This is a genomic window from Shewanella sp. SM23 (assembly GCF_025654295.1).
Classification (GTDB): Bacteria; Pseudomonadota; Gammaproteobacteria; order Enterobacterales; family Shewanellaceae; genus Shewanella; species Shewanella oncorhynchi.
The window spans coordinates 57,672-115,342 of sequence record NZ_JAKKRM010000007.1 but is presented as its reverse complement, the minus strand read 5'-3'; the positions used below and the strand labels follow the sequence as shown (position 1 = coordinate 115,342).

General features: G+C 46.2%; 45 protein-coding genes, 2 pseudogenes and 1 CRISPR repeat array (2 of these 48 cut by a window edge). Of the genes and pseudogenes, 15 read left to right on the top strand and 32 right to left on the bottom strand.

All coding sequences use genetic code 11. The features are described 5' to 3' along the window. The 19 genes from L5L98_RS11020 to gmk all read right to left on the bottom strand — a co-directional run. A protein-coding gene (locus L5L98_RS11020) for a glycosyltransferase family 2 protein (RefSeq protein ID WP_263140741.1) crosses the window boundary here: on the bottom strand, positions 1-1,435 show its 5' portion. Its footprint begins 452 nt before the window's first position; 1,435 of the gene's 1,887 nt are visible here — the first part of the coding sequence; the start codon lies at positions 1,433-1,435; its stop codon lies off the left edge, out of view. Further along, entirely contained in the window at positions 1,429-1,815 is a 387-nt protein-coding gene (locus L5L98_RS11015) for a thioester dehydrase (RefSeq protein WP_173242763.1), read from the bottom strand. Before L5L98_RS11015 ends, L5L98_RS11020 begins: the two co-directional genes overlap by 7 nt. Next, a complete protein-coding gene (locus L5L98_RS11010; protein ID WP_263140738.1) occupies positions 1,808-3,172 on the bottom strand; it encodes an AMP-binding protein in 1,365 nt (454 codons plus the stop codon). Before L5L98_RS11010 ends, L5L98_RS11015 begins: the two co-directional genes overlap by 8 nt. Further along, positions 3,169-3,717 carry a hypothetical protein gene (locus L5L98_RS11005; protein WP_263140735.1) on the bottom strand — a complete coding sequence of 183 codons (549 nt, stop codon included), beginning with the start codon at positions 3,715-3,717 and terminating at the stop codon, positions 3,169-3,171. Before L5L98_RS11005 ends, L5L98_RS11010 begins: the two co-directional genes overlap by 4 nt. Then, positions 3,717-3,965: an acyl carrier protein gene (locus L5L98_RS11000; RefSeq protein WP_011787696.1), complete on the bottom strand. Its 249-nt coding sequence runs from the start codon at positions 3,963-3,965 to the stop codon at positions 3,717-3,719. The genes L5L98_RS11005 and L5L98_RS11000 overlap by 1 nt, the downstream gene beginning before the upstream one ends. Before the next feature lie 9 nt (positions 3,966-3,974). Further along, the gene (locus L5L98_RS10995) at positions 3,975-4,229 is read right to left on the bottom strand and encodes a phosphopantetheine-binding protein (RefSeq protein WP_113941114.1); all 255 of its coding nucleotides are present in this window, start codon (positions 4,227-4,229) and stop codon (positions 3,975-3,977) included. Continuing rightward, positions 4,213-5,088: a lysophospholipid acyltransferase family protein gene (locus L5L98_RS10990; protein ID WP_173242769.1), complete on the bottom strand. Its 876-nt coding sequence runs from the start codon at positions 5,086-5,088 to the stop codon at positions 4,213-4,215. The genes L5L98_RS10995 and L5L98_RS10990 overlap by 17 nt, the downstream gene beginning before the upstream one ends. Then, on the bottom strand, positions 5,081-5,818 hold the full coding sequence (locus L5L98_RS10985) for a beta-ketoacyl synthase chain length factor (protein WP_113941113.1): 738 nt from the start codon (positions 5,816-5,818) through the stop codon (positions 5,081-5,083). Before L5L98_RS10985 ends, L5L98_RS10990 begins: the two co-directional genes overlap by 8 nt. Positions 5,819-6,166: 348 nt before the next feature. Further along, positions 6,167-7,063, bottom strand: coding sequence for a DUF3014 domain-containing protein (locus L5L98_RS10980; RefSeq protein ID WP_263140730.1), 897 nt, complete (start codon positions 7,061-7,063; stop codon positions 6,167-6,169). Positions 7,064-7,265: 202 nt separating this feature from the next. Next, positions 7,266-9,341, bottom strand: coding sequence for an ATP-dependent DNA helicase RecG (recG, locus tag L5L98_RS10975; RefSeq protein ID WP_263140728.1), 2,076 nt, complete (start codon positions 9,339-9,341; stop codon positions 7,266-7,268). A 191-nt stretch (positions 9,342-9,532) separates the two neighbouring features. Beyond that, on the bottom strand, positions 9,533-10,129 hold the full coding sequence (locus tag L5L98_RS10970) for a DNA-binding response regulator (protein ID WP_113941110.1): 597 nt from the start codon (positions 10,127-10,129) through the stop codon (positions 9,533-9,535). Then, complete coding sequence (locus L5L98_RS10965) at positions 10,129-11,208, bottom strand: sensor histidine kinase (RefSeq protein ID WP_263140726.1); 1,080 nt, start codon at positions 11,206-11,208, stop codon at positions 10,129-10,131. The genes L5L98_RS10970 and L5L98_RS10965 overlap by 1 nt, the downstream gene beginning before the upstream one ends. 118 nt (positions 11,209-11,326) lie before the next feature. After that, entirely contained in the window at positions 11,327-12,031 is a 705-nt protein-coding gene (locus L5L98_RS10960) for a tetratricopeptide repeat protein (protein WP_263140725.1), read from the bottom strand. A 248-nt stretch (positions 12,032-12,279) separates the two neighbouring features. Then, on the bottom strand, positions 12,280-13,224 hold the full coding sequence (locus tag L5L98_RS10955; RefSeq protein WP_105251158.1) for a calcium/sodium antiporter: 945 nt from the start codon (positions 13,222-13,224) through the stop codon (positions 12,280-12,282). Between the two features lie 181 nt (positions 13,225-13,405). Continuing rightward, positions 13,406-15,070 (bottom strand): AMP-binding protein, encoded by a 1,665-nt coding sequence (locus L5L98_RS10950; protein ID WP_212600293.1) that lies wholly within the window; start codon positions 15,068-15,070, stop codon positions 13,406-13,408. A 228-nt stretch (positions 15,071-15,298) separates the two neighbouring features. Further along, positions 15,299-15,682 carry a RidA family protein gene (locus L5L98_RS10945; protein WP_006079838.1) on the bottom strand — a complete coding sequence of 128 codons (384 nt, stop codon included), beginning with the start codon at positions 15,680-15,682 and terminating at the stop codon, positions 15,299-15,301. A gap of 25 nt (positions 15,683-15,707) precedes the next feature. After that, positions 15,708-17,813, bottom strand: coding sequence for a bifunctional GTP diphosphokinase/guanosine-3',5'-bis pyrophosphate 3'-pyrophosphohydrolase (spoT, locus tag L5L98_RS10940; protein WP_219234694.1), 2,106 nt, complete (start codon positions 17,811-17,813; stop codon positions 15,708-15,710). Positions 17,814-17,855: 42 nt separating this feature from the next. After that, positions 17,856-18,134: a DNA-directed RNA polymerase subunit omega gene (gene rpoZ / locus L5L98_RS10935; protein ID WP_007651394.1), complete on the bottom strand. Its 279-nt coding sequence runs from the start codon at positions 18,132-18,134 to the stop codon at positions 17,856-17,858. A 58-nt stretch (positions 18,135-18,192) separates the two neighbouring features. Then, positions 18,193-18,816: a guanylate kinase gene (gmk, locus tag L5L98_RS10930; protein ID WP_105251162.1), complete on the bottom strand. Its 624-nt coding sequence runs from the start codon at positions 18,814-18,816 to the stop codon at positions 18,193-18,195. A 252-nt stretch (positions 18,817-19,068) separates the two neighbouring features. Here gmk and L5L98_RS10925 point away from each other — a divergent pair, with 252 nt between their 5' ends. From L5L98_RS10925 to L5L98_RS10915, 3 genes are all read left to right on the top strand, one after another. Beyond that, positions 19,069-20,781: a hypothetical protein gene (locus L5L98_RS10925; RefSeq protein WP_263140712.1), complete on the top strand. Its 1,713-nt coding sequence runs from the start codon at positions 19,069-19,071 to the stop codon at positions 20,779-20,781. A gap of 166 nt (positions 20,782-20,947) precedes the next feature. Continuing rightward, the gene (locus tag L5L98_RS10920) at positions 20,948-21,820 is read left to right on the top strand and encodes an NDP-sugar synthase (RefSeq protein WP_263140709.1); all 873 of its coding nucleotides are present in this window, start codon (positions 20,948-20,950) and stop codon (positions 21,818-21,820) included. After that, complete coding sequence (locus tag L5L98_RS10915) at positions 21,813-22,877, top strand: phosphotransferase enzyme family protein (RefSeq protein WP_263140707.1); 1,065 nt, start codon at positions 21,813-21,815, stop codon at positions 22,875-22,877. The genes L5L98_RS10920 and L5L98_RS10915 overlap by 8 nt, the downstream gene beginning before the upstream one ends. A 48-nt stretch (positions 22,878-22,925) precedes the next feature. Here the strand turns inward: L5L98_RS10915 and L5L98_RS10910 are convergent, their stop codons facing one another. After that, positions 22,926-23,759 carry a sulfotransferase gene (locus tag L5L98_RS10910; RefSeq protein WP_263140704.1) on the bottom strand — a complete coding sequence of 278 codons (834 nt, stop codon included), beginning with the start codon at positions 23,757-23,759 and terminating at the stop codon, positions 22,926-22,928. A 371-nt stretch (positions 23,760-24,130) separates the two neighbouring features. Here L5L98_RS10910 and L5L98_RS10905 point away from each other — a divergent pair. Next, positions 24,131-24,319: pseudogene (locus L5L98_RS10905) on the top strand (DUF4172 domain-containing protein); the annotation flags it as partial. A 224-nt stretch (positions 24,320-24,543) separates the two neighbouring features. Beyond that, a complete protein-coding gene (locus L5L98_RS10900) occupies positions 24,544-27,711 on the top strand; it encodes a DUF3427 domain-containing protein (RefSeq protein ID WP_263140702.1) in 3,168 nt (1,055 codons plus the stop codon). A gap of 3 nt (positions 27,712-27,714) precedes the next feature. Here L5L98_RS10900 and L5L98_RS10895 read toward each other — a convergent pair. The 5 genes and pseudogenes from L5L98_RS10895 to L5L98_RS10875 all read right to left on the bottom strand — a co-directional run. Further along, a pseudogene (locus L5L98_RS10895) lies at positions 27,715-27,957 on the bottom strand (LysR substrate-binding domain-containing protein); the annotation flags it as partial. 14 nt (positions 27,958-27,971) lie between these two features. Next, positions 27,972-28,835 (bottom strand): HipA domain-containing protein, encoded by an 864-nt coding sequence (locus tag L5L98_RS10890; protein WP_263140700.1) that lies wholly within the window; start codon positions 28,833-28,835, stop codon positions 27,972-27,974. A gap of 41 nt (positions 28,836-28,876) precedes the next feature. After that, complete coding sequence (locus L5L98_RS10885; RefSeq protein ID WP_263140699.1) at positions 28,877-29,254, bottom strand: HipA N-terminal domain-containing protein; 378 nt, start codon at positions 29,252-29,254, stop codon at positions 28,877-28,879. After that, on the bottom strand, positions 29,254-29,520 hold the full coding sequence (locus L5L98_RS10880; RefSeq protein WP_168826547.1) for a helix-turn-helix domain-containing protein: 267 nt from the start codon (positions 29,518-29,520) through the stop codon (positions 29,254-29,256). The genes L5L98_RS10885 and L5L98_RS10880 overlap by 1 nt, the downstream gene beginning before the upstream one ends. 299 nt (positions 29,521-29,819) lie before the next feature. After that, positions 29,820-30,728 carry a LysR family transcriptional regulator gene (locus L5L98_RS10875; RefSeq protein WP_263140698.1) on the bottom strand — a complete coding sequence of 303 codons (909 nt, stop codon included), beginning with the start codon at positions 30,726-30,728 and terminating at the stop codon, positions 29,820-29,822. Positions 30,729-31,023: 295 nt separating this feature from the next. Between L5L98_RS10875 and yjjG the strand changes: the two genes are divergently transcribed. Continuing rightward, entirely contained in the window at positions 31,024-31,704 is a 681-nt protein-coding gene (yjjG, locus tag L5L98_RS10870; protein WP_263140696.1) for a pyrimidine 5'-nucleotidase, read from the top strand. Between the two features lie 296 nt (positions 31,705-32,000). On the opposite strand, the gene L5L98_RS10865 is transcribed toward yjjG, so the two are convergent. Further along, positions 32,001-32,834, bottom strand: coding sequence for a hypothetical protein (locus L5L98_RS10865; RefSeq protein ID WP_263140694.1), 834 nt, complete (start codon positions 32,832-32,834; stop codon positions 32,001-32,003). 200 nt (positions 32,835-33,034) lie between these two features. Here L5L98_RS10865 and L5L98_RS10860 point away from each other — a divergent pair, with 200 nt between their 5' ends. Beyond that, on the top strand, positions 33,035-34,348 hold the full coding sequence (locus L5L98_RS10860; RefSeq protein ID WP_263140691.1) for a helix-turn-helix domain-containing protein: 1,314 nt from the start codon (positions 33,035-33,037) through the stop codon (positions 34,346-34,348). Positions 34,349-34,655: 307 nt separating this feature from the next. Next, positions 34,656-35,324, top strand: coding sequence for an inovirus Gp2 family protein (locus L5L98_RS10855; protein WP_263140689.1), 669 nt, complete (start codon positions 34,656-34,658; stop codon positions 35,322-35,324). A 146-nt stretch (positions 35,325-35,470) separates the two neighbouring features. Here the strand turns inward: L5L98_RS10855 and L5L98_RS10850 are convergent, their stop codons facing one another. The 6 genes from L5L98_RS10850 to radC form a co-directional block, all read right to left on the bottom strand. After that, positions 35,471-36,193: a lecithin retinol acyltransferase family protein gene (locus L5L98_RS10850; RefSeq protein WP_263140687.1), complete on the bottom strand. Its 723-nt coding sequence runs from the start codon at positions 36,191-36,193 to the stop codon at positions 35,471-35,473. Between the two features lie 144 nt (positions 36,194-36,337). Next, positions 36,338-36,898 (bottom strand): tyrosine-type recombinase/integrase, encoded by a 561-nt coding sequence (locus tag L5L98_RS10845; RefSeq protein ID WP_220732458.1) that lies wholly within the window; start codon positions 36,896-36,898, stop codon positions 36,338-36,340. 122 nt (positions 36,899-37,020) lie between these two features. Next, entirely contained in the window at positions 37,021-37,434 is a 414-nt protein-coding gene (locus L5L98_RS10840) for a DUF2787 domain-containing protein (RefSeq protein WP_263140684.1), read from the bottom strand. A 145-nt stretch (positions 37,435-37,579) separates the two neighbouring features. Beyond that, positions 37,580-37,960: a type IV toxin-antitoxin system YeeU family antitoxin gene (locus tag L5L98_RS10835; RefSeq protein ID WP_263140682.1), complete on the bottom strand. Its 381-nt coding sequence runs from the start codon at positions 37,958-37,960 to the stop codon at positions 37,580-37,582. Between the two features lie 137 nt (positions 37,961-38,097). Beyond that, a complete protein-coding gene (locus tag L5L98_RS10830) occupies positions 38,098-38,460 on the bottom strand; it encodes a hypothetical protein (RefSeq protein ID WP_263140679.1) in 363 nt (120 codons plus the stop codon). A 43-nt stretch (positions 38,461-38,503) separates the two neighbouring features. Further along, positions 38,504-38,995, bottom strand: a complete 492-nt coding sequence (gene radC / locus L5L98_RS10825) for a RadC family protein (RefSeq protein ID WP_206766017.1) — start codon at positions 38,993-38,995, stop codon at positions 38,504-38,506. A 133-nt stretch (positions 38,996-39,128) separates the two neighbouring features. Between radC and L5L98_RS10820 the strand changes: the two genes are divergently transcribed. The 7 genes from L5L98_RS10820 (at position 39,129) to cas6f (ending at position 48,752) form a co-directional block, all read left to right on the top strand. Next, positions 39,129-39,326: a helix-turn-helix transcriptional regulator gene (locus L5L98_RS10820; RefSeq protein WP_037459496.1), complete on the top strand. Its 198-nt coding sequence runs from the start codon at positions 39,129-39,131 to the stop codon at positions 39,324-39,326. An 841-nt stretch (positions 39,327-40,167) separates the two neighbouring features. Next, positions 40,168-41,217 (top strand): type I-F CRISPR-associated endonuclease Cas1f, encoded by a 1,050-nt coding sequence (gene cas1f, locus L5L98_RS10815; protein ID WP_263140672.1) that lies wholly within the window; start codon positions 40,168-40,170, stop codon positions 41,215-41,217. Then, positions 41,214-44,588, top strand: a complete 3,375-nt coding sequence (gene cas3f / locus L5L98_RS10810) for a type I-F CRISPR-associated helicase Cas3f (RefSeq protein WP_263140670.1) — start codon at positions 41,214-41,216, stop codon at positions 44,586-44,588. Before cas1f ends, cas3f begins: the two co-directional genes overlap by 4 nt. After that, positions 44,588-46,138, top strand: coding sequence for a type I-F CRISPR-associated protein Csy1 (locus tag L5L98_RS10805; protein WP_263140667.1), 1,551 nt, complete (start codon positions 44,588-44,590; stop codon positions 46,136-46,138). Before cas3f ends, L5L98_RS10805 begins: the two co-directional genes overlap by 1 nt. After that, complete coding sequence (gene csy2 / locus L5L98_RS10800) at positions 46,135-47,049, top strand: type I-F CRISPR-associated protein Csy2 (RefSeq protein ID WP_263140666.1); 915 nt, start codon at positions 46,135-46,137, stop codon at positions 47,047-47,049. The genes L5L98_RS10805 and csy2 overlap by 4 nt, the downstream gene beginning before the upstream one ends. A gap of 11 nt (positions 47,050-47,060) precedes the next feature. Continuing rightward, entirely contained in the window at positions 47,061-48,104 is a 1,044-nt protein-coding gene (gene csy3 / locus L5L98_RS10795; protein WP_198572562.1) for a type I-F CRISPR-associated protein Csy3, read from the top strand. Between the two features lie 9 nt (positions 48,105-48,113). Further along, positions 48,114-48,752: a type I-F CRISPR-associated endoribonuclease Cas6/Csy4 gene (cas6f, locus tag L5L98_RS10790; protein WP_263140663.1), complete on the top strand. Its 639-nt coding sequence runs from the start codon at positions 48,114-48,116 to the stop codon at positions 48,750-48,752. Between the two features lie 155 nt (positions 48,753-48,907). Next, positions 48,908-57,671: a CRISPR direct-repeat array (repeat unit 28 nt; unit sequence GTTCACTGCCGTACAGGCAGCTTAGAAA) (it continues 1,766 nt past the right edge of the window).

Here is a 57,671-nt window from a genome sequence, read left to right as displayed (position 1 = left end):
CGTCTTCTATTTTTTGCTGCAACAGCATAGACGTCGCGGGGTTAAGCTCGGTCACTTGAATAAGATTAAGCGTGCTATCTGGATTTAACTGTTTGAGTACCTTATTGAAATTTTCCGCATGGCTCGTTAACACCATGACATTCACTTTGACTTTGCGCTGGTGGATGGAAATGGCGCGGCAGAGTTCTAAATTGCCAAGGTGCGACACCAATAACACGGCGCCTTTGCCGCTTTCGAGCTGGTCGGCCAGCACTTGGCGATCGGGGAAATCCACTTGGCTCAATTGGATGCGATCGCACCAGGCATCGATTCTATCGAGTGCGGCATTTCCAAAGGCTAAAAAGTGATTCAGGCTATCGCGCCAGCCTACAGGCTGATTCAGCTTAGGATGTTGCGGCTCAAGCGTTTGCACGCGGCGCAGGAAATCTAACGAGGCTTCGCGGGTGACTTTGCCCGTGAGAAAGAAATAGCAAATCACAGGATACATGATGGCGCGGCACAACCAATGGCCGCCAATACGATAGCTCTCGGCTAACAGTTTGATGCCCCAGTAACTGCCGCGCTCCTTCATGCCCGACCAATGGGTGGCTGAAGTTGATGATGTTGCTGATGTTGCTGAAGTCAATGATGTTGCTGACGAGCAATGGGAGTTTTGCGCGGCTTGTCGCTGTGATTTACGCTGCAATAGCCAAGGCAGGCGTTTGAGCATGCCGAAAAACAACTTGGTATGCAGTTTAGTGATGCGCACATTGTCGGCCACACCTTGAAAGTGACTAACACCACCTTCGGGATAAATCACCTTAGTCGGCTGGAATAAAATTTCCACCCCTTGCCAGTAGAGTTTGACGAGGATTTCGATATCAAAATCCATTCGTTCCGTTAATGCTTGCTGGCACAGTAATCGCTCGGTGGCGGCGAGGGGATAAACGCGAAAGCCACACATAGAATCTTTAATATCAAAGCTTAATGTTTCGACCCACACCCAAAAATGGGTGATATAACGGCCATAGAGCCTGCCCTTAGGCACGGATTCATCGTACTCGGGTTTGCCTGAAATCAGTGCATCGGGTTTAGCCTGCGCCCTTGCTACCATAGCTGGAATATCGGCTAGATTGTGTTGACCATCGGCATCGACCTGCAGTGCATGACTAAAGCCATCGCGGTAGGCTCGGCGTAGGCCCGTCATCACAGCAGCGCCTTTACCACGGTTGTAAGGATGCAGCAGCAAAGTCACCCAAGGATAGGTTTGGGCTAAGGATTGCAGTAGATAACGGGTTTCGTCATTGCTGCCATCATCAATCAAATAACAGGGCAGATTAAATTGGGCGAGTTCGGCCAAGGTCTGGGCAATTGCGGCACTGTGATTGTAATTGGGGATCACTAAGGCGAGCTTGATGGGCGCCGACTCAACTAAGTCGCTGGGAGGTGTTAGCACTGGCTCGCCCCATCGCTGCTGTTAACTGGCGAGATATCGAAGGCGATACGACCTGACGCGTAGCGGTTTTCACCATCGCTATAGGCGAAGGTAAGTTTTCCCTTAGCCGCATTGTTGCTAATGCTTAGGGTGACTTCTTGCCCCGGCAGTATGAGTTGCTGAAACTTAAGCACTTCTAAGTTGGCTACGGCTTCGCAATAGCCGAAATATTGGCAGCCTAAACGCACCGCCCAATCTAATTGCGTCACGCCTGGCAGTACGGCTTGCTCGGGAAAATGTCCCTTAAAAGATTCAAGGTCAGCCGCCACTAACAGACGTAATTCAATATTATCCATGCCGATATTGGAATGCAGGATCGGCGGTAAACTCGATTTAATCATGATCAAATAACTCGACTAACTGGGCAGTGACACGCTTACCCTGAGTGTTCAGCGGCAAAATATCGGGATAACGCCAGCGGCGTGGCAGCGTGACTCGCTCAAATTGCGTCAGTAAATGTGCTTTTAACGCATTGTTGATACTGAGTTTTCCCTGCTCTTGATGCACACTGCGGCCAAGTGCGGAGAGGGTCACTACCGCGCCCAGTTGGGATTTAAACTGCGGCAATACGACAAGTGCCGCTTGCTCAACATAGGCGTGACTGCAGAGCAGCGTTTCCATTTGTGCCAGTGATAGACGTTTTTCCTCTATCTTAACAATGCGATCGAGTCGGCCCTTGAGTCTAAACTGGCCATTTTCGGTTGGTTCGATTTTATCTTCGCAGCGCAGCCATTCATCGTCGGCCAAATAGGGTGATTTAAGTAGCAAGGCTCCATCGCTAGGATCTTGATCTATCGATATTCTGTCAAACACTTGCCAAGGTTCATCGGCCTCATGCTGACGGCGATAGGCGATGCCGCCCGTTTCTGTGCTACCAAAAATTTCGATGGGCAGATGGCCATAGCATTGGCTGATCCCCTGAGCCGCCGCAAAACTTAAGGGCCCGCCAGAGCTAAACACTAAGCTAGGTGATCGCAGCTGCCGCTCGTGCTCTAAGGCCTTAGGTAAACGCGATAACTGGGCAGGGCTACTGATCAAACACAGGTTTGGCAGTAAGGCAGTGTAATAGCTTAAGGTTTCTGGGTATTCAATCTGCTCACTTAAAAACGGCCGACTGGCGGCGAGTGGCCACAAAATCTTGAATAACAGGCCATAGATATGCTGGTGGGAAACCGTTGAAACCACACTGCAATGGGGTAAATGTTCGGCAAAGGTATGTTCGAGCACTGAGACTTCAACGTCTAATTGCTGAAGTGTTTTACGGATCGCCTTAGGTTCGCCACTGCTGCCGGAGGTAAATAGCACAAGTTCACCGATAGCCTCGCTCGCCGGCCAAGGCTTGCTAGGCAGGCTCAGCTCTTTTCTCAGTAGAATAAAGGCCTGACTTTCACACAATGGCTTGTCCGACAATATGCCTTCAAACTGGTGGGTTAACTCGCTCAGCGTGCCCGTTTGGGTGTTGGCTGGTAAGATAATTTCCTTGCCTGCTAACAGCGCCGCACATAAACCGACAGCAAACAGATCGCTGGTATCACTCGCGAGCAGCCATTTTTTCTCTGGCGCGGCCAGCAGTTGCTCATAAAAATACGCCACCTGATTGGTAAATAATGCACCTGTGACTATGTCGTGGTGATTAAAGCTGATCAGTTGTTGGGCAAAGGGCCCTTGGGTTAACCAGTTTTTGAGTAGCTGTGTCATGTTTTCTTCAACCAAAAGCTGCGATATAACCATTCCCCACCGAGGAGCAGTCCCATGAGTACGTATGCAATCAAACCGTTATACAAGGTCCAGGTTGCTAAGCTAGTAAAGCCAGCGGTGTAAGCCGCCATAGTGCCATTGAAGATAAATAAGCCGCACCAAAGTAGCGTGACTTTTTTAAGATACCCAGTGGCTTCATCCGGTAAATCGGGTTCTTTCAAACGGGCTAAACGTTCGATCATGCTAGGGCCAGTGTGCAGTGAATAACTGAACAGCGCCAGCATAGTGAGATTTATCACTACTGGGTAATACAGCAGCCAATCACTGCGCTTGGCAAGATAACTGCCTGCCGTGAGCACAATCCCCACCAATAGTGGTAAAACTAATGTCTTAACCCTTTGCTTTTGTAGCATTAGCCGCATTATCAGCAATAAACACAGCACGAGCGCTATGGTGCCAGCAGGCAAGTAACTGAGCCCTAAATACACGGCAACGGGGTAGGCCAGCAAAGTTAGGGCGGTTAAGACCTGTAGCAAGGCTCGCATTAGGTTTTAACTAAACCTTCGATAGCATTAATCACATCGTTGATTGTGCGAACTGATTTAAATTCATCGGGTTGGATCTTTTTACCTGTCAGTTGCTGCAGTTTTATCACTAAGTCGACTGCATCAATACTGTCGAGATCGAGCTCTTCATACAGGTTGGCCTCAGGCGTAATCGCCTCGGCATCAATTTCGAATTCGTCCACTAAAATAGTGGTCAGCATAGCGAGGATTTGTTCACGATTTTGCATATTCCTCTCCTATGGACGCTGTGATTCGATAAAGCGAGCTAAGCTGGCAACACTGTGGAAATGGGCCTTAGTGGCATCCGAATTGGCTTCGATTTTGACATCAAATTTTTTCTTGATGGCTAAGCCGAGCTCGAGGGCGTCGATAGAATCTAAGCCTAAACCTTCGCCAAATAGCGGTGCATCGGTTTGGATATCATCAATGCTGACGTCTTCTAGATCGAGACAGTCGATGATTAACTGCTTTATTTCATTGTTTAAGTTCATAATTATTTTCGAGTTGTTGTTTATAGTAATGTTCAAGATCCCGCGTCAGCTGCCGGGCCATTTTTGCATGCTCACCTAAAGCCGCTTGGTACTTCTGGTAAGAAACGATTGTGCCGATTTCAACGGCCATTCCCATGGTTTGCCTTGGGATTTCATACCAAGGTTGCTCCTTTGTCAAACCACGCACATTGGTACGTAGCACCACAGGTAAAATATCCGCTTCGGCCCTTAAGGCTATATTGGCAGCGCCGCGGGCAAAGTGGTTAATGGTCGCACCGACCACCGTACGCGTGCCCTCGGGGAAGATAATTAAATTGGTGCCTCTTGCGAGCACTTCGCGGCAATCCTCTAGCATGAGTTCGGCGCCGCGATTGGGAATATAACCCGCGCAGGACACCACACCACGCAAAAATGGATTACGCCACAAAGCTTGTTTGACTATGCAGCCCGCATTGGGCATGAGACTTATCAATACCACCACATCGACTAAACTGGGGTGGTTGGCAATGACGATAACGCCTCTGGCATCATGTAATTTTTGGGCATCGTGGCTGCTGACCTTAATCACACCTGCCCAAGTGAGCATGGCGACAAAGCCTTTGAACATTAAATGCACGGCCTTTTGTACCCGAATAATCCGCGCCTCTGGTGTGCCTGGCCAAAAACGCAGTAGTGGCAGAATGGTCAAGGAGCTTAATAAGCCGCCTAAGCCAAAGGCGATATAACAACTTACACCGCCTAGCCAACGTGGCACATAATTCAGCCCTTCGCGGCGAGTTTCCGGCAAGGTATAAGCGGCATTGAGCATTGAATCTTCATGGCCCTTAGCGGCGTCATGGCTGTGGGCTGCATCAAACATGCTCAAGTCTCCAATGCCATTGGGATAAGCAGCCTGAAATATTTTGCGCCGTTGCTAGGGCGTGGATAAATGCACCATAGGTCAGCGGATTTAAAGCTGTTGCCTTAGAAATGCGGCTCACCGTGAGCTTGGCCGAAGCGGGTGTATCGAAGGGCGCGAGTTGTAGGCCTAGGGCCAAAGGTAATTCAAATTCTTGGGTAAACTCATCGTACACAGGAGGCACTGGATCATCACCGAACACCAATAACAATGGTTCTGGCGATTGATGTAATTGGGCGAAGGCTTCGACCATAGCTTGGGACAGGGTTTCTGTGCCCGCCGCAACTGAGGTTGAAGGCGCGGTATTGGCCGCCACTATGCCAAAAATGCCGCTGGCGGTGTTGTGCACTGACTGACTAAAACCTAAGGGCGATAAGGGCTGTTTGGCGATAATGTCTTCGAGTAGGCCAATGGTGCGCTGCAACTCTCCATGGCGCGAGGCAAAAATAGAGCGACAATTTGCAGGCATTTCGCACTGAAAACTCACCTCTAACATCATCTTAGTCAAGCGACTAAAACGGCGGCGCTGCATGGCGGGAATTTGTTTGAGTGCGGGAGCGGTGGTATCCGACTGTGGTGGCGTATCGAGATTGAGCTCAGCCGAACTCTCGCACCAAGTTTGCCAACTTTGATGGTGCTGATATTGGGGGGCCCAAGCGCCCCAAGAGAGAATGCTGAATGTTAGTTGCACTACTTTGCCTCGACACTAAATTTAAGCTGTCTTAGTTATCCCTAACTAAGTTAGAACATTAATGGATTGCCATACCATTGCCATACCATAGTGAGGAGTATACGCGTTAGAAGAATGACGCTCGAAATGCCCTCTACAGCGTGGTCATTCTACACTATGCCCCTTCTTTTTATGAAGCCATTTGCATTGTGCGGGTTAACGGAATGGGATCAAGTGCTGTGATTTACAGCACTTATTCGACATTGAGTAACAAATATCGCAGTGGCTATCTGATTGTGCAGACGCTTTAACTTACAGGTTAAAATGAAAAAAGGCGCACTGAGCGCCTTTTGGCATGAGCTTGATAACCTATTGCGACAATTGATTCTCGATTTTACGCAGCGCTACTTTCAACTTGCGAGTATTTTCTGGACCCATACGGATCAACAGTTTTTGTGCACTGGGTAGTGCCTCTAAGTTAGGGTCAACGAATTGATAGTTAACGCTAATTGAATTCAGCTCAATCGGATCTTCAATAATAGGTGCTGCGAGTAACATTTTAATCGCTTGCAGCATTCTGTCGTTAAATTTGGCGTTGCTGTAGCCGAGTTCGGTAAAGGCTTCCTCTAGGAGCGGCGTCAGTTGCTTGTAAGTTGTGATTAAGCTCTGTTCGTCCATTTTGGCAATCGAGTCAACATAGGCATCGTATCTGTGGAAACCCTCAGGATTTAAATACACTTTGTTGGTGATTTCTGAGACTGAGAACAGCTTCTCTGGTCCTTTAAGTGGGCTAACTTTACGGGTTAATTCACCCTGAGCTAGGTTATCCACGAATACCACAAATTGGCGGACGAGATCTTGCTGCACTAACGAAGAACTCAGCACATTGTTATTGATCATGGCGAGGGCTTTTTGTTGCACAAATGCATCACTTTCTGCCAGCACAGGCACAGGTTCTACGACAACTTCAGGCTCTGTCACTGCAGTGGTTTCAGTGCTATTGGTGTTCGTTTCTGTAACGGCAGGCGTCGTCTCAGTGGTTTCAGGCTCTGGCGCACTTTCGAGCGTCATAGGTTCAGATGGCGGTGTTTCAGGCAATACAATAGGGGCGTTAGGGATGAGTTTAGGTGAGTCAGAATCACCGCTGTAGTAATAATATCCTCCGGCAGAAAGTAGCACGACGAGCACTATCGCAAAAAGCGCAAAGCGATTGCTGCTAGAAGAAGTCTCTTGAGGTGTTATTCTATCATCTTGATTAACTTGCATTTTACATCCTTCGCTTGAGTGTCAAGGTAACTTGGTGAATACATGCAGCTAACATTAAAGTGCAAGAGCGGGCTATTTGAAGGCCGCAGGTTCATTTTGCAAGTTTCCATGCGCTTGTCTATAGCGCTTAGCTGAACATAAACAATTTATTTCGAGTAAAGGCAGATGTTACGCCTCGTCCTTTACCCTTTATATTTACGGCTTAAGCCTGCACATAGTGCTGCCTGTGCCCGAGCCAACGTAAAATAATTGCATCGACTTTTTCGGGAGCTTGCGCCATTACATGGCTCGCTAATTTCTGAATGTGTGGGATCAAAGCTTGATCGCGCACCAGATCGGCAATTTTGAGCTCAGCCAGTCCCGTTTGCTTAGTGCCAAGCACTTCACCCGGGCCACGAATTTCTAAATCTTTCTGCGCTATGATGAAACCATCATTGCTTTGTCTGAGTACACTCAGTCTTTGGGTGGCGGTATGGCTCAACGGCGCCTTGTAGAGTAACACACAATGGCTTGCGATGGCGCCTCGGCCGACTCGTCCGCGCAGTTGATGTAGTTGTGCTAGACCTAAACGTTCAGGGTTTTCAATGATCATCAGGCTGGCATTAGGCACGTCGACGCCCACTTCAATCACGGTTGTCGCTACCAGTAGATGAATAATGCCAGCCTTAAAGTCAGCCATGATTTGCTGTTTCTCGGCGCTCTTCAATCTGCCATGCACTAGGCCAATATTGAGCTCGGGCAGGGCGAGGCGCAGTTCTTCGGCTGTGTCTTCGGCGGCTTGGCATTCGAGCACTTCGGATTCTTCAATCAGAGTACACACCCAATAGGCCTGACGTTTATCTGTGATGACGGCGTTACGCACCCGTTCAAGCACTTCGTTACGGCGTAAATCAGCAATCGCCACAGTGGTCACTGGAGTTCGCCCCGGCGGCAGTTCATCGATAATGGACGTGTCGAGATCTGCATAGGCCGTCATCGCCAGCGTGCGGGGAATAGGTGTGGCTGTCATGATCAATTGATGCGGGTGGAAACCTTGGTTCACGCCCTTTTCCCGCAGGCCTAAGCGTTGGTGTACGCCGAATCTGTGTTGCTCATCGATAATAATTAACGCGAGTTTGCTAAAGACTACATGCTGCTGGAAGATGGCATGGGTCCCAATTACCATCTGGGCTGCGCCAGATTCAATATCCGCAAGGGATTGGGTTCTGGCCTTGCCTTTGAGTTTACCCGCTAGCCAACCGACTTTAAGCCCGAGTGGCTCAAACCAAGCGGCAAAGTTAGTTGCATGTTGCTCGGCCAATAACTCGGTCGGTGCCATCATGGCAACTTGATACCCGTTTTCAATCGCTTGTAATGCCGCCATCGCCGCGACTAAGGTTTTGCCCGAGCCAACATCCCCTTGCACTAAGCGCATCATAGGGTGCGGTTTTTCTAAATCTTTGCCTATATCAGCCACGACTCTTTGCTGGGCGCCAGTTGGCTTAAAGGGCAAAGCCGCGAGGAAGGGATTGAGCAACTGCCCCGTGGCCTGCATGGTGACAGCGGCATCTAAATTACTGCGCTGCCTTAGGCGTAACATGCTGAGATTGTGGGCGAGTAATTCTTCCTGCACGAGTCGTTGCTGGGCTGGGTGTTGGCCTAACTCTAAATCGAACTGAGAGATCCCCGCAGGAGGGCGATGTAGCGTCTGCAGCGCTTGTTTAAGGCTGATGTTGTTAGGTTGCAATTGCGGTGGCAGCAGCTCAGTTAAGCCACCCTCTTCCAGCAATACCAAGGCTTGCTCGGTCAGCTTTAGCCAACTCGCCTGTTTTAAGCCCTCAGTCGTGGGATAAATCGGCGTTAGGGTATCACTCAGATGAACATCTTCACCGGGATACACCACTTTATATTCTGGATGCACTATCTCAGCTTGATGACTACCACGGCGCACTTCACCATAGGCGCGGATCATCAAACCATTTTGCATGGCATTACGCTGAGCAACGGAAAAGTTAAAGAAGCGCAGGCTTAAGCTGCCCGTATCGTCGCGCACATTGCAGACCAGCATGCGCTTGCGGCCTTGGATGATTTGTGTCGATTGGATTTCAGCTTCTATAGTGCCATAACCGCCTAGGCTGAGGGCGGCAATGGGATAGATTTGGGTTCTATCTTCGTAGCGCAGGGGTAAGTGAAACAGCAGATCTTGTACTGTTGTGATGCCGAGCTTTGCGAGTTTCTCCGCGACCTTTTTGGCGACGCCTTTGAGGTCGGTGATCGGAACAAGATCCAATTGCTGCAAGTCGTTAGCACTCAATCACTGTGAATTTATACATATATTAACAGAGAATAAGCGTAAGGCAATCTCAAGGGGAATTAGGGTGTTATCAAATTTTGTTTGGAAGCATAGCTAATATCTTTCTGCGACCTTAAGGCCGCAAAATTGTTGATAAGAGATCGTTAGGCTGAAAGCGTGGTTAACTGTGAGTGTTATTACAACCAGCCTTTTTGTTTGGCGATGCGCGCTGCATCGATTCGATTGCTGGCATTGAGTTTGGCTATGGCTTCAGAGAGGTAGTTGCGAACAGTCCCTTCAGCGATAAAAAGAGTTTCGGCGATGTCGGAGGTGGATTTGCCTTCGCTAGCGAGGCGAAGAGCGCGGCGTTCTTTGTCGTTGAGTGGGTCGACATCGCCAATCGCCATCATGGCAAGTTCAGGATCGATCACTCGTTTTCCCGCCATCACTTGTTGAATCGCGTTGACTAAGGTTTCTGAGGGTGCATCTTTAAGCAGAAAGCCGCCCACACCCGCTTCGATGGCACGTTTAATATAGCCCGCACGGCCGAAGGTGGTAATGACCACTATCTTGGTTTGGCTATGTTGCTCCTTTAACCATGTAGCCAGCTCTAAGCCTGTGCGGCCGGGCATTTCGATATCCGTTAGCAAGAGATCAAAGCTTTGCTGTTTGAGTAAGCTTAGAGCTTCGTCGCCGTCACTCGCTTGGGTGATACTAAAACCCCCTGCAAGCGTGAGGAGTGCGGCGAGTGCTCCTCGCACCATAGCTTGATCTTCCGCCAATAAAATCTTCATTAATGTGTTGCTCCCTGCAAAGGTAAACTGACGGTAAATCTATATCCCTGTTCGAGATTATAGCTCAAGCTGCCGCCTAAACTGTCGAGACGCTCGCGTATACCAGTGAGGCCATTACCCTCTATAAAAGGTTTGGCCGCGGCATTGTCTTTGACTTCGAGCAGCAGGCGGTCTGATTGCTTAGAAAAGTGGATAGAGCATTCACTTGCACCGCTATGGCGAAGAATATTATTAATGAGTTCGGTGAGGATCAAACTCAGTTGGCTTTCTGTGCTTGCACCTAGCTTGGGTAGCTCACCACTGAGCTCGACACTTAAGCCTTTATCCCTTAAGGATTTACAAAGCTGCGTCACGCAACTCTCTAGGCCCTTGTGTTTGTAGTCTGACACTGTGTGGCGGATCTGGCTTAAACTTTCCCTTGCAATTTGTCCTAGCTCAGTCAATTGGGTTGATGCGAGTTCATATTCTTGTTTTGCGATAAGCTTTTCGGCTAGCTCAGCCTTAAGGGCGATGGAAGATAGGCTATGCCCCATAATGTCGTGTAGATCCCGCGCGATACGTTCACGCTCAAGCATAGTGGCCAAGGTGGTAATTTCTTGGGCACTTTGCTGTTCTTTCAATTTATGCCGATAACGTCTGCGTTCGGCGACACCAAACATGCCCACGCCGAGCACTAATCCCGAGCCGTAAAGCGGAAAGTAGTAACTGTTAAAGTGGTAAATCTCATTGAGGGCAAACAACAGGCCGATGAGGGCTGCAATAGCCAACAGACAGGTCCGGAGAGGATAAAAAAAGCCAATGAAGAAGGCTGCAAAGGTAAATAGCGAGATAGAGCCTGGGTTGATTGGTGTGATCGCTATTGCTATGGCCACCATAATGAGAATGGGCAGATAGGCGCTACGGCTATTGCACTTATAAGTCCAAAAATAACTGGCAATAAAAGGGATTAATACGGCAAAACTGAGGGCGATTTTCCAGCTTGGATAGGGATTTATGGCAAGTGGGATCAGATAAAACACTAAGTTTATCAAATACACCCAAGCAAGTTTTCGTTCGAGCTGAAGCGGAGTGCTTATCATGATGCCTCTGTGTCACTGAGTTGGTTGTTGAATGCCCACCGATGGCATCTGTTTTAATTTATTCTTTTTAGGGATTGGCGCTATCGTCAGCGCCATAGATCCCCGTTAACAACTTTGTCTATTTTGCACTTAATTGCTGATTTTGTTGAAGCAAAAATTTTGCCCAACCGTAATCTGCTTGTACTTTGATCGCTTGTTGCCAATCTTCAATCGCGCCTTGGCTATCGCCTAATTCCTGTTTAGCGAGCCCGCGCCACGTGTAAGCTTCGGCTTCACCCCAGCAAATATTGTCGCAAGGCTGGGCGAATCTTTCTATTGCTGTAGTGGCTAAGGTCTTAGCATTTTGCATGCTGCCGCCAAATATGGCTGGCGTGTTATAGGCGGCGATGGCTTTAACAAGTGCTACCCGTGGATTTTGTGGTTCTAATTGTTCGGCACTGGTAATCGCCTTGGCGGATTTCATGCCGAGCGTTGCACCTTTGCTATTGTCTAAGGCGATTTGCATGCCATAAACCGACGATAACAGCGCGAGGGATTCTGCATTCGCTTGGCTGGTTTCGAGTGCTTCTAATGTGGTTTGTGCTGTAGTCAGTGCGCTGCTAGCGAGTGTTTTCTGCCCCATTACATTGGCACTGATGGCTAAGCGATAGTTCGCATAGGCTTTATCATAATCTTGAGTGCTACCGCTCAGTTGTTGTAATTGCGTTAGATTCATCGCATTCGAGGCCGCGTCTACATTGGTGATGTTAGTGTTTGATGGCGTTACTGCAAACGAGTGAGTACTGATAAGCAAAAAGCTGGAGGCGAGGAGTAATGTTTTCATGGTATTTCCTTATTGAGTGAGTTTCCCAATGTTTGGGTACGGGCTCATTATCAGAAATTCGATAGAAGAACTGCAGACACAAAGGTCATGGCTTTGGCATGACAAATGTCATCAGTTGAGTTATTTGCTTATATTTTTTATGAGGTGTGCTTTAAAGAAAGTGCGTGATTAATAAAGTGGACAATACCTAGAGAGCAAAACACCGGAGAGGCCCCGGTGTTTTTTTATCGCAAATGATCAGCTAAGTGTTATACCACAGCTTGAGTGCTCGCTTGGTTTATTAGGTAGCCCAAGTAACCTAAGTAGCACAGTAGTAATACTGAACCTTCGCGGCGGCCAATACGAAATCCTGTCCAAGCGAAAGGTAAAATCATGATGGCAAATGCCAACATCACTATGAAATCAAAGGGTTGGAAGCCAAGTGATGATACTGGCTGTACTATTGCAGTAATACCTAAAATACCCAAAATATTGAATATGTTAGAACCGACAACGTTACCTATGGCTATGTCACTCTGACCTTTCAGTGCCGCTAGAACAGAAGTTACTAACTCTGGCATACTGGTACCAATCGCCACGATCGTTAAGCCGATAATGACTTCACTGATACCGAAGGTCTTGGCTAAATCTACTGCGCCGTTGACAAACAAAATACCGCCACCGACTAACATACCAATACCGACTAAGATAAATAGGGCTGAAAGTAGCGGATTATTTGGACCTGCTTCAATCTCTTCCTCTTCATTACCATTTTTCGAGCTGATGTAACTAAAGGCTAAATAACCGAACAGTAGTGACAGCAATATCACACCGTCAATTAGGCTGAGCTCGCCATCTAACAAGAGTGCCCAGAACAACATGGAAGCCAATATCATCAAAGGGATATCACGCTTTACGACTTGAGATTGCACTTGAATAGGGCGGATAAGTGCCGTGATGGCTAAAATCAAACCTATGTTAGCAATGTTAGAGCCAATAACGTTACCTAAGGCGATACCGCTGTTTCCTGCTAGAGCAGATTTTACACTCACAGCCAGTTCTGGTGCGCTAGTACCAAAGGCTACAATAGTTAAGCCTATGATAAGTGGCGTAATACCTAAACGTAGAGCGATTGAACTCGCGCCACGCACTAGGGCTTCTGCGCCTAAGGTTAAAATAATAAAACCGCCAATAATCGATAGTGTAATTAGCATCGTTAGACTCTGTTAAACCTAATATTGAATGGAAAAGTACAAGGGAATTGCCCCTTGGCCGACTGGCGCACATGATACGTGGTTTTATCGGATTTTGACAGAATATGTCATAAAAAAGCACACCCTAGGCGTGCTTAGTTTTAGCTGATGACCATGCTCGCCAACTGATTGTTTGGCCTAGTTATTTTTGAGTTAATTCATCTTCCCAGCGGACTTGGGCGCCACGAATGCCGTCAACTCGTTCGCTAAAGGCTTTTTCAAGCACATGGCGTTTGATTTTGAGGGTAGGCGTGAGCGCATCATTCTCAATCGTCCAAGGATCACTGACCACGACAATCGCATCGACATGTTCGTGTGACTCTAAGTGCGGATTAACGCTATCGAGTGTCGCTTTGAGTGAGGTGCGGACTTCTTCACGGGCTTGTAGATTTGCCCCTTCGGATAACTGCACTAGTGCGACGGGATGTGGCAGACCAGAGCCAATCACGCAGATCAGTTCAACATGGGGATCCTGCGCCAATTTACGTTCGATAGGCACGGGCGCTACATATTTGCCCTTGGCGGTTTTAAAGTTGTCTTTCACTCGGCCAGTAATAGTGACACAACCATCGGCATCAATTGAGCACAAATCGCCTGTGTGGAAGAAACCATCAGCATCGAATGCCGCTGCAGTAGCTTCAGGCTGCAGATAATAAGCAGTCATTAATCCCGGACTCTTGAGCAGTAGCTCACCATCCTCGCCTTGGCGGATCTGGCAATCCTCAACTGGGCGGCCAACAGTACCAATTTTACGCGCATCAAAAGGATAGTTGATGATCGAATAGGCACAGTTTTCTGTCATACCCCAAGCTTCGCAGATATTAAGACCAATACTGTGATACCAGTGGATCAGTGATGGCGGAATAGGTGCCGAGCCAGAGCCGAGTAGACGACAATGGTTCAAGCCTAAACCCTTATGGATTTTGTATTTCACAAAGCTGCTAAGCAGTGGGATTTTCAGCAATAGATTAAGTTTACTGACCCCAATTTTGTCGATAATGTTTTTTTGAAACAGGCTCCATAATCGTGGTACCGAGAAGAATACCGTTGGTTTTGCCCGTTGAACATCGACAACGAAGGAGTCGAGACTTTCAACGAAAGCCACCACACTACCTGAGTAGAAGGATGAGCCTTCAATCGCAACGCGCTCTGTGATATGGGCTAAGGGTAAATAGGATAAAAGTCTATCGTCGCCATCGGTGCGCAGGTCACGGACTACCGCTTGGCAAGTCCAGCCATAGCTCGCGAAGGTTTGAATCGCGCCCTTAGGTTGGCCAGTTGAGCCAGAGGTATAGATGAGTGTCATCACTTGATCTGGAGTAGGCAGCGGGGCATTAACTAAGGGGTAGCCTAGCTTAAGTAATTGTTCCCATTGATATTGTGCTGGCATCGTATCATAGGGCATAGCAAGGCGAAGTAGCTCGCCGCCGACACCAGCCTCTTGGTCTGCCCAATGGTCAAGCTTGCCGAGAAAAATGGCTTTTGCGCCACTGTGTTGCAGCACATAGCGAATAGTATCTGTGTTGGCGGTAGGGTAAATAGGTACGCTGACATAGCCGCCGTGCATCAACGCGAGGTCGGTGATAAACCATTCGGCACAGTTTTTAGAGAGAACGGCAATTTTATCACCACGCTCTAAGCCTAAGTGATGTAAGGCTCCGGCAAGTTGTTGAACTTTTTCTTGAACTTCAGCCCAAGTAAAATCAAGGAATTGACCCTTGATCGGTTGGCGTAAATAGACTTGGTCCCCCTGAGTATTAGCCCAGTGCGCCAGCATTTCAATTGGCGTCTTAATCGCTGTATCCATTGGCAATTCCCTGTTATTTATTGTTCTTTTGGCTGTACCCAGTATGGCGAGTTTTGTGAGCTCGCGCAAATAGTTTACAAGATTGTAAAATATGAGAATGGAGCGCAAAGCCTACAAGTTGAGTGTGAAAGCAAGATGAAGAGAGTGGCGAGCGGGGTGTAGGATTGTGTTGGCAACAAAAAAAGCGCCGTAGCGCCTTTTCGTTTATAGAAGGTGAAATGCTAGCGCTTACAGCTCCATCACGCCGTCCATTTCAACTTGAGAATCCTTCGGCAATTGCTTCACGCCGATAGCAGCACGGGCTGGGTATGGCTGGCTGAAGTAACGGCTCATGATTTCATTTACTTTAGCGAAGTGGCTTAAATCAATCAGGAAGATGTTGAGCTTAACGATATCGTTGATTGAACCACCCGCAGCAGTACAAACCGCCGTTAGGTTTTCAAATACTTGCACGACTTGTGCTTCAAAATCATCGCTGACAATTTGCATTGTGCTTGGCACTAGCGGGATCTGGCCAGATAAATACACTGTGCTGCCGACTTTAACCGCTTGTGAATACGTGCCTATGGCCGCAGGGGCGTTTTCGGTCGCTATGATGATTTTTTCTGCCATGACGCTCTCTCTAGTGTTGAGTTAATTAACGATTACGGGACGTGCGCAGTACTTCGGGCAGTACCCTAATTCGGCGCATCACGTTGGCTAAATGGATCCTGTCTTTCACCGAAATCCGCAGGTTGATCAAATACACGCGACCATCACGTTCTTCAGTGCTGAGGTTGTGAATGTTTGAACCTTCGGCGGCAATGATCGAGGTGATCTTTGCCAGTGCACCTTGGTGGTTAACGATTTCCACCCGCAGATTGGCTTGGTAATCAACGCCTTCAACATTATCCCATTGTACGGGAATATACTTGTCTGGCTCACCTTGATAACCGCGAATATTGGCACAGTTTTCCATGTGTACCACTAAGCCTTTACCTTGGCTCACGTGGGCTATCACAGCATCACCTGGGATGGGGCGGCAACAGTTAGCGAAGGTAACGAGCATGCCTTCGGCGCCACGAATTGGCATCATGTGGCCGTCGCGACTCTCTTGATTCTCAAGATTATCGCCAATCAAACGTTGGGCGATAACAATACTCATGGCATTGCCAAGGCCGATGTCGGCGAGCAGCGAATCGAGCGTGGTATGTTTAGTATCGCGGATCACTTTTTCAATCTGCTCAGGCGCAATGTTGTCGAGTTTAGTTTTGCCTAGCGCATGGTTGAGCAGGCGGCGACCGAGCGCAATCGCGTCATCACCTTTAAGGCTTTTCAGCACTTGGCGGATTTTAGCACGGGCCTTACCGGTTACCACAAAGTTCAGCCAAGCGGCATTAGGACGGGCGCCTTTAGCCGTAATGATTTCAACGGTTTGGCCTGAAATTAACGGCTGACTGAGCGGATACGCTTGGCGGTTAACACGGGCGCCGACGCAGGTATTACCTACATCCGTATGCACTTCGTAGGCAAAGTCTACCGCGGTGGCATTGACGGGTAATTCCAGAATGCGACCTTCAGGGGTGAACACATAAATCTCTTCTGGGAAGAGTTCAGTCTTGACGTTTTCAACGAATTCGAATGAGGTACTGGCGCTTTGTTGCAATTCCAACAAGCTTTGCATCCACTTACGGGCACGCACTTGAGTCGTCGTGCCTTGGCCTGTTTGCGCACCGCCTTTGTAGGCCCAGTGTGCTGCTACCCCTTTGTCGGCCATCTGGTCCATATCTTCGGTACGAATTTGGATCTCAACGGGCACGCCATGTGGACCAAATAAAGAGGTATGGAGTGACTGATAACCGTTGGCTTTAGGGATAGCGATATAATCTTTGAAACGACCGGGACGAGGCTTGTACAGTCCATGCATGGCGCCGAGTACGCGATAACAAGTGTCGATGGAATCGACTATCACCCTAAAGGCGTAGATATCCATCACTTCTTGGAATTGCAGCTCTTTACTCTGCATCTTGTTATAGATGGAGTAGAGGTTTTTCTCGCGACCTTTGACTTTTCCTGGAATACCCGCATCGTTTAAGCGCGTATACACAGCGGCTTCGATGCCTTGGATCAATTCTTTGCGATTGCCACGGGCGGCTTTAACGACTTCTTTAAGCACTCGATATCGCATGGGATAATAAGCTTGGAAACCTAAGTCTTCTAACTCTGTCTTGATGTTATGGATACCAAGACGGTTAGCGATGGGCGCGTAGATTTCTAAGGTTTCGCGGGCGATACGGCGACGTTTGTCGGGACGCAGTGCACCTAAGGTACGCATGTTGTGGGTTCTATCGGCAAGCTTGATGAGGATAACGCGGATATCCTGCGTCATCGCCATCATCATTTTACGAAAGTTTTCAGCCTGAGCTTCTTTCTTGTCGCGAAATTTAAGCTTATCGAGTTTTGATACGCCTTCGACGAGTTCAGCCACCGCGACACCGAATAGTTCGGCTAAATCGTCTTTGGTGACATGGGTATCTTCGATGGTGTCATGGAGCAGTGCTGCCATCAGCGTCTCATGATCAAGACGCATGTCAGCAAGGATGCGGGCAACCGCAACCGGATGAGTAATATAAGGTTCGCCACTCGTGCGCATTTGCCCTTCGTGGGCATCGCGCGCAATCTGGTACGCCTGCTTGAGCAATTCTACCTGTTCAGGTTCTAAGTAACCGGAAGCAGACTCCTTTAGACCTTCAAACAGATACAAGTGGCAGCTCTCCTTTTACCTAAATAGGTTTTTACTCAAAAACTATAATGAACGACCTTCAGCAATGGCTGCAACCGCTGCAATTTCAGCGGCTTCACGTTCACGTACCGTTTGACGCTCATCGGCATCTAAGGTGTGAGCGTTAACTAAACCTAGTTCGATTTCACGCAGGGCGATAACCGTGGGTTTGTCGTTCATCTCTTCAACCATAGGGTCTTTACCCTGCACGGCGATTTGGCGAGCACGACGCGCCGCAACCAAGATCATATCAAAACGGTTGCCGATTTGTTCTACGGCGTCTTCTACAGTTACGCGAGCCATGTGTTGAAACTCCAGTTTATCTAGGGAAAAAATGACGCAAAATTGTACACTATGACAGCTATCCTGCCAACAGATCGTGAAGCATATCATTTTGCGCGTGGATCTGACTAGCACCTGTTAAGCGCTGACTGCGAATGATGGCACGCAAATCGGCTAAGGCAGTGTCAAAATCGTCGTTGACGATAATAAAATCATATTCTTTATAGTGGGACATTTCCGATACGGCTTGTGCCATACGGCTGGCGATAACATCGCTACTGTCTTGTCCGCGACCAGTGAGGCGGCGCTCTAGCTCGGCTTTAGAGGGTGGTAGAATAAACACACCAACGGCTTCTGGCATCACGGCTTTAACTTGTTCGGCACCTTGCCAGTCGATATCGAGGAAAACATCGATACCTTGGGTGAGCGTATGCTCGATCACATGGCGCGAGGTACCATAGTAATTGCCAAACACTTCTGCCCATTCAAAAAAGGCATTTTCAGCAATTAAGGCTTTGAATTGCTCAACATTAACGAAGTGATAGTGTTGACCATCAACTTCACCTGGGCGTGGTGCGCGGGTGGTATGAGATACCGAAACCTGCATGTCGGCTGGCTTGTCTTTAAGCAAGGCTGAAATCAACGAGGATTTACCTGCGCCACTTGGCGCCGACACAATAAATAAATTTCCGCGTGCGGTCATGAGCTAAATATCCAATGGGTTAACGCAAGAAGGGCCCAGAAAGCCGAGCATTATACCGATTTTGACCATAGAAATACTAGGGCTTGTTGGCTGGCAATTTAAGCCTATTTTAGATTTACTTCGATATTATGTGCATTTTTATCCGACTTGGGTCGTAGGCACTGACAATTGCGGGTAAATTGGTTACGCTCGTGCGAATAAGGCAATGAGTGTCTTTTTGTATCTCGTTTTTACAACAATAAAGGAAGGGTCGTGCTGTTAAAATCTCTTTTCTGCCTTCACGGGCGTGATTCTCGTCCCCGTTTTGTCGCAATCAGTGTTGGCGTTTACGTCTGTATTGCATTTGCAGCCGCTGCTTTTGGGGCTAATTTTCTGATGTATTTGCTGGCATTGTTGGGTCTACCTTTATTAGGGCTCACCAGTTTGCGTCGTTTGGCCGATGCCGATAAGTCAAAAGGCTTGATTGGCGTATTCCTATTGCCGTTAATAGTTTTCATCGGCTTGTTAGCGGCTGGTGTGCATATTGCCTTAATTGGATTGAGTTTAGTGTTAGCCGCGGGACTGACATTTTGGGGCTGGCGCTTTCCTGCACCAACGATAGTGGATTATCGCTACGGTTATTTCGGTCCTGAGCTGGATGCACCAACATCACAGGCAATGCCTAGGCGCCGTGTGGAACCTACTATCGTTCCTAAAACCATCGCACCTAAAACCATAGATCCTAAAATCGTAGATCCTAAAACTATAGACCCTAAAGCCATGGCATCTAAAACTGCCATAGATCCTAACATCATTGACCCTAAACCTATTGTTGCTCAAGACGTTGCCGTAAGACAATCGGCAAAATCTACCTCTCATATTCAAGCACAGCCTCAAGCTGAAAGGCATGAGCCGCATGTTGAGCAGCTTCATGCCCAAACCATTAGCGCTGAGACTGTGTCTGAGCCAGAGGTCGATTTATCGACCCATGTTGAATCTGTTTTAACATCGCCGAGGGTTGAGCCGAGTGTTAGCGCGGCGGAGGCAGAGCGAGAGGCGTTGCGTCAAGATGAACTGCGCTTCGATGCCCTTACTCGGATGACGCAGAATCCTGCCGATTTTGTGGTGCCAGACAGTCATGCAGATTTCCGTCCTGCTAATACTAGCCGCGTTGAACAGACCCACATTGAGTTGGTCGATGTCGATGTGGACAATGTTGATTTGAAACATGTCGACTTTACTGCGGCGCAATTAGATCCTACCGAGCGTAGTGCTGAACCCGGTTGGCGTTTTACCGCCGAAGAAGATGACGAGCCTGACAGTTTTAACGATAGAGATCATGCCGAAGAAGTGCGTCAGCGCCGCGCCGAAGCAAAAGATTCTGGTTCGATGACTGAGCTATTTCGCGGTTTATTTGAGTTTTTGGCGCCACTAAAGCGTTTCTTGGTGTTGCCTAAGATTAAACTGCCAAAAGTGGAACGCCGTTATTGGCGCCCAGCAGGAATTGGCTGTGGTGTGGTGCTCTTGATTGCCTTGGTGTGGGGACTTTGGCCAAATGGCGACTCTGAGACAGGTGATGGTGCAGAGGTTGTCACAGTTAACGCGATTGCGCCCTATGCGGGTGAGCGGGTGACGCTCGCGTTACCGGACGGTTTTTCTGTGGCGCTGGAGGATGATATCTTGATCATGCGTTGGCTCGGTGAGAAAGGTAAAGCACAAAACCTGTGGTCCTTAGCGACGGCAAAGGGAGATAAAACTTGCAGCGTCTTATCCTTTAACAATGGCACTGACTATCGCCCTGTGACTGTGGATCTGAAAGCGGATTCCGCTTCAGAGGCGCGATTCTCACCACTCGATACTCAGGCCATCATTATTGATCTCGCCCGTCGAGGTAATATTAGCCTGTGTGGTTATAAGTTCAGTCTTAAGGGCAGCCAAGCGATATTGGAACAAAATCGCACCTTTGGCGATTATATTGCTCGTTAAAAAAGTCTGCAGCTAAGTCGATAAAAATTCTGCTTAAATGCTAGTCACAATTAGAGGGGTAGATTACACTTTTGCTCCTCTTTTTCTCAAACCGTACTTTAGGTTGTTTAGGTCGCTGCGGTTTGGGGAAACACCTTTAAATTTGAACTGAATATATCAATCCAGCATGAATACAGAATTGACCTTAGTCATTATGGCTGCGGGGCTAGGTAGTCGTTTCGGCGGCGATAAGCAATTGGCGGCACTCGGCCCCGCGGGTGAACCCATGTTGGTGCTATCAATCATGTCGGCCATTCGCAGTGGTTTTCAGCGTGCTGTGCTGGTGATCCGTCCAGAGTTAGAAAGTGAATTAACTGAGATCCTGACACGATTTTTGCCAGCCGATTTTGAATATCATTTTTGCTATCAAGTCTTAACGGATTTACCCGACGCGGCGCAGTTGGCGGATCTTAGTCACAGGCTTAAACCTTGGGGCACGGCCCATGCACTCTGGAGTGCGCGCCATCTTGTTAAAGGGCCAATGGCCGTTATCAATGCCGATGATTTTTATGGTGATAGCGCTTTTGCTTCCTTAGCTAAAGGCTTAAGCACTAGGCCAACCGAGTGGATGATGGTGGCCTATCCCATAGAACTCACGTTGTCGGAGCACGGTGGTGTTAACCGTGGTCTGTGTCAGGTTGAAAATGGTCAGCTTAAATCGGTCGACGAATGGCTTAATATCGCCGAGCAAGCAGGCCACTTAATGGGTGATGGCCCGCAGGGTCATGCTAATTTGCCGGCGCAGTCCTTGGTCTCTATGACATGCTGGGGCTTCTCCCCAAACATATTTGATGTTATTAAACGTGAATTAACCGAATTTATCGGGCAACAGGGGCAACAACCTAAGTCTGAATGCTATTTACCCGCCATAGTACAAGCGGGAATTGTGCAAGGTTTGCCTGTGTATGTCGATGTTGCCTGTGAGCCATGGCTTGGCGTGACTTATCCGCAGGACACTGTCTGGGTAAAACAAAAATTAACGGAGTTATTGAGTGATTAAACTCATCAGGCAGTCAGTGTTGCCTCATTTTGGTATTGAATCTGCCGAGGCAAAAATTTCTGCCCTCGGTAATGGCCACATCAATGACACCCTTTTGGTGCGCTGGCCTGCGGGCGAATTAGTATTGCAGCGAATTAATACTGAGGTATTTAAAACGCCCAACGCTTTGGTCTGCAATGCCGATAAAATTAGCCATCATTTATGCGCTAAGTCGTTGCAGCAACAATACGGCCTTAAAGTCGTTAGCCCATGTTTAACCCAAGAGGGTGAGCTGGCTATCGATTTAGGCGAGCAAGGATTTTGGCGTGCTATTAGTTACTTGCCCCATAGTCTTAGCATTGAAGTGGTTAAGTCGGAACAAGAAGCGGAAATGGCGGCCAAGGCCTTTGGTCATTTTGCCTCTGCCTTGAGTGATTTTGATGCGACAGAGCTTGAAGATGTGATCCCTCAGTTTCACCATTTACCGGGACGCATGGCCTTACTAAAGCAGGCCGGTGAACTCGATAGTCAACATCGCTTAGCGCTCTGCCGTCATTGGGTTGATTACGCGTTATCTCAGCAGGCGTTGCTTGATGAACTTGCAGAAATATCGCCAAAGCTGCCGCTGCGAATTTGCCATAACGACACTAAAATCAATAATATGCTTTTCGATAAACGCGACATGTCCAGCATGGCGATTATCGATTTAGATACCTGTATGAAAGGTCATCTGATGTATGACTTTGGCGACATGGTCCGCACTTTCTGCTCGCCAGAGGAGGAAGACTCTACGGCCTTAGATAAAGTCCAAGTGCGCCAAGACATCTTCGCCGCGATTTGCCGTGGCTACTTGAGTGAGTTGGGTGACGTTTTAACGGAAGACGAAAAGCGCAGTCTGTGGCTCGGTGCTCGGGTGATTTGTTTGATGATAGGTGTTCGTTTTTTAACGGATTATCTTAATGGTGATGTGTATTTCCATATCCACCGCGAAGGCCATAATTTAGACCGCGCCGCGAACCAGTTTACCTTGTACCAAAGCTTGCTCGACCAAGAGACTGTGCTTAAAGCTAATTTCTAATTCAGCGCTTGGATATCTGTGTATTGGTATCTGTGTACTGATCCAATGTTAAAGCGTGTAGTCGAAAAACTTACGGCTTTGTGGGCCTGCGCTATTGGTGTTGACCTTGTTGGGGTGTTTATATTCGCCCCAACTTGCCACGTTGCGGCCCACGTTAAGTTTAGGGAAACTCAGTGGCTCGCTTAAACCTAATACGACATCGCTATTCTCCGCGTTTGCTTCCATTCCCAAAAATTGCAGTAACTGACTCAAGCTCCCCGCATGGCTAACATCAATTGAAATAAAGTCTTCCCGCCCACTAAAGTAAGCGAACACTTCTTGCTGATGCTTTTGATAACAAGCAATTAAGTGCTCACTGCTGGCAGGTTCCGCCACTTTATCTATGGCGAAAGTATGCCTAAAACTGCGCTTTAATATTGGATGGAAGCGGCCCGTTTTTTCATCTAAATGGGGTGCCATTTTACCAAGTAACATCTGCATCGAAGGCAACCAAGTATTGATATCGCGGTCGAGATAGACAAACACAGCCTCGGGAAATAATAAATCCAACTGCTGATAATCGCTGAAACAAGGCGTGTCAGACACGGCGTCGGCCAGCATAAACGCCTGCTTAGTAAAGGCCATGTGTGCCACTTTTAGCCCTTGCTCCAACAACGCCACACTTACACTCGTGGTGCCTGTGCGTGGCAAACCTATGATAAAGACCTTCTGCTTTTTTACCTTTACCTGTTCGTCACTGAGCGCATTCGACTGGACTGGATGCATTGCATCTGGCGTAACAATCGGTGAATTACCAGTAGGTTGAACATTGCCGATACGCTGTGCATTAGCAGTACATTGTACGTGAGTAGAGGTTGGTGAATTGTTGGCGTTATCAGGCATAGGTTAGGCTCAGAATGTGTGTCAGTGGTGCGGTAAAGCCGTAAGTTATCACCTCGGCGTGTCACATTGGCGTGTCAAATCAGCGGCGGCAGTATATCTCAGCGCGAAGGCTTTGTCCGTGGCTATACATAAAAGTCACGCACAGCGGCAATGTGTCACAGTAAAGGCGTCACTGAATTGTATGGAAGCTGTACGATAAAAGTGGATGATCATAAGATGTAAAAACTGAGATCCCAGATTGCTCATTTCCCTGCATTGGATAGCCATATTGGTATTGATGAGGCGATTATTAGCGCTATTCGACTCATAATGTGAGGCGAATAGGTTTGTTAATCGCCTCATTATGTGAGGCAAATAGCGAATATCACCTCAAAGCCAAAGTACTCAATCGGATGTTAGACGGCGATTTTGAACTAGGGATTAATAGTAGCCAGTATCAAAAAGTCGCGAAGGTGAGTCGCGCCACCCGTCATCTTGCGCAAATGGTCGAACAGCACTTTTTAGTGAAAGCCAACGCCGGCGGCCGCAGTACGAGGTACTTATTGCAGAGTGGGAAATAGAGGCAAGTTTACCTTTGTGGTGGGTGCTCAATGACCACTTACTGAACATCTTTCCCGCGTGAAATGACGGCCTATGTCGTAAGTAATCGATTAGTTTAAAGCCCAAGCAGTATTAACTCCCTATCGAAAAAGACAAAACCATTCTACAAATCGCAATTTGAATCAAGTTGTTATGTGATATATTCGCTACAACTTTGATTGTTAGTCTTGGGGCATATCTGGCTATGGAACAGGTCGGGATTTACGAAAAGCTTATTACTCAACTCGTTGAGCAGCGCTTAGATAAGGACATATTTTTTATTGGAGAAAGGAAGCTAGAAGTTGCTGAGGCAAGTGTTTGGCTCTCACGTTTTCTTACTAAAGTAATTGAATATGTTATTAATTCTGTTCCCGCAGATGAAAACCAAGTTATCAATCAAATCAGTTTGGCTAATCGGTTAGTTATGTGGCTCAAAGAGCACATTAACGATGATGATTTTATTGATGAAAATCTCATCGATAGCCAAGGTAGGATACTTACTGCTCTCTTTAACAAGCAAAATCCTATTGCAACTGATTTACCTAAATATACGGCCGCCATATTTCCATTAACGGGGCTCACTCAGAGTGAGCTTTTTTGTGGGAGTAATGCGGGATTATCGCTTGAGAGTGAGCTTAAGCGTGAGATCCGCTCATCGGATAAAATCTATTGGCTGGTGTCATTTATCAAGTGGGCGGGGATTCGCATCTTCAAGCATGAACTTGAGGAGTTTACACGCAGTGGTAAAGAGTTACGCATCATCACTACATCGTATATGGGCGCGACTGATGCTAAAGCCGTCGAGTTTCTAGCCAGTTTACCCAATACCCAAGTTAAATTAAGTTACAACACTAAGCGTGAAAGGCTGCATGCAAAGTCCTATTTATTTCTACGAAATACGGGTTTTCATACCGGTTATATCGGTTCTTCAAATTTATCGCATTCAGCATTGACCAGCGGGCTTGAGTGGAACCTTAAGATCACAACCCAAGAAATTCCCCACATCATTGAGAAATCACTCAGTACATTTGAAACTTACTGGCAATCGAACGAATTTGAGCTTTTTAGCGGTGATGCGAGTAGTAAAGAAAAGTTAAACAATGCGTTGAAAGAAGCGAAAGGCAGTGGCACTGAATCGAGCTCATTTCATTTTGACATTAAGCCGTTTGCGCATCAGCGAGAAATCCTCGAACAGCTTGCAGTAGAGCGAAGCGTTCATGGCCGTTTTAAAAATCTCATCGTCGCGGCAACAGGCACGGGTAAGACTATTATTTCCGCATTCGATTTCGCGCGGTTTTATAAGCTGCATCCAGAAGCCAATTTTCTATTTGTTGCTCATAGGCAAGAAATTTTACAGCAAGCTCTCAGTGCTTATCGCGGTGTGTTAAAGAATAATCAATTTGGCGAGCTATGGGTGGCAGAGCATAAACCTAATAGTTACAAACATTTATTCGCATCTATCCAAAGCTTGAATCTGCAACTTGATACCCTGCCATTAGCTGCTGATTTTTATGATTATATTGTTATTGATGAAGTCCATCACGTTGCTGCGAATAGTTACCGTGGGCTATTAGCTCATTTTGAGCCGACGATTTTACTTGGGCTCACGGCAACCCCTGAACGGCATGATGGTGTCGATATTCTGGCTGACTTCTGCGGTGTCATTGCCGCTGAAATACGTTTACCCGAAGCTATTAATCAAAGGCATTTATGTCCATTTCAATATTTTGCGATCGACGATAACACCGACCTTAGCAAGTTAAATTGGAGCCGTGGTCGTTATGACGTCGCTGAGCTGAGCAATTTATACACTCACAATGAACAACGCGTGACGCGCATTATTCGCAGCCTAGCAGAAACCGTAACTGATATTGGCAATATTAAGGCGTTAGCCTTTTGTGTAACCAAGGAACACGCCGAGTATATGGCGAAGAAGTTCAATTTGGCGGGGATCAGCGCCGATGTGCTGACCAGTGATAATAGCGCTGAACGGCAACAAAAGCGGCAGAGCTTGGTCAGTGGCAAATTATCCATTTTGTGTGTGGTGGATATTTTTAACGAAGGTGTCGACATTCCAGAAGTGGACACCTTGTTGTTTTTACGGCCAACGGAAAGCTTGACCATATTCCTGCAGCAACTTGGCCGTGGCTTGCGTCTCACCAATGATAAGCAGTGCTGCACAATATTAGATTTTGTCGGAAATTCACGTGATGAATATGATTTCTCGCAAAAATTTAGAGCATTAGTCGGTAAAACTAATCAGTCGATAAAAGATGAAATTCTCAATGACTTTCCGCATCTACCGCTAGGGTGTCGAATTGAGCTTGAGGAAAAAGCGCAGTCAATGATTTTGCGTAATATTAGCCGCGCAACGCTCAATGCCAATCGATTAACCAGTCTAATAGCAAGCTTTAAACATCAGACTAACTTGCCGCTCACGCTAAGCAATTTTTTACGCCTTAACCCGCAAGTGACCTTGGAAGATGTTTATCGAATAAAGATTAATGGCCAATGTGGATGGACTTTATTAGTCGAGGCTGTTCAGGGTAATCAAATTGCTGAACCTACTGCGCAGTCCGATTTAGCCAAAGCCTATTATCGCGCGATTAACTTCCACTTACTCAATTGTACTTCACTATCCTATTTAATCTTTATCAAACAGTTATGCCAAAATAATTTTGTATTTGACGGGCTAGATCCTATTCAAAATCAGTTTGCTTTGATGTGCCACTACAACTTTTGGGATAAATCAGGTACGGCTTTAAACGTTAAAAGTTTAACAGCTAGCTTGTTGATGCTACGCAACAAGCCATTACAGGAAGAGTTATTGGCTGTATTGGCGATACTGATCAACCGGATACACCATCAAGAAATGGATTTGGAATTGGCGCTGCCCAGCGCATTGAAAGTGCACTCTCGTTATACCCGTGAGCAAATTTTAGCGGCGATAGGAGCAAGCACATTTACAGCTAAATCGCCTTCTAGGGAGGGTGTGCTTGCGATTCATGAGCAAAACCTTGAATGTTTATTTGTGACGTTAAACAAATCAGAGAAGCAGTTTTCACCGACAACCATGTATCATGACTATGCCATTAGCGAACATCTATTCCACTGGCAATCGCAAAATAGCGCACGGCCAGAACGAGGTAGGGGTTTAAGTTATATTGAGCAACAAAAGCTGGGGAAAACCGTGCTGTTGTTTGTTCGAGAGCAATCAAAAGATGAAAATGGCCGCACTATGGGATTCGTGAATTTTGGCAAAGTGCATTATGTCAGCCATAACGGTTCACAACCCATGAATGTCACATGGCGATTAGAACAGCCAATCCCTGATGTAATGTGGCATGACGCGGCTAAACTGGCAGTGGGCTAAGTACTACTTCCCCAGTCTTTCTGCCAACTGCTCCATCAAAAATTCAATCAATACACTCACCTTAGTCGGCAAATATTTTCGCTGTGGATAAACCGCGTAAATGTCATGTTCGGGGAGTGGATGATCTGTGAGCAAGGCTTGTAGGCGGCCAGCTTGTAAGTCGGTGTCGACCATGAAGCGGGGCAGGTTGGCTATGCCTAAACCATCGAGAGTGACTTGGTGGATAGCGTCACTATTTGAGCGCTGTTATAGCAGTCGCCTTACCCTATGTTCAGGATGCTGTGCTGGATATGTGGCGGGAAATCATCTGGCAGTTGCGCTTGTATCCGTTGGATAACCATAGGCGTTTTTTCAACAAACTCCTCAAGAAGCTCGTTCATGGCTTGTTGACTAAAGCCGACTCGATTTGCCGTAGCGAGAAAATGGCGGGGAAAGATTTGTTCTATCTGGTATTTTTTCCCTTTAGTGGCTGTCAGTCCCATGGCCAGTTTCGCATCGCGGATGTTAAGTCCTGTACCACCCAGCACTGGATAAACGGAGATGATGTCGTAGAGTGGGGTAAGCTCGTATTTTCCTTCGGGCCTGATAAATAGCGAAAAGTTTTTAGCGTGGCCGTCTGTCGCCGCCAGTAACCAAAATAACACTTGTGCTTTCATGAAGATGCGCCGATCTCTTTCTGGGGCAAGCGATCCCATCAATACGTACATTATCTCGCTAATGCCTGGTCCGTCTTGGTTCTCGTATTTCCTTGCTGAGGGGATATTGAGGGTTTGGCAAAAATCTTCCTGTGGTAGGCGCATCAGCCAACTATTGTCCGCTGCGTAGCGGCGATCGAAGCGTTCAACAGCGAGCGCTTTGATATTCCCAACCTTAAGGATTTCGCAATCGGGAACTGGTAAACCATATTCTCGAGCAATAGACATGCACAGGTACTCGTTTTCGACACTGTCCGATAGATCTAAGGTGTGGGAATGGGTGACTATCTGGCCGATAGGAAGTTTGATTATGTGACTGGTTGGCGTTGAACCATGGGGTAAACACCACAGACCATCATATTTCAGCAGGGCGGTTTTTTCCTGTGCTCCAGCAACTGAGATCCGAAAATCGTCATATTCTTCGAGCATGCCTAATGGGATCTTGGATTGGTAACCTGCTAAGACCCTTACTAGGGCTGCGTCATCCAGTGGTTCACATTCGATTTTTTAATGTCTTCGGGTTCAATACCTTGTGGTACCAGTTGCAAGGCTCCGACACTGTCTTGGCCGACTTTCGTCAGTAAATCGAAGGGTTGGGTTGAACTAGCTTGATAGCGTGCGAGGATACGCTGGCGAATTTCCGGTGAGTCAGGCAGTAAGTTATCAAAGAAGTTATAAACTTCATTGCCCTGATAATGGCGTTGGCGTAGAGGCATAGACAACGATATGGGGCGATTTCCTGGAATAGCCAGCCAGTCGCTATTGTATTGAAATCGATGGGCGCCTGTCTCTTCTTTAGAGAAAGTACCGACTAGAAAGCCATTCATATAAACGTCAAGTGCTGCCATTACCACTCCTGAGCCCATTGTTTATTGTTAGATGGGCCTGTATCACTGTCACTCGCGTTGCGAGGTTTGAGTTCTATTTCGAGTTCGAGGGCTGATAAGAGTTTGAAAAATGTATCAAGTTTAGTGCTGTCGGGATTCTGTTCGAAGTTGGAAATAGTGCCTTGGCGTAAGCCAATTTTCTCACCAATTTTAGCCTGGGAGAGTCCCTGTGATTGGCGAACATCTTGTATATAAGCGCTAAGCTGTTTGGTTGTGGTGATCTTCATCTTGAATTCCCATTATTTACCAATACGCTTTAAAGTATAAACATAACTTAACACGCTACAGCGTATAGTCAATGTTTAAGACGTTGCAGCGTATAATTTGTTTATATACGTTATAGCGTATAAATAGGGGCTAAAAATGCAAGTGTAGTATTGATTAAAAACATAAATCGGATTGTTCAAATGATTCGCTATCAGCCGCTCGAGAGAGTCAGTCTGATGGTCTCTGGTCTCTGGTCTATTGTTTATTTTTCATAGGGGTGAAAGAGAGTTGTCCTTCCTCATTACTGACAAGTGAAAATTTATCCTAACTTGCTACTCGCCAACTTATCCATCAAAAATTCAATCAATACACTCACCTTAGTCGGCAAATGTTTTCGCTGTGGATAAACCGCATAAATGCCATGTTCGGGGAGGGGATGGTCTGTGAGCAAGGCTTGTAGGCGGCCTGCTTGTAAGTCGGCGTCGACCATGAAACGGGGTAGGTTGGCTATGCCTAGACCATCGAGTGTGGCTTGGTGGATGGCATCACTATTGTTGACTTGATAGTTACCGTTCGGCTGGATGCGAGTGGGGCCCTGCGGGCTTAAGAAGGTCCATTCAACACCATCACGAAAATATGAGTAGAACAAACAGTTATGTTGGCTGAGTTGCTGCGGCGTTTGTGGCGCAGCGTGGCGAGCAAGATACTCGGGTGAGGCGCAAATGACACTTAAACAAGGGGCGATTTTACGGGCAATCAGGCTGGAATCTGGTAGCTCGCCGATACGAATTGCCAGATCGAATCCGCCAGCAATTAAATCGGTTGTCTTATCATCCATCTGCATTTGCAGCTGCATTTGCAGCTGTATTTTCGGGTAACGGCGCAGAAACTCGGGGATTAAAGGGGCGATATGCAAGCGGCCAAATACCATAGGAACTGGGATGCGAAGATTGCCCTGAGGCGCTTGTTGTAGCTCAGAAATGGCGTCTAACCCTTCCTCTGCGAGTCTAACGGCTGGGCGAACATAGTCAAAATAGCTGGCGCCCGCTTCGGTAAGACTTAAGCTGCGAGTGGTACGGTGCAAAAGTTGAATACCCAGACTTTGTTCTAATAGGGTAATGCGTTTACTCACCGCCGATTTACTCAGCCCAAGCTTTTGACTTGCCAGCGAAAAGCTACCGCATTCCACTACAGTGACAAAGATAGGTAGTGCTGAAAAGTGTTCCATGGTGTCCTTAGATTATCGCGTTCCCCTGCCATTATTGTTGATGATACCTCAACAGTCAGTTTTTATTATCGTGGTTATCATCGCCCTTGATGCAAGGTAGACTAATGCACTTGCTGATTGCGGGTGTCGACTGTGAAGCCTAGTTATTTTCGCGCTCATCGCTCATGTTTATCGCTTATCTTGATTACTGCTAGGCAGTTAGCCACAGTGTTGCCGCAATCGCCGATGTACCATTCTCGATGCCACTGAACGGCATGGGATGGGTCTTAGCTATTTTGTCAGAAAGAGAGTTCCTATGTCCTTGCCTTACCAATGGATTTTGTTTGATGCCGATGAAACCCTATTTTATTTCGATGCTTTAAAAGGGCTTAAGTTGATGTTTAGTGAGTTTGGGGTCGATTTTACCCAAGCCGATTTTGACGAGTATCAGTTAGTTAACAAACCACTTTGGGTTGATTATCAAGATGGCAAGATAACTGCCGCCGAGTTGCAAACCATACGTTTCGAACCTTGGGCTGCCAAATTATCTGTCACGGCCATGACGCTCAATAGTGCCTTTTTATCAGCAATGGCCGAAATTTGTTCGCCGCTACCCGGTGCTCGCGAGTTATTAGCCGCGCTCCAAGGCAAAGCCAAATTAGGTATCATCACTAACGGTTTCACTGAGCTACAAACCGTGCGATTAGAGCGTACAGGATTACAGCATCATTTTGATATTTTAGTGATTTCAGAAAAAGTCGGCATAGCCAAACCTGATGTGGACATCTTCGAGCACGCCTTCGAACTCATGGACCATCCTGATCGCGATGCTGTGCTCATGGTCGGCGATAACCCGCATTCAGATATCCAAGGCGGTATCAATGCAGGTATTCATACTTGTTGGTATAACGTCCACGGCCACGATGTACCCGCCGGTATCGCCCCGCACTATCAAGTGAGCTCGCACCAAGAGCTGCAAAAAATCTTATTACCGTAAACGATTGTTCACTGAGCCTAGCTCAGCACTTCGCACTCGATAGGTTTGGCTGAGAGTGAGTGCTTTAACTGATATTCCCTCAGTGCCATAAAATACAAAAAGCCCTTAATGTAAGGGCTTTTTGGTATCTAAAACACGTTAACTATCATCACTCTACGTTTTGGATCTGAATATTTTTATTTTCAATAAAACCATTGTTTAACAATGGCTAGTGTGCTTTATTTCTTGGTAATTCGCATTGATACCCACCGATATACCCACCATATTCTAATGCCTTAACGAGATGATTCTTTGTTTTACTGTTTGCTAGCCGTTTTAGCTGGTCTTGCTCGTTTTCTAAAGCGGGGACCTGAAGTCTGATTTTGCTCAGTGTTTTCTTCCTGTTCTGTAGCCCCTATGGGCCCCTCTAAGGGAAGTTGCTCACCGTTGATTTCAGTAAGGGCTATAGTTGCTTGAATAAGATGGTCATCGGTGAGCTTTGAGCGGTTTTTTTTAGCTTTTTCAATGATAGTAAATAAGATTGATGAATTGTCTTTTACGGCTTGAAGTTTATTCTTTAGCTCAGTCATCTGTTTATTTAAACTGTTGTTATAGTTTTTCTGTAGATGAAGATCACTGATAAGTGACTGATTTGTATATGATTGGTTTTTCTTTATTTCTGCTTTTTTCGCTTTTTCTGTAACTTTAGCTATGAGTTCTTGCTCCTTTAAGCGTAAATCTTGCTCCTTTAAACGTAAAAAATTCTTGTAGTTATCGTCAATAAGCGACTCAAGCATTTGAATGTGATTGCATTTCTTCTCTAGTGCCATGCCTTCAAACTTAGACTTGTGCTCTTTCGAAATACTGACGTTGAGCATAGTTTTATCACTTGTATGTCTTTTCACGTCAGCCTTCCAAGCTTTCTCCATGTTAGAGGCCATCATCTCGAATGTTTTCTTATCGAGTTCCCTGTGAATACAGCTATCAATAAAAATTTTTTTTAAGTCCTTCATCGTCGTCTGTTGAATGATGTAAGGATCTTTTTTCTTCAGGTACTTATAAGCCCAATCCAATTGAGCCCTATTATTTTCAAGGAGAAAAGTTAACTGCCTCGTACCATATGAGTTACTTATATATTTTTCATTATCCATAATCATTTCTACGGTTCACTTGCAGGTTTTTCATTAAATTTTCTAATCCTTTTTTTAGCATTTTTAAACAAAAATTTCAATTTTTTAAAAATTACTAGTAAATTACTAGTAAATTACTAGTGTTACCGGTACTGTTTTACCAGTAGGTGTTTAGAGGATATAAATGATTTTATTTAGTAGGTATTTTAATGATACGGATAATGCATGCACTGAAAGGAAGTAGGGCAAATGTAGTCTTTTTTATTTTGCTCTGGAATCGGCATTTTGGTTACTCTAACCCCATTTCACGAACTGTTGCAGAGATTGCAAAACAATTTAGTGTTTCTAAAACGGTTGTATCAGAGGCTTTAACTTACCTTGTTGAGCGTGGTTTTTTCGAAAAGGAGCGGTCAAGTACGCTGCCCAAAAGAGGTCGGCCAACATATCAATATATTGTTTCTCGGCAACTACAGGACTTATTAAGGTTGATGGGTACATCGAGCCAGTATCAACCGTTAGTCAATGAACTATTAACGCTTGACCAAAAATACGTCTTACATACGAATTTGAAGTTAAATAATCGATTGTTGCTTTGTGTGTTGTTATTGCATGCGGACCCAACAGGAGTTGTGCGTAATTTGGATGTCAAAACGATTACTAATCTTGCTGGGATTAGCCGAGATCAATTTCGAAACCAACTTCAGAAACTGAAGAACTTAGGTTACATACAAGCAATTATTCCAGGAACATCATCGAGGTACTTGTTCACTCACGCCAATAGTGCGTATTTTTTAGACTTTTCACTATTTTCTGCAAAACACACAATTTTAGAAGAGCTAGCACCAGGCTATCAATTACCTTTTTTACAAGAGATTAATGTGGTCTCATTGCTAAATTTTGCTAATCAGTGTCAAGAATGGTTGCTGAAGCACCTTAAGAATCAACAACTCCTAAAACATCTCGAAGATGGCAACATTCCTGAAGAAAAAGTACCTAATGAGTTTTATAAGTTTGCTGGTTTTGTGGGCCATCGACCCGCTTATCAAGGCTGTGTGTATTTTCAAAGTGCGGATATGTCAAGGTTATCCGTTTTGAATGTAATGCAAGGACGGCTGAATTATTACGCATCTTTTTTATTGTCAAATCATTGGTGTGACTTACTGTCTGAACAGGCTCCACCCGCTTATGTAGAGCTAAAAAACATGATTATTAGAGATTTTGATGCGGTTGTAGATGCTTCCGATACGGAGAAATTGAAACTTAAAAAATTAATTTATAATGATGATTTTATGGCATTAATTCCATACCAGTGCAAGGAGGTATTTTATGAAATTATGTATCATTTTAGCATTGAACTAGCGAGGTATTGTATCAGAGAATTGTCTAAACATGAGGAGTTGAAGGATTATCTTGGTTCGCTATATTTTTCGATTTTCCCCTTCAAATTTGTAGGTTTGGGAGCCCAGACATCAGTCAATAAAGTAAAAGTATATCGCCAGAACCGTGGTGGAACTGGTGTAACTGTAGATAGTTAAATGGTTTAACTATCTAGTGACATGAGATCCCATCGCGCTTGTTCGTTCGATCTGCTGATCAATGATTGACGGGGATTTCAGTTATTGCGATTGTCTGTTTGTTAATACTACAACCCTGTAGTCATACCTACTACTCAATAGTATCCACTCGACCAGTATATCTAACACTACCCATGAACATATAGGGTTAGCTGCCATCATAGGCGAGCTAACCTTTGCAAGTAATATCAAGCCCTTTGGGGGCTTTTGAGTTATAAATTACACAAACCCCATACGTTATGTAACTTAACCAATATGGGAACTCAACATGTCAAAACGTCATCCATTCAATACCAACCTTACCGTCATCAGCAATGGCCAATACCAAGGCCTCAATGTTTATCCTAGGCCACTCAGCGCTGAATACTTAAGCGCCATTCTACAGACCTTACAAGCGGCTCTGACTGAGCACCCTCGTACCTTTATGGCGCGGTTTGATTTGCATCTACCACAGCTCAATTTTCGCGACTCACCTGTAGTTTATGATTCAACGGTGATCAGTAAATTCTTTAAATCTCTGAACGCCAAAATCCAGCATGATAGGCTTATCAAGGGCCGTGAGGGCAAGCGAGTGCATCCTTCTACTCAACGCATTATTTGGGCAAAGGAGCGAGCATGTGCCGATACAGACCATTACCATATCGCAATCTTCCTCAATAACGATGCTTATAACCATCTCGGTAATTACAATCGAAGTGGTCAAAACTTGAGTACTAAGATTGTTGAAGCCTGGGCCAGTGCCTTGGGATTAGATGATTACAGCACTCGGCATTTAGTCCATTTCCCTGAGGATACGCCAGTTTACTACCTCAATCGTAATGCTCCGAATTATCCTCAAACCTTTGCGAGTGCTTTCTTCCGCTTGAGCTATTTTGCCAAGCTAGAGACTAAGCATTATGGCGATAGAACACGTTCATTCGGTTGTAGCCGGATTTAAGCGTGGTGACAGAGTGATTAGCGTCTTAAGGTTTGAGCTAAAAAATAAAGGTGCTTACCTGTGAGACTCGATCTTTATAGGTCCTTAAGTATGTCAACGATAGCGGCTTGAGGGCCGCTTCGTTGTTAAAGAGATGACTCCAATACTTATGACCTTAGCCAGTGCCATGCATCGGCTATCAGTTCAGCACCGGCTTTTACGCCATTGATGCCCACTTCTGCTGTCGTTAGCACGGTGTTTAAGCCGGTTTCTACACTGCCGGTGATGAGCTTGATCCCAGCATCGGCTATCTCTCCTTGGCTTAAGCAAGCATAACTTTCACCTAGAGTTTGTGTGGTGCCTTTTAGTAGGCATTCTGCTGGTTTAGCAACAAGATCCCCAGGTGTCCCTAGCAGCGTGTTGACGTTATCGGGTAGCCCTAGGTATTCACCGGTCATCTTAGCGGCGGTAGAGGCTAACACGACGTTTGCGACAGTCCCCGTGGCCAACTTCGACGCAGTGCTTCCCAGTAAGCCTACTCTGGCAGAGCCTTGCAGCGCAATGTGGGTGAGATTACTCACCTGATTGGAGGTGCTGCTCCCTTCTAAGCATTCGTTGACGAACTGCTCACAATTGTTGGTGGCAACGCCGTATGAGGTATAACCCAGTTGACTGCGTGCAAGCTCAATGGCTTGATGAGGAAACAGCGTGGACTTTTTCACTCTGACACTATGGCCACCAGCAAATCGCGGCAGATCTATTTCTTCGATGATGCCCTGCTTAGATAAGTGAATCACATTGCCATGGCCCACATAGAGGCCATGGTGTTCGGTTAAACCAAGAGGATCGATATTGGTGACGAGATGATCGCCAGGTTGTAATACTTGCATGAATGTTTCCTTAGCCAAGGTTCTATCATTGCGACGTGCTATTTCGCCATGCAGACTGAGGTTAGTTGCAGGTGTTCGCGTTGATAGTCCGTTGGCTGTGTGAGGATTTTAAATGAGGCGCTATCCAGTAGTGATAAGCGCGGGTTAGATTTCCAGCTCGACAAAGTCCTTATCGATATCGTCTTGCTCAATACCGATATACCGCAGGGTAGTTTCTTCGGCGCTGTGTCTGAGCATCTTCATTACTCGGCCAATATCTTTGGTTTGTTGATACAGCAGATAGCCTCGGGTCTTGCGCATCGAGTGGGTGCCTAAGGCGATTTTGAGTTCTTCACCAATCATCGCCAGTGCTCGGCAGATATAGCGGCGTGACAAAGGCGCGGGTTTGATGTTTTTAGCCCTTTGATTACGATAGGACTGAAACAGGTAGATATGGTTAGGATGCTCGCGTGCAATTCGTTGTATCCGTTCCAGCGTCTTTTGGTTGAGTTTGATATTGGCAATTTTGCCGGTTTTGGATTCCTTAATGATGAGTCTATCGCCGTGGATATCACTGAACTTAATCGAGAGTAAGTCAGAGATCCTAAGGGCGAGATTAAGGCCGATATTCCACACATCGGCCAGTTGCTGGCTAAACTGTCTTTCCAGTAGGTAGCTGATAAGCTTAACGGTGTCTTGATCTTTAACGGCTTGAACTTCAGGCATGGTCATGTTCCTCTTTTTGGCTATAGCGTGCTTTTGGGCACTTGCGTTGTTGAGAGCCGCATGGGGCAAGGGTTTGAGTGTTCCCGTTTTAGGATTCTGGGAACTTCATTTGGCTAAGAGTGTTAATCCAAACTGACCTTCACCTTGTAAACGCCCATATCGAAATAAGCGGCAAAGTTTTGGGTAAATAAATCGATTAATGCTCTGCATTCCCGCTCGCCAATCCAGCCACTAAACAAGCTATAGACCTGTTTGCTGTTAAAGCAGATATCGATGTCTTTGACGAGCTCGGGGAAGGGATGACCGCGATAGGCAAAATCAGTGACGTACACTAAACGCCAATATTCTTGCTGTTTCTCAAGCCGGACTTCGACGGGATGAAAGCCACCCTCTTCGGCGCTGTAATCTGGATCTCTAAAATTGAGCGTGATCGCATTGGCATCTTTTGGATCGACGTCAGCCAGTTCCTTTTCAATGACTTGGTAAAAACGATTAGGCATTAATGGCAGTTGGTTACGGTTAATGATTAACTTCATGGGATATTCCTTCTTTGATTTACGCGCACACGCAAGAGCCTAGGAGCTAAAACTCCTAGGCTCTTGCTGTGTTTGCTGGTGGGATAAAAATTGCGTGAAACGAGTCTGATGGAGCGTGATGAGGTATTTAGGATGCGCTTTGGTGTTACAAGGTTATCGAAGGGCTGTGTGTTAATGCGGGTAGTGGTTTGTCAGCGGTTTGATAGACAGCAATATACAAATAACCATGGCTGCCTAATGTATCGGCCTCACAGGTAAAGTCATCGTACTCAATGGTGACGCAGTGCTGCTCTCTTGCATCTATCTCACCGGTGACGACTAATCGCTCAAGTTGTTTAACTAATTTTGGGAAAGCGTGATTGAAGCGTTTGCGTACTTCAGGGGAAAACTCACCGACAAAACTTGCTCTGTCATTGAGATAATCCAAATGCATACCACGCAAAATCAGTCTCGCACCAAAGCGGGGAGATACTTTACGGGGCAGACCCCAGGCGTGCTCAATATCGAATAGTTTTAGGGTTGTCATAGGAACCTCTATGGTTGAAAGGGTGAAACTTTGGGAGTGGGTTGTTTGTTAGCTGGCGAGCTAAAACAGCTATAAATACAAGTGGCTAATACAAGTGATTAGTGGACTAGATGACACGTAGGTAACGGTTTGCAAAATTAGGTATGGACGCTCCAATGGGGTTGCTCATTGCTGCCATGGTTAAAGTACACGCCGTTGATCACCCGTTGCCATTCACCCATAGGCACTCCATACGCATCACAGGGGCAAACATAGCGGCAGAAGGCAATCTCCTTAGGCAAGTGCTCAACTACATCACGGTGAAAAACACTCAATACGGTTTTATGCAGCTTTGGATTAGGTGCCACAATCGGCTTGCCAATCACTTGGCCCATGGCATTAAGTGGCCGCACAAACATCGGCAAAATCAGTTCAATCGCCAAACGGTTACGCAGTTCAGGAAAAGCGGCGCAGGCCTCGGCAACACAGGCCTGTGAAAAGCTGTCGGTAAATTCAATCATGTTGGACTCCTTGGGAGGGATGAAAAGCGGCTTGAATGCGGGGCTAGAGTAAGCCTCGCTCAGCAAAGGACACTGGCGTGCGGCCAACCACAATATGGTCAAGCACTCGCACATCAATAAGTCCCAATGCATCGGCTAACCGTTTAGTGATGTTTTTATCTGCAACCGAAGGCTCAGATTCGCCGGATGGATGGTTATGGGCAAAAATCACCGCTGCCGCATTGACGGCCAACACCGCCTTAACCACTTCTCGGGGATAAACACTGGCAGCATCTAAAGTGCCAAAGAATAACTCTTTAAACTCGAGTAATTGATGCTGATTATCGAGCAGCATCACCGCAAACACCTCCCGCTCATATCCTCCAAGTTTGTAAGTTAAAAAATCCTTAGTGGCTTGAGGGTTGGTGTAGGCGTCCTTCTTTACATAGCGTTCAGCAATGATATTGGCGGCAGAGGCAAGAACCTCTTCGGTCGTTTGTGGCCAGTGACTCACGGAGTTGGTAACTGGTTCTATGTGCGTCGTTTTTGTTGACATATCTGACTCCTTGAAAGCGTTAATGGGCTTATGCAAAGGAGTGATATATATCTGAAAGGATTTGGAAATAGAGAAAAAAGTTAAAAATTACTAGAAGGACATATGTGATGAGACAATAACCGAGAAACTCATCATGAAACTAATTCGCCTTACAAAAGTTATGGATTACACAGGACTAGCGCGTTCCACTATCTACAAGTACATCGCAGAAGGAACATTTCCCAGACCTGTGTCACTCGGTAGCCGAGCTGCCGCTTGGGTAGAAAGTGAAGTGCAAGAATGGATTTTAACAAGAATAGAGGAGCGAGATGCCCAAAGTGCAACCGTTTAAGCCCATATCAACATCCGTTTTACTGCACATTAATTAACTTCAGAATATCCCTTACAACCTCCCGCCTTCAAAGGCTAAGAGTGTCCTCCATTACTAGATTGAAATGCTTTTTCTTGGCTGAATCCCTCTATAAGTAAGCCTATGAGCAATAACTAAAAATAACCTAACTAAACTAAGGGAACGACCGAAAAGAAGCTAGGGTAAGGACAAAATTCAGAGCTTACAGAGCTTGCTTAGTTACTATTCCTAGAACACTACCAGCCTAGCAATCACGATGCATTAAGCACTGGAATGGTAAAGATAATTCAAACAGGGCACTCACTGACGTATAGACAAGCGCATCGCCCTCACCGGCATGCGCCTGTCTTGTCGCCCTGATGATCAACACAAGAGGTTGAGACATCCATCCCTTAGTTCTTCATCTTCAAAGCGGTTAACTCCAGCTATGTTTCAAAAGACGAAGAGAACGTATTTACATGGCCAAATTACCTGAAAAGAAAATCTGCAAAGGCTTTGAAGAGACCGAAGGGATACTTCCAGACAGCTTATACACGGCCACTTTTCCACCCAAGGCAGTCTCACTTTGTAGTGGAACTGCAGCATGGATAGAAAGTGCTGTGCAGGAATAGATTTTGGAGAGGATAGGAGTAAGAGATTGTTAACTTAAAGAATTTGAATATGACCTAATAAGTTAAGTCTTAAATGAAATCAGTGATTAGGGATATCGGTTTAGAGATGATTTAGTTGCTAAATATGACGTAGGTGTCACAACAACGTTATGGTGAGTAAGCGCTTATGAATGTAGTATGTGTTTGAAACGGAGAGCATACTAAGGTTTTTTATGGATGATTTTTCACCTTCTGATTTAAAAACAATTCTGCACTCAAAGCGCGCCAATATGTATTACTTGGAATATTGCCGTGTGATGCAAAAAGATGGCCGTGTGCTCTATTTGACCGAAGCTGACAAAGAAAACCTCTACTTCAATATTCCGATTGCCAACACCACAGTACTGATGCTTGGAAACGGTACCTCAATTACTCAAGCCGCGATGCGTATGCTCTCACAGGCAGGCGTATTGGTTGGGTTTTGTGGTGGCGGTGGCACGCCACTGCATATGGCTTGTGAGGTGGAATGGTTTGCGCCACAGAGCGAATATCGCCCGACAGAATACCTACATGGCTGGCTTTCATTCTGGTTTGATGACGACAAACGCTTGGCCGCCGCGAAGCAATTTCAAAACGCGCGGATTGATTACTTGCAGCGCGTTTGGCGATCAGACCGAGAATTGACCATTGAAAAATTTAATCTGCAAGATGAAGTGATAAAGCAATCCCTTGCAACTTTCCACCAGCGTACCGAAGCCGCGAGTAAACAATCCGAGCTGTTGCTCACGGAAGCACAACTCACCAAAGCGCTATACAAGTATGCAGCCAATAGCACAGGCAAAGACGGTTTTACTCGCCAGCATCAGCCAGACAAAAAATGCACCGACAAAGCCAACGATTTTTTAAATCATGGCAACTATTTAGCCTATGGACTCGCCGCAAGCTGCTTGTGGGTGCTTGGCATCCCCCATGGTTTTGCTGTTATGCATGGCAAAACCCGAAGGGGAGCCTTAGTTTTCGATGTGGCAGACTTAATCAAAGATGCCATTGTGCTGCCGTGGGCGTTTGTTTGCGCTAAAGAAAACGCCACCGAACAAGAGTTTCGCCAACAAATACTGCAAGCTTTTATCGAGCACAAAGCACTCGATTTTATGTTCGATACAGTGAAAAGTATCGCTCTGCAAGGCCAGACAGAGTCCGAGAATGGACCTGAGATTAAGCCAGAAAAGCACCTAGAGAGTAAGTCAAAGATCGAGCAAGAGAGTGAGGTGAACCCGCGATGATGGTCACCTTTGTCAGTCAATGCGAGAAAAACGCCCTCCAGAAAACCCGTCGCGTACTCGATGCCTTCGCCAACCGGATTGGCGATAACACCTGGCAAACGCTAATTACCGAAGAGGGCTTGTTAACGGTCAAAAAAATGCTGCGTCAAACCGCCAGCCGCAGCACCGCCGTTAGTTGCCACTGGTTGCGTTCCCGCTCCAGAAGTCAATTGTTGTGGGTGGTGGGTAATAAAAAGAAATTTAATGCACAGGGCATTGTGCCTGTTAATAGTACAGAGAAAGACTTACTCAACAGCGACTATGAAAGTGACTGGAAATATCTATCACTTATCAAAGGTTTGGCTGGGATGGCGGCATTGCTGCACGATTGGGGTAAAGCGTCTTTACTGTTTCAGGAAAAGTTAAACCCTGAAAAGAAAACCAAGCATAAAGGTGACCCGCTGCGCCATGAGTGGGTATCTTGCCTGCTCTTTCACCAATGGATTTCTTGTCAAACTCACGAACGTCTTGATGAGGTTTGGCTAAACTCACTGATAAATCAAGGCATAGATGAAGCTTGCTTTAATGCCAATACATTACCAAGAGAAAAGGCGTTAGCCGAATTACCAACAGCGGCAGCTTTGATCGCTTGGTTGATCGTTTCTCATCATCGATTGCCGTTGCCAAAAGAAGAAGCCCTATGTAACGGCCAGCGAGAAGTGGGTAACACTTCTTTAGAGGAACTGTTGGCTAGAATTACCCCAACATGGGGCTACGAAAACCGCTTTGATGAGTACAACGCGCTGCTACCGAAATGTTTTGAGTTTCCGCTAGGGCTGCTCTCTAATTCTTCGATTTGGCTTGCTGAGCTAAAACGCCGCGCGAAAGACTTATTACATCACCTGCCTTTACTCGAACAGGCAATGAATGATGGTAGTTGGAGAGGGATTCTACACCATGCAAGGTTGTGCCTGATGTTAGGTGACCACTATTACTCTTCACAACCTAATGATCATCAATGGAAAACATCGATAGAGTTGTACGCTAACACCGATCCCGTCACCAAAGTGCGTAAACAAAAGCTGGATGAGCACTTAGTGAATGTTGCTAAAGTCGCGGTGAACACAGTGAAGTTACTGCCGTTTTTTGAAACCGAACCGCTAAAAGCCACCGAGCTCAGCGAACTTGCACCTAAGGCCAACACGCCTAAAGCATTCCGTTGGCAAGACAAAGCAGTACGCAAAATCAATGATTGGCGTGAACACACGGAAGATAAAAGCCAAGGCTATTTTGTGGTGAATATGGCCAGTACAGGCTGCGGCAAAACCATCGCCAACGCCAAAATTATGCAGGCGTTATCTGAAGATGCTGAAAGCCTGCGATTTATCTTGGCGCTTGGCTTGCGCACGCTCACTTTGCAAACCGGTGACGAATACAAAGAACGGCTGAAACTGCAAGATAGCGACTTGGCAGTGCTGATTGGCTCTAAAGCAATTTCAGAGTTACATAAATCGGGCAAGACGGTTGAAAAAGACGACATTGAACCTGAACAAGCTGACGCTGGTTCTGAGTCTTTGGAGAGTCTTCAAGATGAAAACGATGTTCTGGATTGGCAAGGTGTGCTGCCTGAAGAAGAGCTCACGACCGTTTTAACCAAAGAAAAAGATCGAAAACTTCTGTATGCCCCAGTACTGGTATGCACCATCGACCACGTCATGGCCGCAACGGAAACCAAACGCGGTGGCCGTTATATTTTGCCTTGCTTGCGTTTAATGTCATCCGACTTGGTGATTGATGAAATTGACGATTTCACGGGCGATGATCTGATTGCGATTGGCCGATTAGTGCATTTGGCAGGCATGCTGGGGCGCAGAGTGATGATTTCCTCTGCCACCATACCACCGGATTTAGCACTTGGTTTATTCAACGCCTATCGCCAAGGGTGGGCTGTGTTTGCTGCCAGCCGTGATCGAGTAAGCAGTATTAATTGTGTTTATGTCGATGAGTTTAGTACCGACGCGCAGATGGTTGGCTGTAATGATCTGGATTTAGCGACCTATGAGACGTTCCAACAACGCTTTGTTGCTAAACGCGTTGAAAAACTAAAACAGCAAATCACAAGGCGAAAAGCTGATGTAATTCAATGCATTAAGCAGAGTGATCAACCGCTAGATAAACAATATTTCGAGATAGTCAAACAAGCGGTTTTGGCGAAACACCAGCACAACAATACGTTAGAGCCAGAAAGGCAAATACGAGTTTCATTTGGCGTGGTTCGCCTTGCCAACATTCAACCTTGCGTCGAATTAACCCAATATCTTCTTGGCTGTGATTGGCCAGCCGATACTGAAGTGCGCTGCATGGCTTATCACAGCCAGCAAGTGATGTTGCTACGTCATGCGCAAGAAAAGCATTTGGATGAAGTACTCAAACGCAAAGAGAAAGCGGGTGAACTACCGAGTGCTTTTACTCATCCAGTGATTTGTGAACACCTAGCGGCTTGCCAAGCAAAAAACCTGATTTTTATTCTGGTTGCAACCCCAGTTGAAGAAGTGGGGCGTGACCATGACTTTGATTGGGCTGTGATTGAGCCTTCTTCTTTCCGTTCAATTATTCAAATGGCAGGCCGTGTACGCAGGCATCGTGATGGCGAAGTGCTGGAACCGAACATTGGGCTGTTGCAATACAACATTAAGGGCTTTAAAGGGAAAGATGAACGGGTATTTAATCACCCAGGTTACGAAACAGACAGTGCCACTCAGCTCGACACTCATGATTTATCTGAGTTGGTGGATGAAAAGTCACTGTTGCAAGCGGTCAATGCGATTGTCCGTATTCAAAAGCGAGCAGTGCTAGAACCGCGCAACAACTTGGCGGATTTAGAGCACTTTGCTACCGCGAAAACCCTTGGCACCGATCAAATTGGCAAACCACAGCAAGCCAATATCAGCCGTCAGGATAGATACAGCCGTAATCGTCGCAATAGCTCGTCGCAGTCAATATGGAATGAGCATCTGCACGGTCATATTCACGGCTACTGGTGGCTTACCGCACTGCCGCAATATTTCAAACGCTTTCGTAAAAGTGAACCCACAGTGCAAATCTACTTAGTTAAAAAAGAGCGCTGCATTGAGTTTTGTTTGCGTGAAGAACTGGGCGGTTTACATTCGATTGAACGCACCTTGAATATTGAACATCAGCCGCTTGCGCCGGAGCATCAACAGAAGCTTTGGTTACAGCGTGATTACAGCGAGTTAGTCAGTTTCTACAGTCCAAGCGTTGAGCTGGAGTTTGCCACGTCAGTGCGGTATGGCGAAATCAGTTTTATCTACCGTGAAGGTAATCAGCAATATAGCTACAACGACCAACTAGGGTTGGTTAAGGTCAAATAATGGAAAATGAAAAGTGTGAAATAAAACAAAATCTAGACAGGCTGATAAAAAATAGGTCGGATCTAGTATTTAAAAAAAATGACAAGAACGGTAAAGCAAAACCTGACTATTTTAAGGTTTTGGATACGGTTTTGCGACATAGCTCAAAGAGTTATTTACCCAAGTCAATTTCTGAGTGTGATGCCTGTTTGTTGATGATTAGTTCTATTAATGAAGGCACTACTACATTTAAATATGAGAATACTTTTAAGTTTATGTGTGAGCATTCTCATCCAAGATTGACTGATTTGTGGACTTTACTTGATATTTCTAGCGATGAATCAGGGGTTTTAGTTGAACTTGCAAAAGGTTTTTGCGTTGAAAGATTAGAAGCATATTTCTTGTTTAAGGATGGGATGGCTCATGATGAAATTGCTAATTTTGAAGCCGATGCTGTAGCAGGATTAATCGAAAAAGTTGCACAAGACAGCAAGTATGGCACTGTGGTTAGTCACCCTTCTAAAATGAGTCATCCTGCTTGTAAGTACCCGCGAGTGTATTCTACTGATTTTAAAAAATCTCAAGATGGTTATCTTCGAAGTGGTAATGCGGAGACATTTTTTGATTTACATATCAATGCTACTCAATTGAAGGTCTACAAATTCCTGTCTTTGAAAATAAACGACGTTTATATTTTAGAACACTTAAAAAATTCTAATGTCGCATTGCTTGCCGAAACATTCGGACTTAGTGGAGCGTTTTTTGAGAATATTGTGAACATGTTTACTGATTGCATTTATTCGCAATCTGTTGACACTGATAGGTTTGTAAAACAAGTTTATTTTCCTATTGGTCTTGAGCAGTACCATCAACTTTCTCTGTTAACACCAGTTGGTTTGGTCTTCAATATGAAAGCCAAAATTGATTGGATTACCAGTCGTTCACCTCAAGCTTACTCTGGGAAGAAAGCTAGAAAGAACAATGATTATCATGAACTGGGTTACAAAACGTTATCGGATCTTACGGTAACAAAGCATGGTGGTGATCATCCTAAAAATATTTCTGGTTTAAATAATAAATACCAGACTTACTATTTGTTATCGTCCATTCCACCGGAGTTAAAGCCTCGTGATATCCATCTGCCGAGAACGGATTTTTTCAAAGAGAGTTTTACCGCTTGGCAAGCCAAAGAGGTGCTTGAAGCGCTACATCGACTCTTTCTCACTGACTACAACAACATCAATATCCGTGATGGACGCGACTACCGCATTCAGCAATACGTTGATTTGGTGATTGAAAAAATGTGGCATGTACGTCTGTTTATTGAAGAGTATTCCGGTGAATTATCGAGTGCATTGCCGTTGGAGCAAAAAATCTGGCTCTATCCTGAGTTTGCAGAGCAGCGTCAACAGGAAGATGAGTGGCTCGATAAAATCATTCGCCACATTGCCCGTGGCTTAATCAACCACTACACCCGCAGCAAAGTGATCGCTAATGCCGTTACATTGGCTGACCAAGAGCTGCTGGCGATTGAAAAAGTGGTTGCCAGCAATAAGGAGAACTTGCGATGAATGTATTGATTCTTCCGCATCTAAAAATTCACAACGCCAATGCACTTTCAAGCCCGTTTACCATTGGCTTTCCGGCCATGACGGCATGGTTAGGCTTTGTACACGCCTTAGAGCGTAAACTAAACCAGGCTGGGTTATCCGATCTCATACTGCATAGTGCTGCGGTGGTGAGCCACCGTTGTGATGTACAAACTCATAAAGGTGAAGGTGACTATGTCTATTCGATTATCGGTACCGGAAACCCTTTAGAGCCCAAGGCGGAGAAAGATAAACCTGATGGTAATGCTGTAAGACCATCATTTATCGAGGAAGCACGCTGCCACTTGGATATATCCCTCGTCATTGAGTGGAGTGGCGATCAGGAGCAAGTTCAGCAGCCAGAGTTTACCCAGCAGTTGCAAGCCGTGATCGCGACGATGAAAGTCGCAGGAGGCGACATTCTTGCCATTGGGAAGCCCTCAATCAAATCAGTGATTACGGAAGAGGATACTGCCCAAGTCCTACGCCAATTAATGCCAGGTTATGTGCTGATCGAACGCCGCGATTTAATGATTGAAGCCATGCAGCAAGGCGATGACGCCTTAGATGCGCTGCTCGGCTACCTTTCCGTACATCACCAATGTGAACAGTTTGAAGACCAAAGTGTTGTTTGGCGTAGCCAGCGCAAGACGAGTGGCTGGATTGTGCCGATTGCCACCGGTTTTCAGGGCATTTCACCATTAGGTGAGGCAAAAAATCAGCGAGATCCATCAGTGCCGCATCGCTTTGCCGAAAGTGTGGTCACACTGGGTGAATTTGTAATGGCGCACAAAATCAAACACCTCGATGACATCCTTTGGCAATACCACCCCGATTTAGAAAACGATCTTTACCTTTGTCAGCAAGTTAACGCTATTAACGAACATCAATAAGGAACAACCTCATGGCTAAAAATAACGACACCGCCTCAGTACTCGCATTTGAAAAAAAATTAGTGCCATCCGATGGTTACCTCTTTGGATGCCAGTGGGAAACAAAAGAGCAAGCAACCCCATTAGCCCTACAAGAGAAATCGGTACGTGGCACGATTTCTAATCGATTCAATAAGAAAGACGCAGGTGATTTCACAAAAGATCCGGCTAAACTGGATGCAAAAGTTGAAAGTCCAAACTTACAGCGAGTGGATGCCTGTGCTTTGGGGCAGGAACAAGATTCTTTGAAGCTACATTTCACGCTCAAAGTATTAGGGGGGATTGCCCAACCGTCGGCGTGTAACAATGCGTTGTTCAAACAGAGCTACAGTGCTGCGGTTTCGCAGTACATTGCCAAATATGGCTGTTTTGAATTGGCGAAACGCTATGCCACCAACCTTGCTAATGCCCGTTTTCTATGGCGCAACCGCGTTGGCGCAGAAGAGATTGAAGTGCAAGTCAGGGCATTAAACAAAGGGGCAGAGCAGGCGTGGACCTTTAATGCCAAACAATTCAGTACTCGACACTTTGATCATAATGATTCACACATCAATAGTTTGGCCGACAGAATTGCTCAGGTGCTGGCCAGCGAAACAGATCATTTGATGCTGCAAATTGACTGTTACGCCAAAGTCGGTAAAGCCCAAGAAGTTTACCCCAGTGAAGAGTTAGTGCTCGATAAAGGCAACAGCAAAACCAAGAAAAGTAAAATTCTGTATGCAGTTAATGAGCATGCTGCGATGCACTCTCAAAAAATTGGTAACGCACTGCGCTCAATTGATACTTGGTACCCAGATTATGCATCTGAGGAGCAAAGTGCAGGAGCCATTGCGATTGAACCCTATGGCGCAGTCACAAACTTAGGTAAAGCGTTTCGTACCCCTAAAGACAAGCAAGATTTTTACACCTTCTTCGATAAATGGGCGCGTGGTGAAAGCTTGCCCCGCGAAGAAGATGAGCATTACGTCATGGCGGTATTGGTGCGTGGTGGTGTATTTGGCGAAAGTGACAAATAGGTGGCAGTGATGAACTACTACCAAGAGATCACTTTATTGCCAGATGCCGACATTGCCTTGGGCTTTCTTTGGCAAAACGTCTTTCAACAAGTGCACATTGCCTTGGTGGAGCACAAAGTGGGTAGCAATCAATCGCTCGTTGCGGTGGGTTTCCCTGATTATCGTCAAGCGAAATTTCCGCTGGGCAGTAAGTTGCGTGTCTTTGCTAAAGAGCAAGCAACACTGGAAAAGCTGGCAATTCATCAGTGGTTAACTCGATATGAAGACTATGTGCACATCAAAGGGATCAAACCCGTACCAAGCGATGTAACTTACGTAAGCTTTGTACGCAAGCAGGTGAAATCGCCTGAACGTATAGAGCGGGATATGCAGCAAAAAGCCGCACTATGGGCAGAAAAATCCGGTAAACCGCTAGTGGAATGCTTAGCGGATTTACAACAAAGCAAGCCGACAGCATTGTGCTCTTTGCCCTTTATTTACTTGCATAGCCAGCAAACGAAGCAACGATCCCCAGATAAAAGCAGCAAGTTCCCGCTGTTTATTCAGATGCAGCAACAAAGTACATCACAAAATGGGGGCTTCGATTGTTATGGTTTGAGTGCCAAAGTGAATGGACAGTCAGTATTGGGTACCGTACCGCACTTTTAAATTGAACGAAAAAGGGTAAGTTTTACCCTTTATTTTTGCTCTTTAAAAATATGGTTTAAATACAATTAGTTGCAATAGGTGGTTTTAAATAAGGTTAAAAAGTGATTTTTATCCTAACTGCCTGTTGTAACTTATTTTTATTGATTTATTCTATTGTTCACTGCCGTACAGGCAGCTTAGAAAACCATTTAAACCCTGAGGCAGATTCGCCTCTAGTTCACTGCCGTACAGGCAGCTTAGAAAATTAAGGGATGACGAAGTGGCCTTACCGTTTTGTTCACTGCCGTACAGGCAGCTTAGAAAACGTGGCGATGAACACACACGACGAAATAAGAGTTCACTGCCGTACAGGCAGCTTAGAAATCCCGTGGGGCGTGTGCCGAATAATGTGATGGGTTCACTGCCGTACAGGCAGCTTAGAAAGCCAAGCAATACAGTAATGAAATCTCCTGTACGTTCACTGCCGTACAGGCAGCTTAGAAAATTACACACTCACCGTTGTCGTTTCGCCTGTTGTTCACTGCCGTACAGGCAGCTTAGAAAGAATGACACACTCATTGTCATATCTTCGTTATGTTCACTGCCGTACAGGCAGCTTAGAAATCATAACGGTAATCAATTCTTTGGCGGGAATTGTTCACTGCCGTACAGGCAGCTTAGAAAATCATCCAAGTCTGCTTTCACCACCCCACCCCGTTCACTGCCGTACAGGCAGCTTAGAAAAATGACCGTTTTGACTCAGTTGCTGATGCATTGTTCACTGCCGTACAGGCAGCTTAGAAAAAACGCCTTACAAATGGCGTTGGTGACAATGGGTTCACTGCCGTACAGGCAGCTTAGAAACGGTGGGACTCTCACATCAACACCGGCCAAACGTTCACTGCCGTACAGGCAGCTTAGAAAAATTCGAACTGTAGATTTATTCATGCCAACGAGTTCACTGCCGTACAGGCAGCTTAGAAAATACACATTAATATAATCCTGGTTCAAAGCTTGTTCACTGCCGTACAGGCAGCTTAGAAACAGCGGGGAACCGATGCGCGTTAAACACATCTGTTCACTGCCGTACAGGCAGCTTAGAAAGTCGTGGGTAACTTTGGCGAGTTGTACTGGCCGTTCACTGCCGTACAGGCAGCTTAGAAAGATAAAGTGGAGCACCTCAGAAACTGGCTGTCGTTCACTGCCGTACAGGCAGCTTAGAAAGTACAACCCGCCGCTTTAAGCGCTTCAAGTTGGTTCACTGCCGTACAGGCAGCTTAGAAAACGACTACACCCCTCCCGCAGAACTGGCTGGTGTTCACTGCCGTACAGGCAGCTTAGAAAAAATAAGAAAGTGATACTCGCAGTGCCTTAGAGTTCACTGCCGTACAGGCAGCTTAGAAATTTATGTGGTGGTGGGGTTTCGTTATCAAAACGTTCACTGCCGTACAGGCAGCTTAGAAATTGGCGGTATTATCGGTGATCTGTTGCAAAACGTTCACTGCCGTACAGGCAGCTTAGAAAAGCGTCAAATATCCCTTTCCCATCTGGAATACGTTCACTGCCGTACAGGCAGCTTAGAAAGTTCGGCGCTGACGAGTCTGTGAAATCGATAGGTTCACTGCCGTACAGGCAGCTTAGAAAATAATCAGAAAAGTGATATAAAATAGAGGTAAGTTCACTGCCGTACAGGCAGCTTAGAAAATTGCGAAGAAATTTACGGCTACCAAATTGCAGTTCACTGCCGTACAGGCAGCTTAGAAAAGATACACCACGGTACCCAAATTCCAAAGCTCGTTCACTGCCGTACAGGCAGCTTAGAAATTGTGCGCGCACACATACAAACCGACCTTCATGTTCACTGCCGTACAGGCAGCTTAGAAAAAACTTAGCCGTGGCCGCGACGTCACTATCGTGTTCACTGCCGTACAGGCAGCTTAGAAACAGTTAAATCAGTGCGCAGATATAACGACCAGGTTCACTGCCGTACAGGCAGCTTAGAAAAATTGATAACGTAGATATTAATGAGTTGTGCGGTTCACTGCCGTACAGGCAGCTTAGAAAAATAGTGTCAATGGTGAAACCATGAGTGCGCTGTTCACTGCCGTACAGGCAGCTTAGAAACTGATACGGGTGAATTTTTACTCCATGAAACAGTTCACTGCCGTACAGGCAGCTTAGAAACCATTAGCAGTGTCATTTCAAAAATCTGAAAGGTTCACTGCCGTACAGGCAGCTTAGAAACTTTAAACTTCGCTCATGCCACTTGGCATAAAGTTCACTGCCGTACAGGCAGCTTAGAAAACCACCGTAAACGCGATGATGAAAAGTAAAACGTTCACTGCCGTACAGGCAGCTTAGAAAGTCTTGGTGTACTTTGGGTCAATGCTGGAGTTGTTCACTGCCGTACAGGCAGCTTAGAAAAACTTGGAGCACAAACAAGTAGAGACCTGCCAGTTCACTGCCGTACAGGCAGCTTAGAAATTCCATGAGGGACTGCCCGCTAGATATACACCGTTCACTGCCGTACAGGCAGCTTAGAAAAATCCCAATGTAGGCTAATTTTTCTATCTCCAGTTCACTGCCGTACAGGCAGCTTAGAAAGTGATCCGCTCAATCGCGTAACCCTGCTAACAGTTCACTGCCGTACAGGCAGCTTAGAAATTTTACTGAGACTTCTCTCGAGAACCGTTCCCGTTCACTGCCGTACAGGCAGCTTAGAAATACAAGACGGAAAACGCTGAAATTGTTGTTGGGTTCACTGCCGTACAGGCAGCTTAGAAATGACTTGCGGCCTGTTTTAATACCATTGGAGCGTTCACTGCCGTACAGGCAGCTTAGAAAACTGAGTTGGCAATGGCGTTAGTTAAAGCGCTGTTCACTGCCGTACAGGCAGCTTAGAAAGCCGTAGTGCTTGCAGATATTGGCGGCAGCAAGTTCACTGCCGTACAGGCAGCTTAGAAATGCAATTTACCGACTCCCACGGCGCCATGCTGGTTCACTGCCGTACAGGCAGCTTAGAAAGCGTTCGCCCATGTGGCTAATGTGGCCCAGTCGTTCACTGCCGTACAGGCAGCTTAGAAAGCAGAGCTAAAAAAGCCGTCGGGGGTGCCCGCGTTCACTGCCGTACAGGCAGCTTAGAAAGTGCGCGGTATTAAGCACAATCGGGTTACCGGGTTCACTGCCGTACAGGCAGCTTAGAAATTTAGAGCTACGCCTCGGTTTTCTCCGATAATGTTCACTGCCGTACAGGCAGCTTAGAAAAACCGCAGCAGCGCCAAATTCACCATTGAAAAGTTCACTGCCGTACAGGCAGCTTAGAAAGATATGACACTTTGACTTTTCGATACCGAGCTGTTCACTGCCGTACAGGCAGCTTAGAAAGTCGACAAGGTGCGCCCGTAGCGCATCCTTTTGTTCACTGCCGTACAGGCAGCTTAGAAAAACGCACAGAAGAAGCTGCCTGTTGATACTAAGTTCACTGCCGTACAGGCAGCTTAGAAAATGCCGTCATATCCCGCACCGTGCCGATACGGGTTCACTGCCGTACAGGCAGCTTAGAAACTGCTAACAGTCAGCGAGGCACCATGCTTAAAGTTCACTGCCGTACAGGCAGCTTAGAAAAGCAAGTAGGCGACCACTGGTTGCAAGTAAGGGTTCACTGCCGTACAGGCAGCTTAGAAAAGGATAAACACCTGCCTGCTCTATAAGAGCGTGTTCACTGCCGTACAGGCAGCTTAGAAAGATATCGTCACGCTCGCTTACAACCTCGTAACGTTCACTGCCGTACAGGCAGCTTAGAAAATTGATGCAGAAAACCGCCGTATCGCCGATGTGTTCACTGCCGTACAGGCAGCTTAGAAACGACAGCGCATCTTCAAGTGATTGAGGCGTGTGTTCACTGCCGTACAGGCAGCTTAGAAAATTCCCCGAAGATTATTCAGATCGCCCCGTAAGTTCACTGCCGTACAGGCAGCTTAGAAAATAGTGAAAACCGCAACGCGTTTACCGATCATGTTCACTGCCGTACAGGCAGCTTAGAAATCTAGAACCAAACGGAGTGCCTGTAACTATAAGTTCACTGCCGTACAGGCAGCTTAGAAAATCGTTTCCGAGTTCAACCAACCTACGGCCAAGTTCACTGCCGTACAGGCAGCTTAGAAAAATTCCAAAACATTCCAGTGATATCCTGCGAGGTTCACTGCCGTACAGGCAGCTTAGAAATAAGGCCACCTCGTTTTCAACAGATGGCAGTCGTTTACTGCCGTACAGGCAGCTTAGAAAGGCATGGATTCATTACTTTGAAGATGGTGATGGTTCACTGCCGTACAGGCAGCTTAGAAATATACACTCAATACCGTTGACCACGAGGTAGAGTTCACTGCCGTACAGGCAGCTTAGAAATTTGAGTGGGTTGAAAGCTCTTCTTATTGCTTGTTCACTGCCGTACAGGCAGCTTAGAAATTTGTTTGTGTGATATTAATTTAATATCAATCGTTCACTGCCGTACAGGCAGCTTAGAAAATTACCGGGAATTTAAACTCCTTTGCCATTTCGTTCACTGCCGTACAGGCAGCTTAGAAAATGCGAACTGTATACCATCCCGGAGTAAGATTGTTCACTGCCGTACAGGCAGCTTAGAAAACATAGTGACGGAGCTCATTAATCAAAATGTAGTTCACTGCCGTACAGGCAGCTTAGAAAATCAGCGGTTTTTGTTAGCTCTGCTCGCTGGTGTTCACTGCCGTACAGGCAGCTTAGAAAAGTGTCGCATATCGTGAATGAATGCCACTGCTGTTCACTGCCGTACAGGCAGCTTAGAAATATGGTAAACATAATTGGATTAAAGTTGCTATGTTCACTGCCGTACAGGCAGCTTAGAAACACTTTAACGCCTGGAAAGCGATTGTTCATTTGTTCACTGCCGTACAGGCAGCTTAGAAAGTGTACCGCGTTGCTCAAGGTAAAATGGACAGGTTCACTGCCGTACAGGCAGCTTAGAAAACATGTAAAAGCTCGGGTGAGCGTTCCCATATGTTCACTGCCGTACAGGCAGCTTAGAAATCAATACTTTTAGCCTTACTCACTGGCTGTGCGTTCACTGCCGTACAGGCAGCTTAGAAAAACCACACGCGATACATTGTCGGTATCAATCTGTTCACTGCCGTACAGGCAGCTTAGAAAAAAAAGAAGCGGGTAACAACAAAGCCCAAGACGTTCACTGCCGTACAGGCAGCTTAGAAACGCTACGGGCGCAATGTCACCTTCAATGACGTGTTCACTGCCGTACAGGCAGCTTAGAAAGTATTGTAACCTTGCAAGAAATACTCGACAGCGTTCACTGCCGTACAGGCAGCTTAGAAACTATCTTTCCAGAGTCAAGATGTTTGATCGCCGTTCACTGCCGTACAGGCAGCTTAGAAAGATATGGTCACTTCCATCAGCTTCTGAGGCTTGTTCACTGCCGTACAGGCAGCTTAGAAAACGCCAGAAAGCTAAGGCTGGGAAGGGCTCCCGTTCACTGCCGTACAGGCAGCTTAGAAAACGCCAGAAAGCTAAGGCTGGGAAGGGCTCCCGTTCACTGCCGTACAGGCAGCTTAGAAATTGGACAAAGAAAAAAATTGCACTGAATATGAGTTCACTGCCGTACAGGCAGCTTAGAAATGTTCGACCGTTCGCCAGGTAATCAGTTCGGTGTTCACTGCCGTACAGGCAGCTTAGAAACATGTAGCACTGAGCGATATGTAATATGCAGCGTTCACTGCCGTACAGGCAGCTTAGAAAGATTGAAGTCGCGCGCGATTCGAATGAAAAATGTTCACTGCCGTACAGGCAGCTTAGAAAACTGAATGATTCATTAATACTCCGCCTTTAGCGTTCACTGCCGTACAGGCAGCTTAGAAAACAACCCTGCAATCCACTCCACACCTTTAGGTGTTCACTGCCGTACAGGCAGCTTAGAAAGATGGGTCAGATACAAATCAGCGATAATGGAGGTTCACTGCCGTACAGGCAGCTTAGAAATATCCAAAGCTGCGCACAATTAGGATTATTTAGTTCACTGCCGTACAGGCAGCTTAGAAATATTGTTGGGTTGCCTACAGGATGGTATTCACGTTCACTGCCGTACAGGCAGCTTAGAAAATACCGCCTGAGTCATCCGTAAAGCCGGGCATGTTCACTGCCGTACAGGCAGCTTAGAAAATTCACTACAGACCAAGATACTTTAGAGACTGGTTCACTGCCGTACAGGCAGCTTAGAAAAGACGCTAACACCGTGGCATGGCACCACATTGGTTCACTGCCGTACAGGCAGCTTAGAAAGGGTTAGATTCGGATGAACAGCCCAGAAACGGGTTCACTGCCGTACAGGCAGCTTAGAAATTGGCCGAGCTTGAGCTATCAACAATAATTAAGTTCACTGCCGTACAGGCAGCTTAGAAATATTTCAAATCGAACCAATTACCCACGATTCAGTTCACTGCCGTACAGGCAGCTTAGAAAATGCGCTTGTGTGGGCAATCGGTGAATATGATGTTCACTGCCGTACAGGCAGCTTAGAAAAATCAAAACCAGCAAGACAACTAACCACAAGAGTTCACTGCCGTACAGGCAGCTTAGAAAGGTTGCACTTTTTGACATCAATATACACGTGCGTTCACTGCCGTACAGGCAGCTTAGAAAAATCATGCCACGGTTGCCGCCGCATTTAACGCGTTCACTGCCGTACAGGCAGCTTAGAAAGAACATTCTCATTAGTGATTCCTTCACGACGGGTTCACTGCCGTACAGGCAGCTTAGAAAGAACCAATACTTCCGCCACCACCACCGAAAGAGTTCACTGCCGTACAGGCAGCTTAGAAAATCTGGTGGTGTTGTAAACGGTCGTTGTCATTTGTTCACTGCCGTACAGGCAGCTTAGAAATGTACTGTGCCATGACGGTACACATCGTGGGTGTTCACTGCCGTACAGGCAGCTTAGAAATAGTAATGAGCACGAACAACATGCCAGAATTTGTTCACTGCCGTACAGGCAGCTTAGAAAAACGGGCCATGTTCTCAAACAGGGTATTACCGGTTCACTGCCGTACAGGCAGCTTAGAAATCAAAAAATCCATGTCATTGATGGCCGTACAGGTTCACTGCCGTACAGGCAGCTTAGAAAAGTGCATCAATCTCTTTATCTGCAATGGTCTTGTTCACTGCCGTACAGGCAGCTTAGAAATTTATCAATCAAGCGTTGGAGCAAGCCGATGAGTTCACTGCCGTACAGGCAGCTTAGAAAGTTCTGCAGAAGGGTCAACATCGACGGTAATCGTTCACTGCCGTACAGGCAGCTTAGAAAGGCTTGGCGTAGATGTTTGCATCAATGCCAAGGTTCACTGCCGTACAGGCAGCTTAGAAATGTGATGAAACGAGCAAGCCAGTTGATTTAAGTGTTCACTGCCGTACAGGCAGCTTAGAAAAATAAGTTGCCTCAATGGGTAAAAACCTTATTGTTCACTGCCGTACAGGCAGCTTAGAAAAATACTGGGGGCGGCGGCTCAGACGCTGTTCAGTTCACTGCCGTACAGGCAGCTTAGAAAGATTGCCAAAATCAGCCAAGGATTAAGCGGTCGTTCACTGCCGTACAGGCAGCTTAGAAAATTTCGTCAAAAAGTTGTTGCATCACATCACGGTTCACTGCCGTACAGGCAGCTTAGAAAATAAACTCGCCAGTATTACCGACCTTAGACCAGTTCACTGCCGTACAGGCAGCTTAGAAAAGCACCCCCCGCATGTTGATACGTTGGTCTTCGTTCACTGCCGTACAGGCAGCTTAGAAATGCGAGGGCTATTTATTGCGAAACCCGACCACGTTCACTGCCGTACAGGCAGCTTAGAAAAATCGCGCGAGGCGGGAAAAATTGCTGACATTGTTCACTGCCGTACAGGCAGCTTAGAAATGTGTAAATGCTAATAAATTAATCGATAAAATGTTCACTGCCGTACAGGCAGCTTAGAAATGTCATCACATAACCAACCAATCCCCGCCTATGTTCACTGCCGTACAGGCAGCTTAGAAAACTCGCTGAGAGTTTCCATGAATCTAAATATTGTTCACTGCCGTACAGGCAGCTTAGAAAAAACATGCATCCATTCTCAAACTTTAATGTCTGTTCACTGCCGTACAGGCAGCTTAGAAAGTTTGCAGCTCATGCCATACCAAAGTTATTTGGTTCACTGCCGTACAGGCAGCTTAGAAAGACACCACAACACAGATTTAGATAATTTGTGTGTTCACTGCCGTACAGGCAGCTTAGAAAAAAGTCACAGGCCCGTAGCTCGCGCCACTCGAGTTCACTGCCGTACAGGCAGCTTAGAAAAATCAACATGCCAGGCGTTGCGGGTGGCAAATGTTCACTGCCGTACAGGCAGCTTAGAAAAATATCGTGATCGTCAATTCGGGGAGGTTTGAGTTCACTGCCGTACAGGCAGCTTAGAAAACGATGGTAACTAGCGGTGATGATGACTTGGTGTTCACTGCCGTACAGGCAGCTTAGAAATTTATTTGTTAACTTCAATATAGCGCTATAGTGTTCACTGCCGTACAGGCAGCTTAGAAAGCTCGAAGTGGATTTTTTTAAGATGCATTAATGTTCACTGCCGTACAGGCAGCTTAGAAATCAGCGAAGGCGAGTATTTGAAAATCGATCAAGTTCACTGCCGTACAGGCAGCTTAGAAACATTTACTCGGGTTATACCAAGAAATCTCCCCGTTCACTGCCGTACAGGCAGCTTAGAAAATTCACCCTAAAAATTGAAATAGCCTGATCTGGTTCACTGCCGTACAGGCAGCTTAGAAATCTGGAGCGGTATTGACTTGTTTCTTTAATATGTTCACTGCCGTACAGGCAGCTTAGAAAGTAATGCAGGAGTTCAGCACCTGTCATCACATGT

What these genes read in the sequence shown, in the direction of transcription:
- L5L98_RS11015 (WP_173242763.1), bottom strand. Translation starts at nt 1,815, where the DNA reads ATGATTAAATCGAGTTTACCGCCGATCCTGCATTCCAATATCGGCATG.
- L5L98_RS11010 (WP_263140738.1), bottom strand. Translation starts at nt 3,172, where the DNA reads ATGACACAGCTACTCAAAAACTGGTTAACCCAAGGGCCCTTTGCCCAA.
- L5L98_RS11005 (WP_263140735.1), bottom strand. Translation starts at nt 3,717, where the DNA reads ATGCGAGCCTTGCTACAGGTCTTAACCGCCCTAACTTTGCTGGCCTAC.
- L5L98_RS11000 (WP_011787696.1), bottom strand. Translation starts at nt 3,965, where the DNA reads ATGCAAAATCGTGAACAAATCCTCGCTATGCTGACCACTATTTTAGTG.
- L5L98_RS10995 (WP_113941114.1), bottom strand. Translation starts at nt 4,229, where the DNA reads ATGAACTTAAACAATGAAATAAAGCAGTTAATCATCGACTGTCTCGAT.
- L5L98_RS10990 (WP_173242769.1), bottom strand. Translation starts at nt 5,088, where the DNA reads ATGTTTGATGCAGCCCACAGCCATGACGCCGCTAAGGGCCATGAAGAT.
- L5L98_RS10980 (WP_263140730.1), bottom strand. Translation starts at nt 7,063, where the DNA reads ATGCAAGTTAATCAAGATGATAGAATAACACCTCAAGAGACTTCTTCT.
- L5L98_RS10970 (WP_113941110.1), bottom strand. Translation starts at nt 10,129, where the DNA reads ATGAAGATTTTATTGGCGGAAGATCAAGCTATGGTGCGAGGAGCACTC.
- L5L98_RS10965 (WP_263140726.1), bottom strand. Translation starts at nt 11,208, where the DNA reads ATGATAAGCACTCCGCTTCAGCTCGAACGAAAACTTGCTTGGGTGTAT.
- L5L98_RS10960 (WP_263140725.1), bottom strand. Translation starts at nt 12,031, where the DNA reads ATGAAAACATTACTCCTCGCCTCCAGCTTTTTGCTTATCAGTACTCAC.
- L5L98_RS10955 (WP_105251158.1), bottom strand. Translation starts at nt 13,224, where the DNA reads ATGCTAATTACACTATCGATTATTGGCGGTTTTATTATTTTAACCTTA.
- L5L98_RS10950 (WP_212600293.1), bottom strand. Translation starts at nt 15,070, where the DNA reads ATGGATACAGCGATTAAGACGCCAATTGAAATGCTGGCGCACTGGGCT.
- L5L98_RS10945 (WP_006079838.1), bottom strand. Translation starts at nt 15,682, where the DNA reads ATGGCAGAAAAAATCATCATAGCGACCGAAAACGCCCCTGCGGCCATA.
- rpoZ (WP_007651394.1), bottom strand. Translation starts at nt 18,134, where the DNA reads ATGGCTCGCGTAACTGTAGAAGACGCCGTAGAACAAATCGGCAACCGT.
- gmk (WP_105251162.1), bottom strand. Translation starts at nt 18,816, where the DNA reads ATGACCGCACGCGGAAATTTATTTATTGTGTCGGCGCCAAGTGGCGCA.
- L5L98_RS10920 (WP_263140709.1), top strand. Translation starts at nt 20,948, where the DNA reads ATGAATACAGAATTGACCTTAGTCATTATGGCTGCGGGGCTAGGTAGT.
- L5L98_RS10910 (WP_263140704.1), bottom strand. Translation starts at nt 23,759, where the DNA reads ATGCCTGATAACGCCAACAATTCACCAACCTCTACTCACGTACAATGT.
- L5L98_RS10900 (WP_263140702.1), top strand. Translation starts at nt 24,544, where the DNA reads ATGGAACAGGTCGGGATTTACGAAAAGCTTATTACTCAACTCGTTGAG.
- L5L98_RS10890 (WP_263140700.1), bottom strand. Translation starts at nt 28,835, where the DNA reads ATGCTCGAAGAATATGACGATTTTCGGATCTCAGTTGCTGGAGCACAG.
- L5L98_RS10885 (WP_263140699.1), bottom strand. Translation starts at nt 29,254, where the DNA reads ATGGCAGCACTTGACGTTTATATGAATGGCTTTCTAGTCGGTACTTTC.
- L5L98_RS10880 (WP_168826547.1), bottom strand. Translation starts at nt 29,520, where the DNA reads ATGAAGATCACCACAACCAAACAGCTTAGCGCTTATATACAAGATGTT.
- L5L98_RS10875 (WP_263140698.1), bottom strand. Translation starts at nt 30,728, where the DNA reads ATGGAACACTTTTCAGCACTACCTATCTTTGTCACTGTAGTGGAATGC.
- yjjG (WP_263140696.1), top strand. Translation starts at nt 31,024, where the DNA reads ATGTCCTTGCCTTACCAATGGATTTTGTTTGATGCCGATGAAACCCTA.
- L5L98_RS10865 (WP_263140694.1), bottom strand. Translation starts at nt 32,834, where the DNA reads ATGGATAATGAAAAATATATAAGTAACTCATATGGTACGAGGCAGTTA.
- L5L98_RS10860 (WP_263140691.1), top strand. Translation starts at nt 33,035, where the DNA reads ATGCATGCACTGAAAGGAAGTAGGGCAAATGTAGTCTTTTTTATTTTG.
- L5L98_RS10855 (WP_263140689.1), top strand. Translation starts at nt 34,656, where the DNA reads ATGTCAAAACGTCATCCATTCAATACCAACCTTACCGTCATCAGCAAT.
- L5L98_RS10850 (WP_263140687.1), bottom strand. Translation starts at nt 36,193, where the DNA reads ATGCAAGTATTACAACCTGGCGATCATCTCGTCACCAATATCGATCCT.
- L5L98_RS10845 (WP_220732458.1), bottom strand. Translation starts at nt 36,898, where the DNA reads ATGCCTGAAGTTCAAGCCGTTAAAGATCAAGACACCGTTAAGCTTATC.
- L5L98_RS10840 (WP_263140684.1), bottom strand. Translation starts at nt 37,434, where the DNA reads ATGAAGTTAATCATTAACCGTAACCAACTGCCATTAATGCCTAATCGT.
- L5L98_RS10835 (WP_263140682.1), bottom strand. Translation starts at nt 37,960, where the DNA reads ATGACAACCCTAAAACTATTCGATATTGAGCACGCCTGGGGTCTGCCC.
- L5L98_RS10830 (WP_263140679.1), bottom strand. Translation starts at nt 38,460, where the DNA reads ATGATTGAATTTACCGACAGCTTTTCACAGGCCTGTGTTGCCGAGGCC.
- radC (WP_206766017.1), bottom strand. Translation starts at nt 38,995, where the DNA reads ATGTCAACAAAAACGACGCACATAGAACCAGTTACCAACTCCGTGAGT.
- L5L98_RS10820 (WP_037459496.1), top strand. Translation starts at nt 39,129, where the DNA reads ATGAAACTAATTCGCCTTACAAAAGTTATGGATTACACAGGACTAGCG.
- cas1f (WP_263140672.1), top strand. Translation starts at nt 40,168, where the DNA reads ATGGATGATTTTTCACCTTCTGATTTAAAAACAATTCTGCACTCAAAG.
- cas3f (WP_263140670.1), top strand. Translation starts at nt 41,214, where the DNA reads ATGATGGTCACCTTTGTCAGTCAATGCGAGAAAAACGCCCTCCAGAAA.
- L5L98_RS10805 (WP_263140667.1), top strand. Translation starts at nt 44,588, where the DNA reads ATGGAAAATGAAAAGTGTGAAATAAAACAAAATCTAGACAGGCTGATA.
- csy2 (WP_263140666.1), top strand. Translation starts at nt 46,135, where the DNA reads ATGAATGTATTGATTCTTCCGCATCTAAAAATTCACAACGCCAATGCA.
- csy3 (WP_198572562.1), top strand. Translation starts at nt 47,061, where the DNA reads ATGGCTAAAAATAACGACACCGCCTCAGTACTCGCATTTGAAAAAAAA.
- cas6f (WP_263140663.1), top strand. Translation starts at nt 48,114, where the DNA reads ATGAACTACTACCAAGAGATCACTTTATTGCCAGATGCCGACATTGCC.